Origin of the sequence: Lentibacillus salinarum (assembly GCF_042679865.1) — a bacterium.
GTDB lineage: Bacteria > Bacillota > Bacilli > Bacillales > Amphibacillaceae > Lentibacillus > Lentibacillus salinarum.
Genome location: NZ_JBHTNH010000019.1, coordinates 57,672 through 113,666, shown reverse-complemented (window position 1 = coordinate 113,666; position 55,995 = coordinate 57,672). Strand labels below are relative to the sequence as shown.

At 43.4% G+C, this 55,995-nt stretch carries 66 protein-coding genes, 2 pseudogenes and 1 riboswitch (1 of these 69 cut by a window edge); of the genes and pseudogenes, 24 read left to right on the top strand and 44 right to left on the bottom strand.

The genetic code is table 11. The features are described from left to right. On the bottom strand, window positions 1-1,041 hold the 5' portion of the coding sequence (locus ACFQ4A_RS09185; protein WP_382399783.1) for an LLM class flavin-dependent oxidoreductase. 21 nt of this gene lie to the left of the window's left edge; the window shows 1,041 of its 1,062 coding nt (coding positions 1-1,041); it begins with the start codon at window positions 1,039-1,041; its stop codon lies beyond the left edge, outside the window. A 171-nt stretch (window positions 1,042-1,212) separates the two neighbouring features. On the opposite strand from ACFQ4A_RS09185, the gene ACFQ4A_RS09180 reads away from it, so the two are divergent. After that, entirely contained in the window at window positions 1,213-1,560 is a 348-nt protein-coding gene (locus tag ACFQ4A_RS09180) for a winged helix-turn-helix transcriptional regulator (RefSeq protein WP_382399781.1), read from the top strand. Between the two features lie 594 nt (window positions 1,561-2,154). On the opposite strand, the gene ACFQ4A_RS09175 is transcribed toward ACFQ4A_RS09180, so the two are convergent. Further along, window positions 2,155-3,603 carry a YfcC family protein gene (locus ACFQ4A_RS09175; RefSeq protein WP_382399779.1) on the bottom strand — a complete coding sequence of 483 codons (1,449 nt, stop codon included), beginning with the start codon at window positions 3,601-3,603 and terminating at the stop codon, window positions 2,155-2,157. A 474-nt stretch (window positions 3,604-4,077) separates the two neighbouring features. On the opposite strand from ACFQ4A_RS09175, the gene ACFQ4A_RS09170 reads away from it, so the two are divergent. The 4 genes and pseudogenes from ACFQ4A_RS09170 to ACFQ4A_RS09155 all read left to right on the top strand — a co-directional run. Further along, the gene (locus ACFQ4A_RS09170; protein ID WP_382399778.1) at window positions 4,078-5,028 is read left to right on the top strand and encodes a LytTR family transcriptional regulator DNA-binding domain-containing protein; all 951 of its coding nucleotides are present in this window, start codon (window positions 4,078-4,080) and stop codon (window positions 5,026-5,028) included. A gap of 230 nt (window positions 5,029-5,258) precedes the next feature. Then, window positions 5,259-6,107 (top strand): ABC transporter ATP-binding protein, encoded by an 849-nt coding sequence (locus tag ACFQ4A_RS09165; RefSeq protein WP_382399776.1) that lies wholly within the window; start codon window positions 5,259-5,261, stop codon window positions 6,105-6,107. Next, window positions 6,107-6,799: an ABC transporter permease gene (locus ACFQ4A_RS09160; protein WP_382399774.1), complete on the top strand. Its 693-nt coding sequence runs from the start codon at window positions 6,107-6,109 to the stop codon at window positions 6,797-6,799. The genes ACFQ4A_RS09165 and ACFQ4A_RS09160 overlap by 1 nt, the downstream gene beginning before the upstream one ends. Window positions 6,800-6,951: 152 nt before the next feature. Next, a pseudogene (locus tag ACFQ4A_RS09155) lies at window positions 6,952-7,128 on the top strand (cbb3-type cytochrome c oxidase subunit I); the annotation flags it as partial. Here ACFQ4A_RS09155 and ACFQ4A_RS09150 read toward each other — a convergent pair. Next, a complete protein-coding gene (locus tag ACFQ4A_RS09150; RefSeq protein ID WP_382399772.1) occupies window positions 7,079-7,258 on the bottom strand; it encodes a metallophosphoesterase family protein in 180 nt (59 codons plus the stop codon). The pseudogene ACFQ4A_RS09155 and the gene ACFQ4A_RS09150 overlap by 50 nt on opposite strands. Before the next feature lie 168 nt (window positions 7,259-7,426). On the opposite strand from ACFQ4A_RS09150, the gene ACFQ4A_RS09145 reads away from it, so the two are divergent. After that, window positions 7,427-7,534, top strand: a complete 108-nt coding sequence (locus ACFQ4A_RS09145) for a putative holin-like toxin (RefSeq protein WP_324223390.1) — start codon at window positions 7,427-7,429, stop codon at window positions 7,532-7,534. Window positions 7,535-7,711: 177 nt separating this feature from the next. On the opposite strand, the gene ACFQ4A_RS09140 is transcribed toward ACFQ4A_RS09145, so the two are convergent. Continuing rightward, entirely contained in the window at window positions 7,712-9,121 is a 1,410-nt protein-coding gene (locus ACFQ4A_RS09140; RefSeq protein WP_382399770.1) for a hypothetical protein, read from the bottom strand. Between the two features lie 479 nt (window positions 9,122-9,600). On the opposite strand from ACFQ4A_RS09140, the gene ACFQ4A_RS09135 reads away from it, so the two are divergent. Next, complete coding sequence (locus tag ACFQ4A_RS09135; RefSeq protein ID WP_382399768.1) at window positions 9,601-10,557, top strand: DUF6612 family protein; 957 nt, start codon at window positions 9,601-9,603, stop codon at window positions 10,555-10,557. Window positions 10,558-10,600: 43 nt separating this feature from the next. On the opposite strand, the gene ACFQ4A_RS09130 is transcribed toward ACFQ4A_RS09135, so the two are convergent. The 3 genes from ACFQ4A_RS09130 to ACFQ4A_RS09120 all read right to left on the bottom strand — a co-directional run bounded on the left by ACFQ4A_RS09130 (window position 10,601) and on the right by ACFQ4A_RS09120 (window position 12,838). Beyond that, entirely contained in the window at window positions 10,601-11,542 is a 942-nt protein-coding gene (locus tag ACFQ4A_RS09130; protein WP_382399766.1) for a DUF4349 domain-containing protein, read from the bottom strand. A 70-nt stretch (window positions 11,543-11,612) separates the two neighbouring features. Then, window positions 11,613-12,530: a DUF7916 family protein gene (locus tag ACFQ4A_RS09125; RefSeq protein ID WP_382399765.1), complete on the bottom strand. Its 918-nt coding sequence runs from the start codon at window positions 12,528-12,530 to the stop codon at window positions 11,613-11,615. Between the two features lie 137 nt (window positions 12,531-12,667). Beyond that, the gene (locus tag ACFQ4A_RS09120; protein WP_382399855.1) at window positions 12,668-12,838 is read right to left on the bottom strand and encodes a YrvL family regulatory protein; all 171 of its coding nucleotides are present in this window, start codon (window positions 12,836-12,838) and stop codon (window positions 12,668-12,670) included. Window positions 12,839-12,985: 147 nt separating this feature from the next. On the opposite strand from ACFQ4A_RS09120, the gene ACFQ4A_RS09115 reads away from it, so the two are divergent. Next, a complete protein-coding gene (locus ACFQ4A_RS09115; RefSeq protein WP_382399763.1) occupies window positions 12,986-13,690 on the top strand; it encodes an NAD-dependent protein deacylase in 705 nt (234 codons plus the stop codon). A gap of 381 nt (window positions 13,691-14,071) precedes the next feature. Beyond that, a complete protein-coding gene (locus tag ACFQ4A_RS09110) occupies window positions 14,072-14,260 on the top strand; it encodes an aspartyl-phosphate phosphatase Spo0E family protein (protein WP_382399761.1) in 189 nt (62 codons plus the stop codon). Between the two features lie 41 nt (window positions 14,261-14,301). Here ACFQ4A_RS09110 and ACFQ4A_RS09105 read toward each other — a convergent pair whose 3' ends face one another. The 3 genes from ACFQ4A_RS09105 to ACFQ4A_RS09095 form a co-directional block, all read right to left on the bottom strand. Beyond that, on the bottom strand, window positions 14,302-14,565 hold the full coding sequence (locus ACFQ4A_RS09105) for a hypothetical protein (RefSeq protein WP_382399759.1): 264 nt from the start codon (window positions 14,563-14,565) through the stop codon (window positions 14,302-14,304). Between the two features lie 124 nt (window positions 14,566-14,689). After that, window positions 14,690-15,622: a DMT family transporter gene (locus ACFQ4A_RS09100; RefSeq protein WP_382399757.1), complete on the bottom strand. Its 933-nt coding sequence runs from the start codon at window positions 15,620-15,622 to the stop codon at window positions 14,690-14,692. Further along, the gene (locus ACFQ4A_RS09095; protein ID WP_382399755.1) at window positions 15,570-15,845 is read right to left on the bottom strand and encodes a hypothetical protein; all 276 of its coding nucleotides are present in this window, start codon (window positions 15,843-15,845) and stop codon (window positions 15,570-15,572) included. The genes ACFQ4A_RS09100 and ACFQ4A_RS09095 overlap by 53 nt, the downstream gene beginning before the upstream one ends. 151 nt (window positions 15,846-15,996) lie before the next feature. Then, window positions 15,997-16,094, top strand: a riboswitch (SAM riboswitch). Between the two features lie 98 nt (window positions 16,095-16,192). Between ACFQ4A_RS09095 and ACFQ4A_RS09090 the strand changes: the two genes are divergently transcribed. Next, window positions 16,193-16,933 carry a cyclase family protein gene (locus ACFQ4A_RS09090; RefSeq protein WP_382399753.1) on the top strand — a complete coding sequence of 247 codons (741 nt, stop codon included), beginning with the start codon at window positions 16,193-16,195 and terminating at the stop codon, window positions 16,931-16,933. Between the two features lie 166 nt (window positions 16,934-17,099). Then, window positions 17,100-18,206 carry a 5-methyltetrahydropteroyltriglutamate--homocysteine S-methyltransferase gene (locus ACFQ4A_RS09085; RefSeq protein ID WP_382399751.1) on the top strand — a complete coding sequence of 369 codons (1,107 nt, stop codon included), beginning with the start codon at window positions 17,100-17,102 and terminating at the stop codon, window positions 18,204-18,206. Between the two features lie 146 nt (window positions 18,207-18,352). Here ACFQ4A_RS09085 and ACFQ4A_RS09080 read toward each other — a convergent pair whose 3' ends face one another. The 5 genes from ACFQ4A_RS09080 to ACFQ4A_RS09060 all read right to left on the bottom strand — a co-directional run bounded on the left by ACFQ4A_RS09080 (window position 18,353) and on the right by ACFQ4A_RS09060 (window position 22,505). After that, a complete protein-coding gene (locus ACFQ4A_RS09080; protein ID WP_382399749.1) occupies window positions 18,353-19,231 on the bottom strand; it encodes a cytochrome c oxidase assembly protein in 879 nt (292 codons plus the stop codon). 277 nt (window positions 19,232-19,508) lie between these two features. Further along, the gene (locus tag ACFQ4A_RS09075; RefSeq protein ID WP_382399747.1) at window positions 19,509-20,891 is read right to left on the bottom strand and encodes an FAD-binding oxidoreductase; all 1,383 of its coding nucleotides are present in this window, start codon (window positions 20,889-20,891) and stop codon (window positions 19,509-19,511) included. Window positions 20,892-20,944: 53 nt separating this feature from the next. Further along, on the bottom strand, window positions 20,945-21,331 hold the full coding sequence (locus ACFQ4A_RS09070) for a VOC family protein (protein WP_382399853.1): 387 nt from the start codon (window positions 21,329-21,331) through the stop codon (window positions 20,945-20,947). A gap of 106 nt (window positions 21,332-21,437) precedes the next feature. Then, complete coding sequence (locus ACFQ4A_RS09065; RefSeq protein WP_382399745.1) at window positions 21,438-22,214, bottom strand: 3-hydroxybutyrate dehydrogenase; 777 nt, start codon at window positions 22,212-22,214, stop codon at window positions 21,438-21,440. Between the two features lie 57 nt (window positions 22,215-22,271). Beyond that, window positions 22,272-22,505: a GNAT family N-acetyltransferase gene (locus ACFQ4A_RS09060; protein WP_382399851.1), complete on the bottom strand. Its 234-nt coding sequence runs from the start codon at window positions 22,503-22,505 to the stop codon at window positions 22,272-22,274. 172 nt (window positions 22,506-22,677) lie between these two features. On the opposite strand from ACFQ4A_RS09060, the gene ACFQ4A_RS09055 reads away from it, so the two are divergent. After that, entirely contained in the window at window positions 22,678-23,271 is a 594-nt protein-coding gene (locus ACFQ4A_RS09055; RefSeq protein ID WP_382399743.1) for a TetR/AcrR family transcriptional regulator, read from the top strand. Next, window positions 23,268-24,392: an MFS transporter gene (locus ACFQ4A_RS09050; RefSeq protein ID WP_382399741.1), complete on the top strand. Its 1,125-nt coding sequence runs from the start codon at window positions 23,268-23,270 to the stop codon at window positions 24,390-24,392. Before ACFQ4A_RS09055 ends, ACFQ4A_RS09050 begins: the two co-directional genes overlap by 4 nt. A gap of 121 nt (window positions 24,393-24,513) precedes the next feature. Here the strand turns inward: ACFQ4A_RS09050 and ACFQ4A_RS09045 are convergent, their stop codons facing one another. Continuing rightward, window positions 24,514-24,684 (bottom strand): GrpB family protein, encoded by a 171-nt coding sequence (locus ACFQ4A_RS09045; protein WP_382399739.1) that lies wholly within the window; start codon window positions 24,682-24,684, stop codon window positions 24,514-24,516. Window positions 24,685-24,758: 74 nt separating this feature from the next. On the opposite strand from ACFQ4A_RS09045, the gene ACFQ4A_RS09040 reads away from it, so the two are divergent. Next, window positions 24,759-25,025: a ribbon-helix-helix domain-containing protein gene (locus tag ACFQ4A_RS09040; RefSeq protein WP_382399737.1), complete on the top strand. Its 267-nt coding sequence runs from the start codon at window positions 24,759-24,761 to the stop codon at window positions 25,023-25,025. Further along, a complete protein-coding gene (locus ACFQ4A_RS09035; protein ID WP_382399735.1) occupies window positions 25,012-25,431 on the top strand; it encodes a type II toxin-antitoxin system VapC family toxin in 420 nt (139 codons plus the stop codon). The genes ACFQ4A_RS09040 and ACFQ4A_RS09035 overlap by 14 nt, the downstream gene beginning before the upstream one ends. A 257-nt stretch (window positions 25,432-25,688) precedes the next feature. On the opposite strand, the gene ACFQ4A_RS09030 is transcribed toward ACFQ4A_RS09035, so the two are convergent. The 8 genes and pseudogenes from ACFQ4A_RS09030 to csaA form a co-directional block, all read right to left on the bottom strand. Next, entirely contained in the window at window positions 25,689-25,868 is a 180-nt protein-coding gene (locus ACFQ4A_RS09030) for a hypothetical protein (protein WP_382399733.1), read from the bottom strand. Window positions 25,869-26,351: 483 nt separating this feature from the next. Continuing rightward, window positions 26,352-26,522 carry an IS1096 element passenger TnpR family protein gene (locus ACFQ4A_RS09025; RefSeq protein ID WP_382399731.1) on the bottom strand — a complete coding sequence of 57 codons (171 nt, stop codon included), beginning with the start codon at window positions 26,520-26,522 and terminating at the stop codon, window positions 26,352-26,354. Next, on the bottom strand, window positions 26,447-26,638 hold the full coding sequence (locus tag ACFQ4A_RS09020) for a hypothetical protein (protein ID WP_382399859.1): 192 nt from the start codon (window positions 26,636-26,638) through the stop codon (window positions 26,447-26,449). Before ACFQ4A_RS09020 ends, ACFQ4A_RS09025 begins: the two co-directional genes overlap by 76 nt. A 97-nt stretch (window positions 26,639-26,735) precedes the next feature. Continuing rightward, window positions 26,736-26,864, bottom strand: a complete 129-nt coding sequence (locus ACFQ4A_RS09015) for an IS1096 element passenger TnpR family protein (protein WP_382399849.1) — start codon at window positions 26,862-26,864, stop codon at window positions 26,736-26,738. Window positions 26,865-27,184: 320 nt separating this feature from the next. Beyond that, window positions 27,185-27,340: pseudogene (locus ACFQ4A_RS09010) on the bottom strand (TipAS antibiotic-recognition domain-containing protein); the annotation flags it as partial. A gap of 92 nt (window positions 27,341-27,432) precedes the next feature. Further along, the gene (locus ACFQ4A_RS09005) at window positions 27,433-27,963 is read right to left on the bottom strand and encodes a GrpB family protein (RefSeq protein WP_382399729.1); all 531 of its coding nucleotides are present in this window, start codon (window positions 27,961-27,963) and stop codon (window positions 27,433-27,435) included. 9 nt (window positions 27,964-27,972) lie between these two features. Continuing rightward, a complete protein-coding gene (locus ACFQ4A_RS09000; protein WP_382399727.1) occupies window positions 27,973-28,275 on the bottom strand; it encodes a TIGR04104 family putative zinc finger protein in 303 nt (100 codons plus the stop codon). A gap of 37 nt (window positions 28,276-28,312) precedes the next feature. Next, complete coding sequence (gene csaA / locus ACFQ4A_RS08995) at window positions 28,313-28,645, bottom strand: chaperone CsaA (protein ID WP_382399725.1); 333 nt, start codon at window positions 28,643-28,645, stop codon at window positions 28,313-28,315. A 609-nt stretch (window positions 28,646-29,254) separates the two neighbouring features. Between csaA and ACFQ4A_RS08990 the strand changes: the two genes are divergently transcribed. After that, window positions 29,255-29,698: a DUF5392 family protein gene (locus ACFQ4A_RS08990; protein WP_382399723.1), complete on the top strand. Its 444-nt coding sequence runs from the start codon at window positions 29,255-29,257 to the stop codon at window positions 29,696-29,698. A 54-nt stretch (window positions 29,699-29,752) separates the two neighbouring features. On the opposite strand, the gene ACFQ4A_RS08985 is transcribed toward ACFQ4A_RS08990, so the two are convergent. Next, the gene (locus tag ACFQ4A_RS08985) at window positions 29,753-30,334 is read right to left on the bottom strand and encodes a hypothetical protein (RefSeq protein WP_382399721.1); all 582 of its coding nucleotides are present in this window, start codon (window positions 30,332-30,334) and stop codon (window positions 29,753-29,755) included. Between the two features lie 436 nt (window positions 30,335-30,770). On the opposite strand from ACFQ4A_RS08985, the gene ACFQ4A_RS08980 reads away from it, so the two are divergent. Further along, window positions 30,771-32,261: a BCCT family transporter gene (locus tag ACFQ4A_RS08980; RefSeq protein WP_382399719.1), complete on the top strand. Its 1,491-nt coding sequence runs from the start codon at window positions 30,771-30,773 to the stop codon at window positions 32,259-32,261. 48 nt (window positions 32,262-32,309) lie between these two features. Here ACFQ4A_RS08980 and ACFQ4A_RS08975 read toward each other — a convergent pair whose 3' ends face one another. Continuing rightward, on the bottom strand, window positions 32,310-33,224 hold the full coding sequence (locus ACFQ4A_RS08975) for a ketopantoate reductase family protein (protein ID WP_382399717.1): 915 nt from the start codon (window positions 33,222-33,224) through the stop codon (window positions 32,310-32,312). A 198-nt stretch (window positions 33,225-33,422) separates the two neighbouring features. On the opposite strand from ACFQ4A_RS08975, the gene ACFQ4A_RS08970 reads away from it, so the two are divergent. After that, window positions 33,423-34,577, top strand: coding sequence for a pyridoxal-phosphate-dependent aminotransferase family protein (locus ACFQ4A_RS08970; RefSeq protein ID WP_382399715.1), 1,155 nt, complete (start codon window positions 33,423-33,425; stop codon window positions 34,575-34,577). Beyond that, on the top strand, window positions 34,578-36,158 hold the full coding sequence (serA, locus tag ACFQ4A_RS08965; RefSeq protein WP_382399713.1) for a phosphoglycerate dehydrogenase: 1,581 nt from the start codon (window positions 34,578-34,580) through the stop codon (window positions 36,156-36,158). It abuts the gene before it with no gap. A gap of 60 nt (window positions 36,159-36,218) precedes the next feature. On the opposite strand, the gene ACFQ4A_RS08960 is transcribed toward serA, so the two are convergent. The 12 genes from ACFQ4A_RS08960 to ACFQ4A_RS08905 all read right to left on the bottom strand — a co-directional run bounded on the left by ACFQ4A_RS08960 (window position 36,219) and on the right by ACFQ4A_RS08905 (window position 44,929). Continuing rightward, complete coding sequence (locus ACFQ4A_RS08960) at window positions 36,219-36,566, bottom strand: DUF4260 domain-containing protein (protein ID WP_382399711.1); 348 nt, start codon at window positions 36,564-36,566, stop codon at window positions 36,219-36,221. Window positions 36,567-36,629: 63 nt separating this feature from the next. Beyond that, on the bottom strand, window positions 36,630-37,415 hold the full coding sequence (locus tag ACFQ4A_RS08955) for an HAD family hydrolase (protein ID WP_382399709.1): 786 nt from the start codon (window positions 37,413-37,415) through the stop codon (window positions 36,630-36,632). A gap of 69 nt (window positions 37,416-37,484) precedes the next feature. Further along, window positions 37,485-37,634 carry a hypothetical protein gene (locus ACFQ4A_RS08950; RefSeq protein WP_382399707.1) on the bottom strand — a complete coding sequence of 50 codons (150 nt, stop codon included), beginning with the start codon at window positions 37,632-37,634 and terminating at the stop codon, window positions 37,485-37,487. Between the two features lie 268 nt (window positions 37,635-37,902). After that, on the bottom strand, window positions 37,903-38,841 hold the full coding sequence (locus ACFQ4A_RS08945) for an alpha/beta fold hydrolase (RefSeq protein WP_382399705.1): 939 nt from the start codon (window positions 38,839-38,841) through the stop codon (window positions 37,903-37,905). Between the two features lie 596 nt (window positions 38,842-39,437). Continuing rightward, window positions 39,438-39,803 (bottom strand): hypothetical protein, encoded by a 366-nt coding sequence (locus ACFQ4A_RS08940; protein WP_382399703.1) that lies wholly within the window; start codon window positions 39,801-39,803, stop codon window positions 39,438-39,440. Between the two features lie 2 nt (window positions 39,804-39,805). Beyond that, complete coding sequence (locus tag ACFQ4A_RS08935; protein WP_382399701.1) at window positions 39,806-39,973, bottom strand: hypothetical protein; 168 nt, start codon at window positions 39,971-39,973, stop codon at window positions 39,806-39,808. A gap of 226 nt (window positions 39,974-40,199) precedes the next feature. Then, a complete protein-coding gene (locus tag ACFQ4A_RS08930; protein ID WP_382399699.1) occupies window positions 40,200-40,709 on the bottom strand; it encodes a GNAT family N-acetyltransferase in 510 nt (169 codons plus the stop codon). Between the two features lie 31 nt (window positions 40,710-40,740). Continuing rightward, a complete protein-coding gene (locus ACFQ4A_RS08925; RefSeq protein ID WP_382399697.1) occupies window positions 40,741-40,935 on the bottom strand; it encodes a hypothetical protein in 195 nt (64 codons plus the stop codon). 84 nt (window positions 40,936-41,019) lie between these two features. Beyond that, window positions 41,020-42,738 carry a putative ABC transporter permease subunit gene (locus ACFQ4A_RS08920; RefSeq protein ID WP_382399695.1) on the bottom strand — a complete coding sequence of 573 codons (1,719 nt, stop codon included), beginning with the start codon at window positions 42,736-42,738 and terminating at the stop codon, window positions 41,020-41,022. 35 nt (window positions 42,739-42,773) lie between these two features. Continuing rightward, complete coding sequence (locus ACFQ4A_RS08915; protein ID WP_382399693.1) at window positions 42,774-43,556, bottom strand: ABC transporter ATP-binding protein; 783 nt, start codon at window positions 43,554-43,556, stop codon at window positions 42,774-42,776. A gap of 293 nt (window positions 43,557-43,849) precedes the next feature. After that, complete coding sequence (locus ACFQ4A_RS08910; RefSeq protein ID WP_382399691.1) at window positions 43,850-44,002, bottom strand: small acid-soluble spore protein P; 153 nt, start codon at window positions 44,000-44,002, stop codon at window positions 43,850-43,852. Window positions 44,003-44,083: 81 nt separating this feature from the next. Next, entirely contained in the window at window positions 44,084-44,929 is an 846-nt protein-coding gene (locus ACFQ4A_RS08905; RefSeq protein ID WP_382399689.1) for a YczE/YyaS/YitT family protein, read from the bottom strand. 76 nt (window positions 44,930-45,005) lie between these two features. Between ACFQ4A_RS08905 and ACFQ4A_RS08900 the strand changes: the two genes are divergently transcribed. Beyond that, window positions 45,006-45,797, top strand: a complete 792-nt coding sequence (locus ACFQ4A_RS08900; RefSeq protein WP_382399687.1) for a glycoside hydrolase domain-containing protein — start codon at window positions 45,006-45,008, stop codon at window positions 45,795-45,797. A 117-nt stretch (window positions 45,798-45,914) separates the two neighbouring features. On the opposite strand, the gene ACFQ4A_RS08895 is transcribed toward ACFQ4A_RS08900, so the two are convergent. Both ACFQ4A_RS08895 and cudC read right to left on the bottom strand, forming a co-directional pair. After that, a complete protein-coding gene (locus ACFQ4A_RS08895) occupies window positions 45,915-46,823 on the bottom strand; it encodes a glycine betaine ABC transporter substrate-binding protein (RefSeq protein ID WP_382399685.1) in 909 nt (302 codons plus the stop codon). 28 nt (window positions 46,824-46,851) lie between these two features. Then, complete coding sequence (cudC, locus tag ACFQ4A_RS08890) at window positions 46,852-47,406, bottom strand: choline uptake/conversion transcriptional regulator CudC (protein WP_382399683.1); 555 nt, start codon at window positions 47,404-47,406, stop codon at window positions 46,852-46,854. Between the two features lie 360 nt (window positions 47,407-47,766). On the opposite strand from cudC, the gene betB reads away from it, so the two are divergent. Beyond that, window positions 47,767-49,236: a betaine-aldehyde dehydrogenase gene (gene betB / locus ACFQ4A_RS08885; protein WP_382399681.1), complete on the top strand. Its 1,470-nt coding sequence runs from the start codon at window positions 47,767-47,769 to the stop codon at window positions 49,234-49,236. 341 nt (window positions 49,237-49,577) lie between these two features. Here the strand turns inward: betB and ACFQ4A_RS08880 are convergent, their stop codons facing one another. Together ACFQ4A_RS08880 and ACFQ4A_RS08875 are read right to left on the bottom strand one after the other, a co-directional pair. After that, window positions 49,578-50,135 carry an SLOG family protein gene (locus ACFQ4A_RS08880; RefSeq protein WP_382399679.1) on the bottom strand — a complete coding sequence of 186 codons (558 nt, stop codon included), beginning with the start codon at window positions 50,133-50,135 and terminating at the stop codon, window positions 49,578-49,580. Window positions 50,136-50,153: 18 nt separating this feature from the next. After that, window positions 50,154-50,756, bottom strand: coding sequence for a Dph6-related ATP pyrophosphatase (locus ACFQ4A_RS08875; RefSeq protein ID WP_382399677.1), 603 nt, complete (start codon window positions 50,754-50,756; stop codon window positions 50,154-50,156). Window positions 50,757-50,980: 224 nt separating this feature from the next. Between ACFQ4A_RS08875 and menC the strand changes: the two genes are divergently transcribed. Continuing rightward, window positions 50,981-52,090 (top strand): o-succinylbenzoate synthase, encoded by a 1,110-nt coding sequence (gene menC, locus ACFQ4A_RS08870; protein ID WP_382399847.1) that lies wholly within the window; start codon window positions 50,981-50,983, stop codon window positions 52,088-52,090. 155 nt (window positions 52,091-52,245) lie between these two features. On the opposite strand, the gene ACFQ4A_RS08865 is transcribed toward menC, so the two are convergent. Continuing rightward, window positions 52,246-52,722, bottom strand: coding sequence for a small multi-drug export protein (locus ACFQ4A_RS08865; RefSeq protein WP_382399675.1), 477 nt, complete (start codon window positions 52,720-52,722; stop codon window positions 52,246-52,248). Window positions 52,723-52,804: 82 nt separating this feature from the next. On the opposite strand from ACFQ4A_RS08865, the gene ACFQ4A_RS08860 reads away from it, so the two are divergent. Further along, window positions 52,805-53,401, top strand: a complete 597-nt coding sequence (locus tag ACFQ4A_RS08860) for a TetR/AcrR family transcriptional regulator (protein ID WP_382399673.1) — start codon at window positions 52,805-52,807, stop codon at window positions 53,399-53,401. 98 nt (window positions 53,402-53,499) lie between these two features. Here the strand turns inward: ACFQ4A_RS08860 and ACFQ4A_RS08855 are convergent, their stop codons facing one another. Continuing rightward, a complete protein-coding gene (locus ACFQ4A_RS08855) occupies window positions 53,500-53,664 on the bottom strand; it encodes a hypothetical protein (protein ID WP_382399671.1) in 165 nt (54 codons plus the stop codon). Window positions 53,665-54,040: 376 nt separating this feature from the next. On the opposite strand from ACFQ4A_RS08855, the gene betA reads away from it, so the two are divergent. Beyond that, complete coding sequence (gene betA, locus ACFQ4A_RS08850; protein ID WP_382399669.1) at window positions 54,041-55,726, top strand: choline dehydrogenase; 1,686 nt, start codon at window positions 54,041-54,043, stop codon at window positions 55,724-55,726. Window positions 55,727-55,995: the final 269 nt, after the last annotated feature.

The following is a 55,995-nucleotide window of genomic DNA, read 5'->3' as shown; positions in this document are numbered from 1 at the left end:
TTTTTTAATGGCAGGTAAAATGTCTGTACCGATCAACTCAATGTTTTTCTTTAACTGGTCAAATGACACACCACCAAAATCCATCTGAGCAATATATCGCTGATGCCCGAATTGTTCATACTGATAAAGAATTTTTTCAATGATTTGCTGCGGACTGCCGACATTGATGATACTGCGTGTATCAGCCCCCTGGGCAAAGCCCTGTTTCGGAAAGCCTTGTCCGTTTGTTTTCTTCATTCCTTCATTGATATGCGGATAATACGCTTTCAACGCCTGCTGTGTTGTCTCAGCGGTATAGAAAAATCCAGCAGTGGCAACGGGCAGCTCGGCTGGATCAAATCCACTTTGCTGTGCTGCTTCACGATAAGCATCAACCGTTCGCTTAAAAGCCGACACCGGTCCCCCTAAATGTGCCATAAACATCGGAACCCCGGCAAACCCTGCTTTAATCGCACTGGCAGGTGTCCCGCCAACCGCGCGCCAAATCGGCAGTGAACCGTTTTGCGGACGTGGAAGGACTCTGGCATCTTGCAAAGGCGCGCGGAATTGCCCTTTCCAATTGATGACTTCCTCCTCATTAATCTTCCTTAGCAGATCAAATTTTTCTTCGTACAGTTCTTCATAATCACGAAGATCATAGCCTAATAAATCATACACACCTACTCTTGACGCGCGGCCGGCAACAATTTCAGCACGACCGCCTGATATTAGGTCAATCGTCGCGAAATCCTCGTATACACGTACGGGATCCAACGTACTAATTATCGTCGAGGAACTGGCAATTTTTATTTTTTCTGTCGCCTGAGCAATGGCTGACAAGACAACCGAGTGTGCCTGTGTCGCAAAATATTCCTGATGGCTTTCGCCGACACTGAAGACATCAAGACCTGCTTCTTCCGCTAGTTTGGCCAGCTCAATGAGTTCTCGGATACGCTGTTGTGCAGAAATCCGCTCGCCAGTCGATGGATCGGGCAAATGATCGCCCAGCGTATAAAGGCCGAATTCCAGCCCTTTACTTGGATCAATACGGTATTTTTCCATCTATCTCAACCTTTCTAATCATTTTTAGTGGGCTATTTTCTTTGCTTTACTTTCGCCAACCTTCCAACATTCCCATACAATGTTATTATAGATTATAATAGCAAATAAATTAAGTACGCACTTTCATGTCATATAGTATACAAAAAGATACTACTGGAGAAGAGGTTTAAAATGGAAATAGAACCGGAATCTTGTCGTGTGGAAGATGCTTTAAGTATATTAGTTGGGAAATGGAAGCCGATTATCTTGTTGCATTTACTAAAGGAAGGTACGCAACGATTCAGTGAACTAAAACGAAATGTGCCCGGCATCACCCAAAAGATGCTGACGAAACAGTTGCGAGAATTGGAAGACGAGGATATTGTTGAACGGGTTGTATACCCACAGGTTCCCCCAAAAGTAGAATACTCTATAACCGAATATGGAAAGAGCCTGAAACCAATTTTGGAAGCCATGCATGAATGGGGAACAAAGCACATGCTACATAAACAGCAAAAATTGAAGCGAAAGGAATCATAATCGAGAATATTTATTGACAAGTGATGCTAATTTGGATATGCATGAATGGGTTGAAACAGAGCAGCAGAGCCTGGTGAATACAGTGCTGATTATACATTCAAAGAAGCTGGTACACATCATTTGACCGTTCACGTTGAAAATGACAACGGATTGCACGAACATGAAGAACATGAGCCTGACGTTCACTTATGCAATTGGCAGTGGCCCTGTATTTTTAAAAAGGCTTCTTTAAGGAAATGGCAGAAAAGGGAACTGTCGGCTGTTAATCGGTGCCGGCAGTTCCCTTTTTATTTTGCCGAGAAACGCTCATGTGACCGCCCTGCTGTTTCTGAAGTCCCCTCTCAGCTCTTTCGGTTGTATTGGCCTTAAGAAGACCTCTTTCCGGACGTTGCGGCTGCTATTTTGATAACGCGACTAACTCCGCTGTAGATTTACCTGAAATTGCTGTAGATTGGTGTTAAAACGTTATCGTTCGAAGCAAAATCGCGATAGTATACACAGTAACACTTCTGGACAGGGTCAATATATATAAGGACGGGCTGTCCCGCCCAGTAACGACCATCTATCGCACTTTCCAGTCCTGAAAAAATAAAATTAATACTGAATAATATCTGCTATGACGATAAAAATTGCCCCTATGGCGATAAACATAAGAACAAGAGGCCAAATGAATTTAATCCATTTCTCATAAGGGACGCCGGACGCAGCCAGATAGGCCATCAATGTCGTGCCTGTTGGGAATATCAGATTAGTAAATCCATCTCCCAGTTGAAACGTTAAAACACCGGTTTGTCTGGTAATACCAATCAAATCCCCTAATGGCGCAATAATCGGCATGGTTGCAGCAGCTTGCCCGGAACCCGAGTTGATGAAAAAATTAATAATGGTTTGTGTCAAAAACAACCCTACAACCTGGATAGATTCCGGAAACACGACAACAATGTTCGCCAAACCATTAATGACAGAATCGATGATTAGCCCTTCTTCCAAAGCCACCGGGATTGCCCTAGCCACACCAACAATTAATGCACCCAGCGCAAACGCTTTTGCACCTTCAATGAATTCCTCAGCAATACGGCTGGGGCCTAACCCTGCAAAGAGTCCTGAGACAACCCCCATCGTAATGAATAAGGCGGCAATATCATCAATATACCAGCCTCTGTTTGCGACTCCCCACACAAGCAGACAAATACCAGAAAGAATGGTGATCAGGACAAAATAATGCCTCATTTGAATTTGGGTTGAACCTACAACTCGATCTTTCGTATCGGCTTTTAGTTCCATCTCCCTGACGATACTTTTCGATGGATCCCGTTTTACTTTATTAGCATAACGAATAATATAAATGCTTGCGGTAATTAAAAGCACAACCAGAATAATCGCCCTCAACCACATCCCCGAATAGATTGGGAGCTCAGCAATCTGTTGCGCTACGCCGACATTAAATGGATTCATTAACCCTGAAATAAAGCCGACGTACATGCCTATAAACACCATTGATAATCCGGTTATCGCATCATAGCCAAGTGATCTTGCAAGCGCTATTGCTAAAGGTATTAAAGCCATTCCTTCAACAGTCATACCAATGGTAAAACCGCCAATTGAAAAAAGAATGAGGAACAGAGGTATAATTAAAACTTCTTTATTCCCGAGCATATTGGTGATTTTTCTAATGATGGAATCAAATACACCGGTAGCGGTTATAATCTGGAATGCGCCGCCGACCACAAATATAAATAAAATGATGTCACTCGCCTCGTTCAATCCAGTTATAAATAAACCAGGAACCTCTACAATTCCAACAGGGTCCTGTTCCACTTGCTGATAGGAATCCTGTTGTACAATGGTTCGTCCAGTTGTTGGATCTTCCACCCTGTCAAACTCTCCCGCTGGAATAATATAAGTTAAAATAGATGCGAGGACGACAATGATAAATAAAAGCACAAACACATGTGGAAGTTTAAATAGTCGTTTTAACGAATATTTCTTTTGATTGCTTTGATCTGTCTGCTCATTTTCCTTAGTCGATTTCTTCTCATCCACAACTTCTTCTCCCTTCAACTCAGCATCGTTAAATTATTCACAATATTAGAGTAGTAAAATCATATTGTCAATCATAAAAACAGCAAAATGGAAAAAATACTTTACTTTGCATATTGATTCCATTTTTCAGCTTTCTTTATGTTAATACGCTAAATGTATTCAGTGCTTTATTATTGGATGCACCAAATGTAAGATCTTTCTGGATCCGTTTCCCAGGAATGTCGTGCAATTAATAATAGAGACATACAAAAAAATGGTACATCTAACCAGATACACCACAATCCTTCTAAGGAATACACCAGGTTTAGAACCAGAAGATGGTAATCCGAATCCTGTAAGAGAACCATGTGAATAACATTAGAATACAATTGGAAAATTATCTTGGATTTTAAATCATAAATCCCTGCCTACTCACTTCATGTTATACTACATTTACGTTTAACCGATTTTTTATTTGAACAGGAGTCTGGATTAATGACATATTTTAAGATTGACGATGAGATGATGAATAGTGAGCTGCTTCCACCCTTTTCCCTATTCATCGAAGATTCATATACTGCGGCCATATACAGCGATACGGACATGCAGGCAGAGCTGGTGAAAGTTCTACGAAACAATGTTAAAATTCCCGTTTTTGATCAGCAGGAGGGCTTATACGAACGCTTGACAGTGGAAGCAAATATCGCTTTTTATCATAAATGGTTCGGCTCCAAAACACCTCTGCCGGAAATTCTCGTGCTGTTTGAACTGCAAAGCTGTGCCAAAACGGCTTTATATAAGTGCTCAGAATCTGACATCCGTCGGGTCTACTATGCCAAGTATTATATGAGCGGTGTCAATCCGATGATCTTCCGGGAACCGATTCATGGTGTAGATATCAGGACAATCAACACATTTATCAATATGCTTCAAAAGAGCAAGGACAATAGTATACCTGTCCTTGTTTTAGTTTCCAACATGGAACACGCGCTACTGCTTGGCGATTCAGCCTACAAACTACAGAAAAAAGGCATGCAGCCAATTGAAATTGATGACGGGCAGAAACATGAACCTGAAGTTGAAAGTCGCGGCACACCAACGACCACAAATTTATTCAAAATCCCAGCGAAGGTAGATGATAAAATGATTCTATTTGATCCGCCGGAAATCGATTATATCGAAAGTCAGGATGGAAAAGCCATGATTGTCATCAATGATGAATCGTACGCGATGGATTCTACGCTGACGGAAGTTGAAAAGAAATTAGAGATTTACGGATTTTACCGTTGCCATCGATCATACATCGTAAACCTGCAAAAAGTACGCGAAATCATTACATGGTCGAAAAACACATATTCACTCAGAATTGACAATCCGATCCAGTCAACGATCCCGTTGTCACGGACCAAAATACAGGATATCCAGGAAAAATTCAGCCTTAAATAGGTACAGTTCACGGAATTTTAAGCTCGAGACGCGCTGCTCTTGCATTCTGAACATGAGCTTTGAATCGGTACAGTTCATCCCACCAATAGAAACAAACAGTTCATAAAGGCGTTTTTCAAATCTGAATCCGGTACATTTCAGCCTCCTTCTGGTACATTCCGTTCCGATATGACTGCGCCCATGGGAACGATCCACTATGATTAAAGCAGTACATCGGAGGGGGTTTTCAGTTGGAAAATACAATCGAAGTAAAGGGAATGCGGAAAGTGTTTGGCCGAAATACCGCCATTAAACATGTCAGTTTCAATGTGAAAAGGGGTGAAATTTTCGGGCTGCTCGGGCCAAGCGGTTCTGGCAAAACAACAACGATCAAAATTTTGACCGGCGAGCTTGGACAGACGGCCGGTGACGTGACAGTGCTCGGTTTTGATTCAGACCGATTCAGAACAGCTGATTTTAAAGCACAGATCGGGATACTATCGGATAACAGTTCATTGTATGAGCGTCTAACTGTCTACGATAACCTAAAACTGTTCTGCAGGCTGTATGACGCACCCCTGGAACAAATTGATACCATGCTCCAGGAAGTAAATTTACAGGATGAGCGGTCAAAACCAATTTCAAAGTTGTCCAAAGGGATGAAGCAGCGGGTATTGCTCGCCAAAGCACTCATTCATAAACCAGAACTTGTATTCTTGGACGAACCAACATCTGCGCTTGATCCCGGCAACGCAGCACAAATTCATCGCGGGCTGCAAAAGTTGAACGAAGCCGGAACAACGATTTTTATAACAACGCACAACATGGAAGAGGCGACAGTGTTATGTGACCGTGTTGCATTTCTGCACAATGGCGAGTTTCAGGAATTGGACAGCCCGGGCGCACTTCGCTACAAATACTCGACGCATGCTTTTCATGTGGAAACATTTGCCGGTGATAAACTGGTCATTGACAATGAGCGCAGCAATGCCGATCAAATCAAAAAGCTAATCGCAAGCGGACAAGTGAAAGAGATGCATACGGATAATCCGACACTTGGCCAAATCTTTTTAAAAGTGACCGGGAAGGAGCTGGTATAATGAATGTTCAACGAATAAGTGCCATTTTTGAAAAAGATATCAAGGACTTCATGAAAAATATGATGCTGTTGACAATGCCGTTGACTCCTGTCATATTGGCGTTAATTTATGACCAGATGGGCATTGAAGAGTTTCCACTTACGCTGCTCTATTTGATTGTCGGGGTGACTTTTTCGGCGGTCACATCAACCTGTATGATGATGATGATAGCAGAGGAAAATGAAAAGAAAACATTGCGCGGACTAATTCTGTCACCAGCTTCTTTTATTGATATCATTATCGGCAAAAGCCTTGTGACAGGTCTTATAACACTCGCAGCCCTTGTTGTATCACTGATGATTCTTGGCATTGACCCGTTCTTGAACACCAGGGCCATCATTGGATTAATTTTGCAATTCCTGTTCTTCTTGTTACTCGGTATCGGTATCGGACTATTTTCAAAATCGATTGCCTCCACATATGTCTATATGATGCCGGTTATGTTCCTGTTCGGTTTTACACCGATGATTGGACAGCTCGGATTTTCTGAAGACAGTATCGTCATGACCATTTTCGATACATTTCCAGTCATGCAGGCAATCGAGGCGCACGAAAACAGCTCATGGCTTCCGCTGGGCATTATAACCATTTGGGTTGCTGCCGCAGCACTATTTATGTTCATTTGTTTTAAAAAGACAATGACTGATGATTAATCTGGATAACAGCCGCATTTTCGGATGAGAATGCAGCTGTTTTTTTATGATCCTGTTTTAGTGTCGAGCTATTATACTTTAGCTGTGTACTTATTGTTCTGTTTTCAGGCTGAAGTTTCTTCGCTCGCGCTGAAGTTGGCGGATTCCGGCTGATGCTGTTCCGCGCCGGTACTGACGCACTGATGATGCGAATACAGCTGGCCTTTCCGGATATGAATTTCCTGAACGCCCAGCATTATAATGAAATCTTCACAACACATGGAACAATCATGATCTTTTTCATGGCGATGCCGTTTCCGATCGGTTTGATGAACATTGTCGTTCCGCTGTATAGACATCGGCCGTTTTCCAATCACCTGCATGAATAATGAAATCGGCTGATTGGAGTTCTGACGTAAGCCTTGCCGGCAGTTTTCCGGCTTCTTTCAAATGCGTATCTGCTGTGACGACGATTTTCATGGGGGACTCCTTTTATATAAAGAATGGTATACCTTAATGCGGCATACCAAATAAACGAACGTATTTTCTGTTTTACTGTCTACTTTTTATATAGTGTGATATTATATTGATAGCAGTTGCATAGTATAGTGGGCGGTTGACCATCTCCCATGGAAGGGAGGTGGTAATATGACGACATATGAAGCACTTAGTTTAATTGCACAATTCAGTCTTGCAATAACAACAACCCTGACATTAATCGTAACAATTGTCGTCTATCTAAAGAGAGAGAAGTAACCGCCCATTGACCAGATAGTGCGCTTACTTCTCTAGAGCTAAAAACATCTTGTATCGGTCAACCGCTCTTTATGCGGTCTGCAACTGCTGGTACTGGGTAGTTTGCGCTACTCGGTACCTTATTCTTATTATAAGTATACGTTTGTTTATCTATACTGTCAATTTTAAAAATTCTCTTCAACCATTCGCCATCCACTGCACATACACCTGAACCATCACGTATAACACAATCGCATATTTATAGTTAAATTTAAGACCATTTTTTAATGGACTCAAACCGTTCGTTCCGCTCAGCACAATGACTGGCATGATCAGCGGTGATAATAGAATTGAAATCGCGCTTCCAGAAGTAACCGCCAGCACAATCAGCTCGGGCGGGTACGGCAATGAAATGCTTTCCAGAATACCGGCAACCAGAACCATGACTGTCAGCGGTCCAAGTCCCATAAAACCTAGCACGATAACAATCAGCGGCAAAAAGTATAATATATTGATAAACGGAACTACTTCCTGAAGTGCATAAACGCCCTCGACAATCGCTGTCCCAATTCCCGTTTGATTTAAGCTGAATATCATGACACCCGCCGATGTCAGCACACTGAATTGATAAGCCTGTGATGATAGCCCATTCAGATAGTATTCTTTCATTTCCGAAAGCAGTCTTTTCGGTCGTTTCTTAACCAGAAAATAAATACCAGACCAGATGATAATGACGATTGGAATCAGTATCATCAGTTCCACGCTAAGCATTTCATACGTCAGAAAAATCGTCCCGAACAGCGTGATGAACAGAAAGCCAAACTCCAGCGTCTTACGCTTCTGCTGCTTCTTGTTTGAAAATTTCTCAAGCACTGTATCGATCTCCGTTTTGATTTCGGCTGTCAGATCAATACTGTAACGCTTTTCTTCAAAATACGAAAAAACGATTGCCACAATCATCGCTGCTGCTGTTACTAAAAAACCCTGTAAAATCGTGACAGACAGCGAAGCATTCAGTGCCTCCACTGCAAACGCAAAGCTTGGTATGCTGATAACCCATAAGGTTGAGAGCGCAAACGCACGCAGCAATGCCGTTCCTTTATATTTTTCCCATTCCTCTCCCCGCTGATTTTTCAATATGTCATTAACAAAGTGATACATCATCGGGATGCAACCAAACAGCAAGAAATATGAAATGATATGTGTGAAGAACATGACACCGGTATAAAATTTACGGCTTGTATCGAGAAAATTATGTGCTAAGCCAATAATTTCCTCAACATAAGGTTCAGACCGCAATACCCAGCTGATCATCGGTACAACAGCCAAAAGGCCAATAATATGACGCATTTGCAGCAGACCACTTTGCAAATTTTCGGGGAAAGACCCTTCTGCAAACACCAGCATAATCGTGAATCCGGTCAGTAACAGAAAAAGCGGTAGTTTGAAATGATGTATTTTTAAATGAATAACCGATAAAAGTAGCATAAAAAGACCGATAATCGCATGTAATCCTGTCAATCGTTCGTTTTCCAGAAAATAGGTAATAAAATACAGCAGGGCATAAAGTAAGATGCAAAATCTTAGCGCCTTTGTGGTGACCCCCATTGTGACGTTCCTCTCAAAATATTAGTCTATTACTCATTTTAAGCATATACGAGGACAAAAGCCAATAGAACGACATCATAGACTGTGACGGGTAGCGGACATCAAATTTAAGCAATTTCAGACAAACAGCAGATGGCCATGAAAGCACACGTAAAACACGCTTCCAATCCCGCCATATCGTTTATCATTCCACATACAGGGAATCGCTAAGGAAGAATTAAACAAGGCGTATCATCATGTCTTCCACACAAGTTATTTTATTGCTGTTAATCGGCTATCTCATTTTCACATTTGATAAAAAGCACCACTCGCAAAAAACTAGTAAATAAGTAGCGTTTTTGAAGAGGTCAAAAGTTTCATATCAAACGACGTCATTTTATTGTATAATGCAATTCAGTATCAGATAAACCCCGGTGAGTAGGCGCTTTACTTAGGCCGAGCCCGGGTTACATTAACACTTGCGGAGAGGAGTTTTTTTATTGAAGAAAAATCTGAACATATTCTTAATCATGACTTTTATCATGCTACTGGTAGCCGCCTGCGGACAGTCAGACTCAGATGCATCCGGTAGCAACGACGAAAACGAAAACACTGAGGCGACAGAAGAGGAAACAGAACAGGAAGAGCAAGAAGAAGAACTTACAGCTGAAGATGTGGTCATTAAATCAAGTGAAGCTATGCAGGATTGGCCGGGCATGGAATACACGTCCGATATGCAACAAAATGTCACCGTTACGCAGGGTGAACAGGAAGAATCTTTTGATCAGACAATGAATATGAGCGCCCGAATGACGCTTGACCCGATGACTATGGAGATGTCAGGCGAAACCAATATGCAGGGTATGCAAATGCCGATTGAAAGTTATTATGTTGATAATGTGATGTATACCGAAGCAGAGGGACAATGGATTGGCATTGAAGGAATGGATCTGGACCAGTTTGCCCAGCAAAGCCAGGGCCAAAATCCAACGGAACAAATGGAACAATTTAAAGACATGATCACGGAACTGTCAGATGGCAATGATGAAAGTGAATTTATCAGTATGCAAGAAGAAGACAACGAATATGTTGTTGAAATGAATCTGGATGAAGAAGCTTCCGCCAAAGTGATGGATATTGCCATGGAACAGCTTGAAGGAACGATGGAACAGCAATTACAGCAAATGGGGGCCGGAAATGCCCTTCAAGATATGCAAATCAAGAACATGCATCAAACATATGACATCGACAAAGAATCCTTTGAACAATCAAAAATAGAACAGCAAATGGAAATTGAGATGCCGATTGAAGATGTGAACATGACCATGGATATGGATATGACAACTGAAATCATCGGAAAAGTTGAAGAGGAAGTTACCGTTCCGGATGATGTTAAAGATAATGCTGACATGATCAGCATGGAAGAATTGCAAAATGAACAAGAGCAAATCGAATAATAAGCTAGCGTACCCCCATCTGCACTAAGCATGGGGGTACTTTTCATTCATTTTCCTGATGACGCTTTTTCCGCTTTCTAATCATCCAAAAAGCGCCTCCCCCGATAATAGCCAGTATTATTAAAACCGGTAAACCGCCAATCATGAAGACGAACAATCCTGAGAATACCGAGAGCAAGAAATTAATACTTTTCATGAACTGCCCTTTTGTTTTGTCCCATGTATTCAAATCGTCTTCACCGGATAGGCTGACGTTATTTTCCTCAATACGGATCGTTACAGTTGCCAGGTCCACTTTGTTGTCCAAATAATGCATCCGCCCCGTTATCTCCTCAATTTCCTGTTGTACGTCAGCGAGATCATCCGAGATTTTTAACAGATCTTCCGTCTCGTCAGCTTGCTCCATAAACGACAGAAGTCTTTCCTCGACCACCTGTTTCGAATCTAAACGGGACTCCAAATCAACATATTCCTCTGTCACGTCCTGGCCTGAGGTTGAGCTTTCCAAAACGTTGCTGCTGCCGTCTTCCACCATTTGAATAAACGCTTGGAATTGATCCTGTGGCACACGCACTGTCACCCGACCGGTCGTCAGTCCTTCCTCGTTGCCTTCATGCATGTTCGATTCAACAATATAACCACCACTGTCTGATGCATCGGCCTGAATGGCATCCACCGTTTTCTGGTAGTCCTTCACTTCGATACGAAGGTTTGCTGTATAAATGACTTTCCGGTCATCCTGATTGGTTTCATCCGCTTGTTGTGCCGCATTTTCTTCATTGGATTCAGGCTGTTCCTGATCAGTCGGCACATTTTTATCCATACTGGCATCATCTGTAGCGTTTAACGTGGTGCTCTCGGTTTCGGATTCCTCTATATCCATGTCAGCCTGGTCGGTCATTGAATCATGCTCTTCCGATTCGTTGCTGCAGGCAGTCAGTAACAGCCCTATACTTAACATGAACATGAACAACTCTTTTTTCATCATAACCCCGCCTCGCTCTTTTTTCTATAGACGATCATAACCGGAAAACGTTTCATTATATGCGTCTTTGTTACCGGTTAATCGACTCAGCCATCCTGACATACGTATGTCGCTTCCCACGAATGGCAATCGAATAGTCCATAATATTTTCCGGAACAGCGATGCCATGCGCCCCGGCATCACCGATATGATGAATGTCGGCTCCTGCCATTTTATTTTGCAGTGCCATTTGTTGAATTGTCTCTTTTGCTGAACCCTCTTGACTTGTGCCGATTGCCGTTAAGGCCAGCGCGTCCTGTTCGTGGGCGGCTTGAACGAGTTGTTCTGTCTTAGTCAGTGTTGTCCCCGGCACACTGCCAATTGATGGTAGAAGAATCACGTCAGCGCCCGCCTGAGCGAATTCCGTTACGACATCTTTGCTCACGATACCGCTGCCAGCTTCGTTTCTCACTCCAGCTCCATGCATTTTTCCAGCAATAATCATGACGTCATCCCGAAAAATGTCTTTTGCCTGCCTGATTGATTTCAATATCGCCGTATTTGTCACACCTGTCTTCGGATTACCGGTCAAGCAGACAATATCAACACCCAATTCTCTCGCCTTTTCCAGCGATTCAGAAGCAGCGGTACGCCCTGTCGGTAGATTAGCCAATGTCTCCGCATTATCCGCATCAGGATCAACCGGTTCCAAATTAATCCCGACAGGACGGCCGATCAACTTTTTCAGTTCCGTTATCGCATTTTTCGAATCATTCATGGAAAGCCCTTCGATGTATGGCTGATCAACATCAAATAAATTCAGCAAAATCAGATCAGCTCCAAAAGCAGCCGCATACTCTGCATTTGTCAGCCCGGGATAAAGCGGCGTTGATGCACAAACCACTTCAGATAACATCACCCTGCCTTCCGAAGCATCAATCGCTTGCCTTAACTGCCGGCCATCCATGTCATTGAAGTCAGATGCGGCGCAGTTCAACAATCGTTTCATATGCTTTACGCCCTCCTTGTGATTTCCCTTCCTATTCCTATAATCGTTCAAAAATCCCGAAAAGGGGCACCGGATAAAATTTTTATATTTACGCCCCCAGAACGCGTTGGAAAACGATTATATATATAGGAAGGTTCTTATGTTTTATGTCCCAACCTTTCTATCTTACTTTCATCATTAAAAGCATATTCAATAAGTGCCAATAGAAAAGCTGCTGCCATTTCCGTTGAAAGCGGGACAGTGACACTTGTTATAAATTCATCAACCGTAAATAATGTCAGCCATTCAATTAACGTATCGATAGTTATATACGCTAACGACGATTATCATCCATTCTTTCATAATTTACTAAAAAGTTCTACCTCCCTTTTAGTAGGAAGCGGCCATTGTGACATAATGTTTTAGGTGATACATTATCCCTAAGAGATGATAACAGTCATTTGGAGGTAACAATCGTGATCAAGAATTGGCTTAACGAATCAAACAATACTGTTGTGTTTACCGGAGCCGGCATGTCAACAGAAAGTGGATTGCCTGATTTCCGCTCGGCCAACCAAGGATTATGGAAACAAAAAGATCCAAGCAAAATTGCCAGTACTGATGCATTAAATCATAATGTTGAAGAATTTATCGACTTTTACCGGACGCGTGTGCTCAGTGTAAAAGATTACAAACCGCATAAAGGACATCATATTTTAGCCGACTGGGAAAAACAAAACCGCATCCAAACCATTATTACCCAAAATGTTGATGGTTTTCACCAGAAGGCAGGTAGTCAAAACGTCGCTGAACTGCATGGCACATTAACAAAACTGCACTGCCAGTCATGCGGCAAGGAATACAACAGTGATGAATATGTCAATCAGGAATATTATTGTGGTTGCGGCGGCATTTTGCGGCCTTCCATCGTCTTATTCGGGGAAACACTGCCACAGGACGCTTTCCAGTTTGCCCTGTCTGAAGCGGAGAAAGCCGACTTGTTCATTGTGCTGGGATCGTCATTAAGCGTGACACCGGCCAATCAATTCCCGCTGATCGCCAAGAACAATGGTGCCCGGCTGGTGATCGTCAACAAGGAGCCAACCGAGCTCGATATGTATGCAGACCAGGTCATTCACGGACGAGATATCGGTGCGGTTTTAGAAGAATGGAATCACTGATGACAATACGGCAGTCCACCACTAAAAGCATCGCTGCCACACATTTTTATACTCAGGTTGCTCTTTGAAGCATGGACCGGTCACGTTCTGCAACTGATTTTTGGCCAGTGAGCCCCATGGTCAAATCCATATCGACAAGCAAATTTTGCAGCACTTGCTGAAGGGCGTTATTGTCTAATTGTCTGCTGGAAATCCGGCATGTCATGATGATTCGTGTCTGGTTAACCGCTTCATCATCTGATCATATGTCGTATTTTGTAATGTTTTGACTTTGTTTGCAGAAATGGTTGCATTTTATTTCAGGCGTGCCATAATAGGTTTTGTGCGTTTTGAGCCAAACGTCCTAAATCTTTACATAGTTCGAAAGGAAGATTGATCGCAATGCATATTTTGGAACCAGAGCCAACCCGACAGAATTTAAAAAAGGCTATCTCCTTTAAACGAAAAGAAATGATTAACCTGGGGATGAAATACGGCTTGACGGATAAAAGAACAATAAAGTGTAGTCAGCAGCTGGACAACCTGCTGAACTTGCATAAAACCAGAAAACGTTACGATCTGACGGGATGAGCATGATCCTTTTAATGACGTGACTTCCGACCAGATATGATTTAATGATACCAGGTTTTGACTTTATCAAGATCATTTAAAAAATGCTCAACTTCTTCCTGGTTTAAACGAACAAGAATTTGATCATATAATGTCAGAACCTGACCATCATCCTCATGTTTATGTTTATGTAGATAATCGGTCAGGGCATGCAATTGCTTCTTATTAAGAATTGACGCTGTGGAAAGATGCTTCACTTTCCGGAGCAAAAACGCATTTGCAGATTCATCGAACTCGCCGGAAATAATATGCCCATCCAATTGCATGATTTCACCTCCATAACGTATGACATGTTAATAATTTGCCCCAAATCACCGGTATTATAAGTGATCGGTTGCATCAAAAATTTTGCCCCTCTAAACAATCGTTATGGCCGCGCGCGATACCCCCCTAGTCAATTGCTTTTTCCTGATGCTGTTTCCCGTAAAGATGCTTCTGTCGTTTTCCGCTGTTTCCTGTCGTCAGCATGACCCCAGTAATAACCGCCAGAGCACCAGCCACTTTCATCATCGTGATCGCTTCGTCCAGCCATAACCAGGCCCCGACCATCGTCACAATCGGCAGGAAGTTCAGAAATACCGAAGCTTGTGAAGCACCCAGTACGCCAACAGCACGGTTATAAAAGATTAAAGCAATGAACGAGGGAAACAGACCGAGATAAGCGATCCCCGCTACGTTCGCTGGCTCGATCAATAGCGATGGGACGCCAGCAACGAGCCATTCAACCGCGACAATCGGCAAAAGCACGATAATGGAAATGCCGCTCATCACAAAAAGTGCCCCGAATTGCGGGAATAAGGACATATATTGTTTAACCAAAATCGAATAGACCGCCCATGATCCGACGGCGCCGATCATAATACTATCACCGATATTCCAGTTCATACCGGCGATCGAAAAAATCCGGCCATCCAGCACCACCCAAACAGCACCGAAAAGCGATAACAGAACCCCGACTATTTGGCTATTTCGGAGCCGTTCTTTTAAAAGAAACGCGCTCAACCCGACAGTCGCGACAGGAATAACCGTTTCCAGCACCGAAACGTTTGTGGACGTTGTAAACTGCAATGCACCATATATGAACGTATTAAAAAACGTGATCCCTGTCAGTGTCATAAGCAAAAAAGGCTTTTTATATTCCCTGAATTTATCCCGATAAGCCCACGCACTGCGAAGGCCAAATGGCAGCATCACCAAAAACGCGACCACCAAACGGAAAAACGCAATCGTAAACGGCGGGAGCTCATTAATCGCCCTTCCGGTTAAAATGTTACCGGCATAAAACACAACAACGAACAACATCATGATATAAGCATTGACCATGAAATCCTCCTCTTGAAAAGATAGCAACCCATCCCAAAGCTGCATTTAATGACTCAGGCGTTTTAAAGAGCCAGTTGAAAATAGGGCCGTTTCCTCTGATATTCCCCGCTACTAATTCACTTAGTCCCAAGCTATTCCGGCCACTTTGTCCGATAGTCCAATTTTTAAACGCTTCTTCCAATTTAACAGAAAAGAACAACAACTGCACCCAAGCTTCCTGCATCTAGTCGTTTATTATCACCTTCGTTTGAAGTCAGGTAACATATAAACTTTTTAACATGATAAACTTGACGCTAAGTTTTGAAAATTCCTCCTTGACATTCAAGCATAGCAGGTGTATTGTATGTATTAATATCATAACTGAATAAAAAACGTTCTTATCTAGAGAGGTGGAGGGACTGGCCCTTCGAAGCCTCAGCATCGGTCTGTGACTGTGCTAATTCCAGAAAGCGTTGGACGCTAAAGATAAGAAGAGTGAACTATGTGAACCCAAGCCTCTTCTTATCAGAAGGGGCTTTTTTAGTTTCACAATCGTTTTGATTCAGTTAAATTTAAAGGGAGGTGGGGAATATGTGTAACACATTAATTGAGGCAGTCAACGTGTTAAAGGAAAAAGAATGGATCGACCTGACGCATGCGTTCGGGCCGGACTCCCCTCATTTTTCCGCATTTGATCCGGCAGAGTTCAAGACGTTATTCGATCATGATGACGGGTTCTTTGCCCAGCAATTCACTTTCCCGGGACAATATGGAACACATATTGATGCGCCCATTCATTTTGTACCTGGGGATAAGCGTTATGTGCATGAGCTGGAGCTGCAGGAACTGGTGTTGCCGCTGGTTGTCATTGATAAATCAAAAGAAGCCGCCGAAAACCCTGATTTTACACTTGACTTGGACGATGTTCTGGCATTTGAAAAAGAGCACGGTGACATTGAGCCAGGTTCATTTGTTGCACTAAGGACTGACTGGAGCAAAAACTGGCCGGATCAGGAAGCTTTTGACAACGAGGACGATGAAGGGAATAGCCATGTGCCAGGCTGGTCCGTTGAAGCATTGCAGTTTTTATTCGAACAGCGCCACATCAAAGCTATCGGCCACGAAACATTTGATACCGATTCAGCCATTAATTTCCAGAAAAACGGCGCACTTGTAGCCGAATATTACGTGCTTGATCAGGATACGTTTCAGGTGGAAGTGATGACGAACCTTGATAAAGTCCCGGCAAAAGGCGCCGTAATATTTAATATCGTACCAAAAGCAAAAGGTGCAACCGGATTTCCGGTACGATCATTTGCCATTTTACCTTAACTGTAAGAAAAACGCTGATGCGTCTTTTCAGATACTAGCGGTCAGATGTCAGATTGGAAGACATCCCGAGTTAGCTAATTAGTATTGAAAGCGTCGTCCAAAATTTATACTATCTTATCTTATAAGCAAAAACCTAAACAAACTATAATAGAAAGAGGGAATGAAAATGACCAAAGTAACCACAAAAGCACCATTCCGTGCAGACCAGGTCGGAAGCTTGCTGCGACCTGACCGGCTGCACGAAACAAGACGAGCGTTCAAGAAGGGTAGTATCTCTGCTGAACAGTTACGTGAAGTGGAAAATGACGAAATTAAACGTATTGTCGACAAACAGTTGGAAGTGGGTCTTCAGGCTGTAACCGATGGCGAGTTCCGCCGCACATTTTTCCATCTTGACTTCATGGAACATCTGAACGGGTTTGAAGGCTATGTCCCGGAACAAGGCTATGCGTTTAAGGGTGAGGAATCGGAAAAACGCAATGTCTGGAACTCAGGTGACATTTCGTTTAACCCGGACCATCCATTTTTGCAGGATGTGACGGATCTGATTGACATTGTTGACGGTCGAGCTGAGGTTAAATTCGCCATTCCGAGCCCGAATATGTTTTTTAATGACGGCATCCGGAATCCTGACATTTATCCGGACCTGGAAAAGTATGCAGACGATATCATCAAAACATACCAGGAGGCCATTCAAGCTTTTTATGATGCCGGATTGCGTTACCTGCAGCTGGATGATGTTTACATCGCCGGGCTGGCAGCCGACAGTGTGCCGTGGAATGAAGATCCAGGTGAGCAGCGCGACTATTTGATTGATTTGGCCGTCCGAGTGCTGAACGAAAGTCTGGCCCATAAACCGGACGAATTGACTGTCACAGTGCATTTATGCCGCGGTAACTACCGTTCCACATGGGCATTTGAAGGTGGTTATGACCGGATTGCGCCGAAGCTGTTTGCCAAAGGTAAGGTGGATGGATTTTTCTTGGAGTATGACGATGAGCGCTCCGGCAGCTTTAACCCGCTGACATTCATTCCGGAAGACGGCCCGCGTGTTGTTCTCGGTGTCATCACGTCCAAATCTGGTGATCTGGAGGACAAAGGTGAAGTCGTCACCCGTGTTCATGAGGCATCCCGATATGTATCGCTTGATCAATTATGCTTAAGCCCGCAGTGCGGATTCGCTTCGACACATCACGGGAACAAACTGACCGAACAACAGCAATGGGAAAAACTAAAATTGATCGTGGAATCAGCAAAACAAATCTGGGGATAGTCCAGAGACTGAAGATTAGAAGCCGGACAATCGCATCCGAGTCAACCGAGTTCCAATTTGAAAAACAGCTTGCAGAGGCTCTGCAAGCTGTTTTGATTGGTTCATGGTACATTATAGGGAAGTCGTACCATGAGGATGATGTGTCCTTACCGTTTCCGACCTTTTTTCCGTCTGTTACGCTCGTTCATTTGGATGACAATGCCCTGCACCACCCTTGTGTCATCATCAACTTTGCCTTCATTTTCCTCCTCACGCAACCCCCACATTTTTAGCAGGTAAAACAGGGCAAATGCGTAACTAAGCAGCTGGACAAATTTCAGTACCCCACCTGCAGCCTGCTGGTCGTAAACAGCTGTCAAGGCGGGCAGCAGCTCACCTGAGGCAGCTGCATAAGCTGTATACATCGGTTCTTGTACGACGAGCAGAAAAATCCCGATCGGCATGAGAAACAGCGCCATAAAAAATACATAGATAAGCCGCATGAAATAACTGTGATCGGCCACTTCCTCCGACGGCTGAATAACGACCCACCATGTGAGAAAAGCAAATGTCACCAACAGCACTTCATAAAAAAACTGCAGCAACATGCTCCCATGAATGACATTGAAAACTGACGGGATAAAAAACACCGAGATAAGTCCATTAAATGCGATTGCCATAGGCCATGGGTATTTGAACAGAAACCCGGCAATTTTAGACCGTCTATGGCGCCAGAAAAAGACGGTCAGAAACTGGGTCGGCAAACTCAGGATGAACAGCGGTACCGCAACAAAGGCCATAATGGACAGCTGCAGGATAAGTGCACTGACCAAATAATCATCGGCAATCACGGCAAAAGGCGACCCTTCCACCAGATAAAATAAACTGACCGCTGTAAAAAAATACCTCTTCTGCGTATTTGTCGCGTTGTAATGCGGTGATTTGATAATGGTGTTGATATACCAATAACAGAGCAGCAGAGCCGCCACCAGCGTAAGCGGACCCACGAGTTCATACCATGCATGATTGGCTAACAAAGAACTCATTCCGCATCACCACCATTCTATCGCCAAATGGCTGTTATTTCCTTCAGTTTACCAAACTATGCAGAAAATGCATAAAGCCAAGCTCAAAAACGTTCTTTCGGCAGTCAATGACAAGGGAGCCCCTTTCCAAAATCGCTGTGCCGTATTGCCCGCTTATCAACCTTTTCGATTGAGTATCAGCGTTTTCGTGCGTGTATCAGCGGGTTTCGTGCGTATATCAGCGTGCTTCGTGTGTGTATCAGCTGAAACCCGGACAGTGCCAGGGTGTCAGCTTTACTCACTCGATAATTTTCCCCGGATTAAGCATATCGTCCGGATCGAGTGCTTGCTTGATTTTGCGCATGACGTGGCGTGCTTCGCCGTGCTCGCGTTCCTGATATTTCTGTTTTCCGGTGCCAACACCGTGCTCACCGGTGCATGTCCCGCCGCGCTCAAGCGCATAGCTGACAATCCGCTCATTCAGCTGGTTTGCCCGGGCAATATCATCTGGATTTTCCGGGTCAAGCATTAACAAAATATGATAATTGCCGTCACCGACATGTCCGACGATACCACCAGCCAATCCGGACTCCGAAATGGCGATTCTCGCGTCTTTCACTGCACCTGCCAGTTCGGAAATCGGTACACAGACATCCGTCACCATCTGTTTTCTGCCTGGGTGATTATGAATAAACGCATACGCGGCGTTGTGCCGCGCTTCCCATAGCTTATTGCGCCCGGCGGTATCGGTTTCAAATTCAATTTGCCGGCAGTTCATGTCACTCACAATCTCTTCCATAAAATCAACATCATTTTTTAAGCCGGCTTCATTGCCATGCAACTCCAAAAATAATGTCGGCGCTTCATGATAATCGGTCTCACTGTATTCATTCATCTGTTTAATCGCTTCCTCATCCACAAGCTCCACTCGAGCAATCGGAATACCGGCCTGCATAATGGCAATCACGGCATCCACTGCATCATCGACACTATGAAACTCAGCCCGCGCTGCCATGATATGTTCAGGAATGCCAATGACTTTTAATGTCAATTCGGTAAAACAGCCCAGTGTTCCTTCAGACCCAACGAAAAGCCCATTCAGATTATAGCCTGATGATGATTTGGCTGCCATGCTTCCGGTATGTATGATCGACCCATCGGCCAAGACAACTTCCAAATCGCGCACATTATCCCGCATGATCCCATATTTGACTGACGTCGTACCACTGGCATTGGTCGCCGCCATCCCGCCAAGTGTCGCATCTGCACCAGGATCGACGGTAAAAAACAGACCATACTTTTTCAGTTCCTTTTCCAGTTGTGACCGGGTGACACCCGGTTGTACTTTAACAAGGAAATCATTTTCCCGCACTTCCAGAATCTCGTTCATGTTGGCAAAGTCAATCACGATCCCGCCCTGCTGCGGGATGACATTGGCTTCCAAACTTGACCCATACCCATATGGCACAACAGGTACGTCATATGTTTTTGCCAGTTTCACCGTCGCACTGACCTCGTCGGCACTTTCCGGAAAGACAACAATGTCCGGCAAGTGCGGCGTGTGGTACGATTCATCTGAACTGTGCTGCGCCAACAGCGTCTGGTTGGTTGTCACCCGATTTTCTGCCAAAGCTTCCTGCAATGCCGCCACCAGCTTCATATTTGTTTGTGTCCCCTCCATTTAAAACGCTCCCCCTCTGTATTAGGCTTATGAATTTCTCCCGTTTGCGTAAACTATCGAGCCTCTGAAATCTGGATCAGGTTGCCACACGTGTCATCGAAAATAGCAAATGTCACCGGCCCGGCTTCAGTCGGCGCCACTGAAAATTCCACGCCATGCTTCCTCAGGCGCTCATATTCTTTCTGGATGTCATCGACAACAAACGATGTGATTGGAATGCCCTGCTCGTAAATCGCTTTTTGATACGCTTTAGCAGCATCATTATCATTCGGTTCGAGAAGCAATTCCACACCATCCAGATCTTCCGGTGATACGACGGTCAGCCATTTGAAATCCCCTGCCGGCATATCCATTTTTTTCTGAAAACCGAGCACCTCTGTATAAAACTGAAGCGCTTTCTCCTGATCATCCACAAATACACTTGTCATTTTAATTCGTATGCTATTCCTCCGTTCTGTTACTCCCATTATAGCAGGAAAGGCAGATTATTTTAATGTGATAGGTGTCATTTGCTTGTTGGATAGGTTAGCCCTTAAGACGGCGTGACTACTGCGCTGTATACCCGCCATCCAAAACGACAGCCTGTCCGGTAACGCCTTTTGCTTTATCACTCGCTAGGAAAAGTGTGTAGTCAGCGATTTCTTTGACATCCAAAAGGCGTTTTTGCGGCACCAATGGGTACAATACTTCCTCAAGCACTTTTTCCACCGGGACACCACGACTTTTGGCCAAATCCCCAAACTGGTTGCGGACGAGCGGCGTATCCACATAGCCAGGACACATCGCATTAACGGTAATGCCGTGCTCAGCTCCTTCCAGAGCCGTTACTTTTGTCAAACCGATCACACCGTGTTTGGCACTGTTATAGGCAGCCTTACCGGCAAAACCGATTAGTCCGTTGACCGAAGCCATATTGATTATACGGCCGAAACCTTGTTCTTTCATAATCGGAAAAACATGTTTGGTTGCCATGAATGGTGCTACGAGCATGATATTGGTAATCTGGTTAAACGTCTCGGTCGGGAAATCCTCGATGGATGCAACGTGCTGCATACCGGCGTTATTAATCAATACATCCAGTCTGCCATATGTGTTGACGGTTTGATCGATTGCCCCCTTAAGCTCGTCTTCATCTGTTACGTCACATTTAAGCCCGATACAATCATATCCGTCACCTTGCATTTTTTTCGTAACCTCATCCACCTGTTCCTGATTGATGTCAGAAAAGGCTACTTTGGCACCGTTTTCCGCAAACGCTACACCAATTTCATAGCCAATTCCGCTTGTTGCACCTGTTATAAAAACAACGTGATTATCTGCCATGACATCATCTCCTTTGCAGAATCGTTTATCGTGCCAATTAATACAGCTTCCTGCAGGTCAATCAAATGTCTTACGAAAGCCGTAAAAACTCCGGTAGCCATGCTGTTCATAAAACGTACGGGATGAACTCACTGCAAGCATCTCGACCCTTGTTTTCAGAAATTGCTCATGAATATATTGCAGCAGTTTGTCCCCAAATCCCAGTCCACGATACGCTTCATCAATGACCATCTCACAAACATAAAGTGTGATAAAGCCATCGGTCAGTCCACGGATATGGCCGATCAGCACGTTTCTCAATCATTCATTCCAAAAATTCATGCGCGCTCTTCGGATTCAACTGATATTCCCCCATATCTTTATTTCGATATCACCGGAAAAGATTCCTTTAATTATTGCAAAAGAGACATAATCAATGTATATTTTGATTGATCAATCAATCAGTTAAGGAGGGGTGACAGCAATGGCTAAACCAAAATCCAATCAAAAACGCGAACAAATTTTCCAAGCTGGTTTAAAGCTCTTTGCAGAAAATGGCTATACCAAGACGACGATTAAAGACATAGCACAAGAAGCCGGTGTCAGCTTTGGTACGGTGTTTACCTACTACGAAAACAAGGCTGCCCTATTCCGGACTTGTGTAACTGCACCGCTCCGGGAATTCAAAAATCACATGCATGATGCCCGTGAGGAGATGCCATCCATGACACTTACAACATTGAAAAACCTTGTCAAACAGCACATTAGCTTTTTTATGGAACGCGAGCATTATTTACGTGTCATTCAGTATGTCATCGGTCAGCCGGAACGCTTTAGTGAGATCGAAGCACTCGATGAATTTGCGGATGAGTTCCGGCACTTCATTCAAGACATTATGAGAACCGGGATGGATAAAGGATTTTTACCAAAAAGCGATCCGGAAGAGGTCAGTTACGGCTATCTGGCATTCCTTATGGGCATGCGTCTGTCGTTCACCGACCAGGCCAAGGCACACCAGACCAGCGCATTTAAAAACCAGGCACTCCGCCTGTTCGGCATTCAGGAGGTCCTGCAATGAGCCAATTTCGCCAGCTTCACCGCGCCATTAAAATACGCCTGTACCTCCAGTTTGTCACAACTATGGCAACCATGGCCATTATGCCGTTCATAGCCATCTACTTCAGTCATCTTGTTGGAGCGAAAATGACGGGGGTTCTTGTGATGGTGGTGATTACGTCCGGGATTATCGGCGGCTTCCTTCGCGGTTACGTGTCCGATCAGATTGGCCGCAAAAAACTGCTGGTCCTGTCTGAATTCGCCATGGGGATTTCGTTTCTGGCGATTGCCTGCTTTAACGCACCCTGGACCGTTATGCCGTACGTCAGTTTTGTGCTGTTTATGGTAAACATGTTTTTCAGCGGACTGTATATACCTGTGTCAACGGCGATGATTTTCGATCTTGTTCGTAAACAAGAGCGGAATTTTGTATTCACAGCCCAGTACTGGATTTCCAATCTGGCTATAGCAATCGGCAGCATAACGGGGGCTTTTCTGTTTGAGGATTATCACTTCTATCTGTTTCTGGCGGTTGCGGCTGTCACCATCATATCCGGGCTGATCACCTATCTCTTCATCAGTGAGACATTTGTGAAGGCTAAAACTGATGGTGAAACTGCGGTAAAACCTGCTTCTATACTTAGCAATTACCAATCTGTTTTTAAAGATCGGACGTTTATGGTGTTCATGATCGCCTCAATGCTTGTCCTGTCACTCGAAAGTCATTTAACCAATTATATTGCGGTTAACCTGGAAAATAACATGGAAGAGACAAACTGGCTCGGTTCATTCTCGCTTAATGGGATTAACATGACAGGTATCCTGCAGGCAGAAAATACGCTCATTGTGGTGTTTGCGGTCAGTCTGATCACCTGGCTGATCAGACGCACATCCGACTACAGCAGGTTAATTTACGGTATGACCCTTTATGTCATCAGTTATGCGCTGTTGAGCTATACGGTCACACCATCACTTTTGATCGGCTTTATGGTCCTGATTTCACTCGGTGAGCTCATCCTGATTCCTGTGCGGCAAAGTTTGCTCGCCGAACTCACACCCGAGTCACAGCGAGGAATCGCCGGTGTACTGCTTATGGCTTCCGTTATGAAACAGCCGCAAAAGGCGGAGCGTATGTCAGGCTAAACACTTCCGCCCGGTGTCAGGGCAGCCGGGCTGGAATTGGAATCCGCTCAAATGTTCACAAAATCGGCTCAATTTCACATTTTTTTAGCTCAAACGTTCACATTTATGTCAAAGTATCCCATCAACCCTGACTGCTTCCCTTCTGCCGATACCACGCCAGTGCCTTCTGTTCGGTTTCTTGAACAAAACGATTCTTTCCGTCAATATAAGCATCCATATCATCAGGAAAGTGCGCCGCCAAATCCAACTTCAGACTGCTATAATGCTCGGCTGCTCGAGGAGTCTTGGACAAAAGTATTTCAAAAAATCACGTGGGATTCGCATACATCGCCTTTTTGTTGTATAATGTATATGAGGTGGTTAACCATGGACGATAAACAAAAAGTTAGGAAACAAATTTATCTCGAACCTGACCAAAATAAAAAAATTAAACAACTATCAGCACGTGAAAGAAAGACGGAAGCCGAGATCATTAGAGATGCTGTCAATAATTACCTGTCAAATAACGAAGCGAATACAGACCCATTATCCCAACTTATTGGCATGGTAAAAAACGGTGACAGGCAAGGCTCCACAAAACATGATCTTGATATTTATTTAAGCGAAAAGAGTGAAACACATGAAAAGGAATAAGTTATTCATAGATACAGGGGCATGGATTGCTTTAATGTTGGAGACTGATCAATATCATGAAAAGGCTCGCTATTTCTTTGAAAGCATCGATTTATCAGTTACACGCACCACCTCAAGTTTTGTCATTGCGGAGACTTATACCTGGCTGCGATATAGAGAAGGGTTTAAATGTGCTCACCTTTTTCTTGAAATAGTTAATCATTCTAAGGCAAGCAGAGCTTTGGATGTTATAGAGGGAGATAAGGATACAATCGAATTAGCCGAACAAATTTTGAGGGATTTTTCAGACCAGCGCTTGTCTTATGTGGATGCAGTAAGTATGGCAATGATGAAAAAGAAACAAATGAAACAAGTTTTTGGCTTTGATCAACATTTTTACATAATGGATTTTGAAGTAGTTCCATAGGCAAGGAGTCACCATCGTCTGATATTGGAATACGAAAGCAATACGCGTTTTGTGGAAAATCACTTGATGTACATGCGATACGCACACAGAATTTCGCAACGGTTTTCATTATCTCATTATAAGTGCCTTTATATAAGCATGCATTAGCCGTCTCAGTATTTCAAGTAATATTATATCTATTTTAACCTGATTAGCTTAGCCGTTTACGGAGAGCTAATGCATCTGTTGTAGTTTGGCTCACCTCTTTAGTAACATTATTAAGCTAAGCATGACTGAGCGTAAAAGTTAAATTTATTCATAGCATCAGATAATGTACCTAAAGCATAAAAAACCTCTTTAGACCGCCCAACACAACCAACTAATGGTGAAGATAAAAATTGTAACATTTCAGCTATTTCATCTAACGTTCGCTTAGTGACAAATACTTGCTTGTTCATCTGTCAATCCTACATCGTATTTAAACATGAGATCTATCAATTGTTGTCCATCTATCAAAATGACTCGTTTATCTATAGATAGTGCGTATTCATATGTTTGTTTTGAAAACCTAGTGGTTTAATAAATATCCCCTTAGATGCTTGCCTCACATATCACGTCTGCCTACCTTAACTATTAACCCAACTTTCGGCTTTAAGACTTTAAAATCCCCGCATAGCAGTATTTTCATTTTTTTGGTCACTACAACCTTTGTTAGTTTATTTTAAAATTTAATTACCTGGCTCAAGATAAGAAACTTCCCCTTTCACTTTGTTACAGAGCAACAGTAGAGGGAAGTGTGAAAAATGTCAACTTTTATTAGGTCACTACAATCACAAAATTTAAAGTTTAACCCTATAATGTGGGGCTTGTAAGATGTTATATGCTTTATTTTGGCCTTTTTATAAAATTTTTCAACTTCAACAGCTTAGACATCTGCCAATTTATCTTTTCAATATCCAATGCCAGTGTGGCCGATATCCCTGGGACAACACCCACTGCCGCGTTTCCTCGTATTCCGGGTCAGCCTGATTGTTCATTATTTGTAAAAAGTCCGCATAGCCTCCTGAGCCGCCAACATCTTCCGGTGAACATGTCCCACCCGCTTCCAGCAATAACCGAAATCATAGCGATACATAAAGACAGGGTGGTCCTCCACGTACCTCGGCAGCTTTCGTGCCCAGGCTTTTTCCAACCGGTTTGCCAGGATCATTCGATCATAACGGTCCATTTTCCCCAGGTCCAAATCATGAACGTGTTTTTTGAATGCTTCTATTTGTTCTAAAACTTGATTCTCATATATTTACATATTTTCACAAAATGTACGATCAACTAGCTGACTGGGATTCCTTTATTTTCAATTCCTTCTCAGATTCTTGCCAGCCCATGACAAATTGGATCGTGTCATGTAACCGCTTGAAGGTTGTTTCGCCGGGTATTATAAAACGCCTCTCCAGACTGGACTGGGTAGACGCTGTAATTCAACAGTAAATTGATATGATTTAAACATGGTTTGTCTCCTTTGTTTTTGGGTGATTGCGTATTATTCTTTTAAATATTATCTATTATCTAAAAGAAATTAAAAAATTTTGGGAGACACGAAAATCAACTGATTTACACTACAACTTTGTGACAAATAAAAGAAGCCTTGAACCCATTTCACACAAAGGATCAAGGCTTCTTTTAGCTTCATTTAACTGCAAAAGTCAAGTATTATTACAGAAAGGTGCTGAGTTGTCAACTGCATTTCAGGTGGATGAATTTTGCTAAATCTTAAACGTTCATCATTACTATAAAGTTGGCCTAATCCATAAAAGGCATCAAGCACGTATTCACTAAAGTTTTTATTTAAAAAGTCATACCATTCTTTTATTGCTGCTTGTACCTCTTGAGAGTCGGGGGATTGATCAAGAAGGTATGCAAACTTAGTGAAATTTTACTTATTTACGGCTCAAATGTTCACAAAATCGGCTCAATTTCACAATTTTTTAGCTCAAACGTTCACATTTATGTCAAAGTATCCCATCAACCCTGACTGCTTCCCTTCTGCCGATACCACGCCAGTGCCTTCTGTTCGGTTTCTTGAACAAAACGATTCTTTCCGTCAATATAAGCATCCATATCATCAGGAAAGTGCGCCGCCAAATCCAACTTCAGACTGCTGTAGTGCTCGGCTGTCCTAGGGTGTTGCCGCAAATAATCCCGAAAAGCCAGATGACGTTTAATATGGGGACTTCCCACTTCAAATATGTGCACATGATGTGTCCGGTCATCGCCGCCCTTCATAAAAAAGCGCCGTCCGACTATGCCATTCTCACCTTTTCCTTCATAGCCGAGTGGTTCCATTCCACTAGTAAACCGGTCGATCCGGCTGATATTCCTGACGACCGGCATTATATCGATAACTGGCTTGGCGTACAGCCCGTCCACAGACGTGCTGCCAATATGATAGATTGCCAGGATTTCATGACTCAAAACACCCAGCAGTTTTTCTACCTCGATATCGAACAAAAGCGGCCAAAGGGCATCGTAAGGAACAACTTCAATTTTCCGCATGCCCTTCTCCTACCAATACGGTTCCAGTTCATTTGACAGTTTCAGAAAAAACGGCATGACACTTATCATACCGGCGCTGATCACGATCACCAGGATGAGCGCCATCCAAATCGTCAGCCCGCTTATATACGGTAAAATAAAAACAAGCGGGATCGGCATCATGCCGATTAACATGGTCTTCCGTCTTGATGAAGCCGACTCATATTGTTCTTCTCCGCAATACGGACACGCCATCGCTGTTCTGAATCGCACCAGACGTATAAACGTTTGTTTCCACGACCATTTCTTGCCGCAATTTTGACATGTCGGCATCAGCTTTACCTCCTCTCCCCTATGTAAAACCAGAGTGCTATGATATCCGCGTTCCATTCGCCACCGGCTCATCGGGTCGCAATAACACCACATCATTCGCTTCCTGGGCCCCACCGATCACCAGCACTTCCGATTTATAACCCGCAATCCGCATCGGCGGAAGATTCACAACACCGACCACTTGGCGCCCGACAAGCTGATTAGGGTCATACCGTTTCGTAACCTGTGCTGAAGATTGTTTCATCCCAAGCTCATCACCGAAATCAATCTGCAACTTAATAGCTGGCTTTTTGGCTTCCTGAAACGGCTCCGCTTTCAATACAGTACCAACGCGCATATCAAGCGCCATAAAGTCTTCAATCGTTGCCAACGTGACTCCCTCCTATCTTTTATGATAGCTCCCTTTCAATATGGCCCATTTGCACAAAGAGGTTGGGACATAACTAAAATGACAATTCTAAGGATGAACAATACACTCCTTGAGCGGAGGAAATATGCGTAGACTCCTGCGGGAGGGAAGGGATAGGTGAGACCCCGCAGTGCGAAAGCACGAGGAGGCTCACCAGCCGCCCGCGGAAAGCGAAGTATATTTCCGGAGCGGGGTATATGCACCAACCATAACTTCTAGTTAGTTCGGATTTTTCTGTAATAAAAACACTTTTGTCCCAACCTCTATAAAACTTGCATCCCGCTTTTTCCTTTAATTGAAAAGGCTTTTAAAATGACAAGAAAACGGTCATCATTGTATAATAGATTTTAACATACAATTCTTAAGAGAAGTAGGTTTGACGGTAAAGTCGTCAGTACAGACATGTAGTAATTTTCGACTTTTCCGGCAATAGCGAGATGTTAGTAAGACCTTGCCAATCAGCATTTGGTCTGGTTTTTTATCATAATCCAGTCACTTTAATTAATCGGCTTCAGGACAGCCGATTAACGCTATATTCGATTTATTTTTTACGAGGAGCGGATAACGCATATGAACCCATTCACGACTAGGGGTATGCCCTCTTTTATCGAGAGGGAGATGGAGATTATTGACGAGCTGGTGAAACCAAAGCTGAAGAAAAGTTCTAAGTATATGTTTGTTGCCATCCCCTTGCTGACGATTTCAATCATCAATTTGTTTTTCATGCTGGTCATTAATGGCTACAATCAGGACATGATGATCGCACTTGGCATCTATGCCCTGCTCGGTGCGATTGGTGCGGCCCTGTACAAGGAATCCAGGCACGTCAATAAAGAAATACGGCAAATCGGTATGGAACATATCATTCAACGCATCAAGTCCAGTGAGCATGTGAATGATTATACGAAAGATCACTATATCAATCACATTAAGGCCAAGCCAAAATTCGGTCTGCAAACCTTTTTTAATTTCCTGTCAGAGGAACAGCAGCGGCGAAAGATGATGGGGAATTAGCAGCAAGGCTGTCCGCAAAAGCTTCCATTGTAACCTATTGCGGACAGCCTTTTTCTATGCGGAATTACGCCCCGCTCTTTTTTGCTGCATCCACACAAACAGCCTTGTAATGGCGTATGACACGAAGAAGAAGAGTAAATAAAACAAAAACAGGTGAAAATAGTTAAGACCCTTATACATATGAAAAAAACCGAAACTTACAATAATCGGCTTAGCGACAAAAGCAAAAACAGCCGATAACAGTGTTGCGTGAAGGTAAATGTTTTTGGCATGATTTAACACCCATTGATACATCAAGATATAGGAAACCGGTGCAATGGATCCGTCCAATGCAATGCTTGGCAGATATGGGAGGATCTCATACGGGTATTCAAGTAACCCCATTGAAATTTGGGCCGCATTGACATATTGAAACCAAAGATGAAAATTGATTCCAAAAAAAAGCAGCAGCAAGATGTTATTCCTGTCAATAAATAAAATCAATATAATAAGCGGCACAATTAAAGCCGCCAGGACAACCCAAAATTGCCACGTCCCAAAATCCGAAAATGAAAACCAGTAGTCCACTTGTAATTGTGTGATTTTCTCTTTTAAGCCCCTTATTTCGGCCAGTCGATTCTGTTGCTCGTCATTCATTTAATACCCACGCCTTATCGAATATAATCTACGTTGACCAAACCAATCTGCCATTAATTTAACCATGTCCCGGAGTTTTATGTACCCACTGTTTCGCTATTCCCCGTTGTCTGCATAATATGCCGATTTACCCGGTGGAAAATTTGTATTTTCGGCAGAATTCAGTATAATAATAAACTAGCGTTTCATTTAAGAGGTTGTTCAAAAAGTCCGGTAAAAATGACACGTCGAATTTCTTCGTTGGCTTGTTTCTCCGCTGTTCATGTATCTAAAGGCATACACTCCGCTGCTCGAAACGGCACCGCCTCGAACTTCTCGGTCCTTTTTATCCTCCTTTTTGAACACGCACTTTAAGGGGGATAGATTCACCGTCATTAAGATATTTTAAACTGATCAGCATCATCGTATTGACGTCAAACTTTTTTTAGGGGGTTTCATGAAGAAAGTATCCAAAGTTTTTTACATAACGGTTGCATTAGTTATCATAACCGTCGTATTTGGCGCATCGTTTCCGGAACAATTTGAGCGAATCACCGGTAACATCCAATCCTTTGTCGCCACAGGATTCGGATGGTATTACATGCTCCTCATGTCTGCATTAGTGATTGTTTCCATTTTTATTGCCATTAGCCCGCTCGGAAAAATCCGGCTGGGAAAAGATTATGACCAACCTGATTTTTCCACGCCAACATGGGTTGCCATGCTGTTTTCAGCGGGTATGGGCATCGGACTTGTCTTCTACGGTGCCGCTGAACCACTTTTTCACTACATGGCAGATGCACCGACAGCAGAAGTCGGGTCTGACCAGGCATTTAAAGAAGGGCTTTCCTATGCTTATTTTCACTGGGGGCTGCATGTTTGGGCCATGTATGGTGTGACAGCATTGGCACTCGCCTTTTTCCAATTCCGCAAAGGTGAACCCGGCCTCATTTCGGCAACACTTAAGCCATTGTTTGGTGACAAAATGAACGGTCCGCTCGGTACATTGATTGATGTTCTGGCTGTCTTTGCAACGGTATTCGGGGTGGCCACGTCACTTGGTTTTGGTGCTGTGCAAATTAACGGTGGCCTGTCACACCTGTTCGGTTTTGACGTTGGCTTTACATCCCAATTCATTATCATTAGCGCTGTAACCATTCTGTTTCTGATTTCGGCCTGGTCCGGTTTGAGCAGAGGTATTAAATATTTATCCAATACGAACATGGTACTTGCCATCATTTTGTTAATCGTCGTATTGATTGTCGGTCCGACACTGCTGATTATGAATATGTTTACGGAAACACTCGGTATGTATATGCAAAACATCATTGAATCGAGTTTCCGTACCGCACCACTGGAAAGTGACAACCGTGGCTGGCTGGATGCCTGGACGATTTTCTACTGGGCATGGTGGATTTCTTGGGCGCCATTTGTTGGCATGTTCATTGCCCGTGTATCACGCGGACGGACCATCCGGCAGTTCATGGCCGGTGTACTTATACTACCGACACTCGTTATTTCCATTTGGTACGCCGCTTTCGGGACAACAGCAGGTAATGTGCAGAACAGCGGTATTGACCTGACACAATATGCAACGGAATTAGTCCTGTTCAACATGTTTGATCAATTACCTCTGGGGCTGCTTCTGTCGATCGTTGCGATTTTGCTGATTGGCTCATTCTTTATCACGTCTGCCGACTCCGCAACATTCGTGCTTGGTATCCAATCAACATACGGATCATTGGAGCCGCCAAACAATGTGAAAATTGCCTGGGGGATTGCCCAGTCATCGGTTGCTCTGATTTTACTCTATGTCGGCGGGCTGCAGGCAATCCAGAACACGATCATCGTCGCCGCCCTGCCATTCTCGTTTGTGATGATCCTTATGGTTATAGCGCTATTTAAAGCCCTTAACCAGGAAGCGAAAATTATCAAACGGGAAAAATAAGACCATAACTAAACCATCCTGCAGCGCACAGGATGGTTTATGCATTAACTAGCGAATTTCAAACGGCTTGATCAACCCAAGAACAGCGCGAATATATGGAACATCCACACCCGCTTTCTCGGCAAGCCTTACTGCCCCGCCCTGCAAGTGATCGACCTCCAGCCGCAACCCTTTACGCCGGTCCTTATGCATGGATGACGTCGCTTCACGATCCAGCGAATTCACATTCTTAATGGTAGCCTCAACCTCTTCATCCGAAATAGTTGTCCCATATGCCATGGCCAGCGACTGCATTTCACGAAGAATCCTGTCAGCAATATGCAGTGTTTCAGGATGTTCGCGAACCGGTCCAATCGGTAGGTTGGCAGCTGTGGTCACTCCTGAGAGTGCTGTGATGAACATATATTTTTTCCAGATCTCCCACGTAATATCAGAACTGTGTTTGCCATTGAATCCGGCGCTCTCTGAAATCTCCGCCAGTTCGTTGCAAATCTTTTGCTGAGAAGGCTCAAGTGCGCCAAAAATCAACTCATGCTTGTCCCCTGTCTGTTCGACGTGGCCTTTATCATTCAGCGTGGCAAAAATAAATGACAGGCCGCCGATGACATTCGCCTTGCCAAGTTCTTCCTGCAGCACACTGATATGTTCAATACCATTTAACACTGGCAGGACACAGGCCCCTTTTGCCGTTAAGGCTTTTAAATGATCCAACGTCCCTTCCAGATGAAACCCTTTCACACTGACCAGCACAAGATCGGCCGATTCAATCGCACCAGGGTCTGTTATCACCCGGGGATTTTCCAGATCATAATCACCATGTGTACTATTGATTCGCAAACCGGTTTCTTTAATTTGCGCCGCTCGTTTCTCCCTGACCAAAAATGTTACATCAACACCGGCCTCAATCCAGCGCCCACCGAAATAGACACCCAATGCGCCAGCACCTAATACTACAATATGCAAACAATCCCTCTCCTCTCCAGATTGGTTGTTAATTTTAAGAATAGTCTTTACTGACCATTTTGTCTACCTTCCCACTTTAAACGGGTATCCGGAATTACTGAAAATCTTCAGTTACTAACAAATTATTGACAATAATGGCATTTTTGCTATGATAGATGAATCAATTAAACGGTAAATGTGACAGAAAGGAGACTTAGCATGCTACCAGATCAGCCATTTTTACGGATCCCCGGACCGACGCCGATTCCGCCAAGCGTCCAGCGCGCGGTGAATCAGCCGATGATCGGTCATCGTGATCAGGAAACAAAAGACTTGTTACATACGATCAAACCAAAACTTAAGCCTGTGTTTGGCACCGAACAAGATGTGCTTATCCTAGCCGGAAGCGGCACGGCCGGATTGGAAACAGCTGTTGTCAACGCTGTCCATCCCGGTGACGAGGTACTGGTTATTGTGACCGGTGCATTTGGCAGCCGATTTGTGCAAATTTGCCAGGCATACCAGATTGAAACACACCGCTTCGATGTCGAATGGGGTGAAGCGGTCAAACCGGAGGCGATTGAAGCCTATTTGAAACAGCACCCCGAAATTAAGGCGGTTTTTGCCACATTTTGCGAGACGTCAACCGGCGTGTTGAATCCTGTAAAGGAACTTGCCCGAGTGGTCCATCAGCAAACAGATGCTTTATTCATTGTCGACGGGGTTTCCTGTGTCGGCGGTGTCGCGGTTGAAATGGATGATTGGGATATCGACATTCTCATAACCGGGTCACAAAAAGCGATGATGCTCCCGGCAGGCCTGACGTTTCTTGCTGTCAGCGAACGTGCCTGGGAGGTGGTCGAAACGAACGACCGGCCATCCTTCTACTTTGATTTAACCAAATACCGCAAACAGCTGGAAAGTGGTGCAACGCCATTTACACCTGCTCTATCGCTATTGTTTGGCTTAAAGCAAGTGCTCGAGCTTTTTGAGGAAGAAGGGCTTGAAACTGTTTTTGCGAGACACAAGCTCATGAAAAACATGACGCGGACAGCTTTTCAAGCACTTGATATTCCGCTTTTGACATGTGATGAAGCAGCTTCCCCCACGGTGACAGCCATCAAGCCGGAAGATTTTGACCCGGAAGCGCTAAGGCGTGTGCTTAAGCGCGACTTCGACATGACCATTGCAGGTGGCCAACAGCATTTGAAAGGCCGGATTTTCCGGATCGGCCATATGGGCTATTGTTCACCTGCCGACATGTTACAAACAATTAGCATGATAGAATACGCTTTACATAAAATCGGCCAACCCGTTGAACTTGGATGCGGGACACGTGCCGCACAGAAAACGATGCTATCAGGAGGTTCTTAAATGTTTCATATATTAGTAGCAGACCCGATCAGTGACGAAGGACTTGATGTACTGCTGGCAAGTGAAAATGTGGTCACAAAAGACACCGAGCTGACACCTGATGAATTGGAAAACCGGATAGCCCAATTCGATGCCTTATTGGTACGGAGCCAGACGAAGGTTACACGTAGCGTTATTGAAAAAGCGGAAAACCTGAAGATCATCGGCCGAGCTGGGGTCGGTGTCGATAATATCGATCTCGAGGCGGCCACTGAGCATGGCATCATTGTCGTCAATGCCCCTAACGGCAATACCAACTCAGCAGCCGAGCATACGATGGCGATGATCATGGCCCTTTCCCGCAAAATTCCGCAAGCCCATTTGGCATTAAAAAACCAAAAATGGGAGCGGTCAAAGTATGTTGGTGTCGAAGTAAAAAACAAAACACTGGGCGTTGTCGGGTTAGGACGTATCGGCACGGAGGTTGCTTACAGGGCCAAGGGGCAACGGATGAATGTCATCGCTTATGATCCGTTTTTAACCGAAGAGAAAGCGGAAAAAATGGGAATTCAATATGGTACGTTTGCAGACGTTTTAAAAGAAGCAGATTATATTACCGTCCATACACCTCTCATGAAAGAAACCCGGCACATGATCAGCACCGATGCTTTCCGGCAGATGAAGGATGGCGTGTACATAGTTAACTGCGCCCGTGGTGGGATCATTGACGAAGACGCCTTGTATGATGCGCTTGTCTCCGGGAAGGTGGCCGGTGCTGCCATCGACGTCCTGGAGGAGGAACCATTCCAGGACCATAAACTGCTGAATTTGCCTGAAGTGATAGCCACACCGCATTTGGGAGCGAGCACGGTAGAAGCACAGGAAAATGTAGCCATCGATGTCTCACAAGATGTGCTTAATCATTTGACGGGCGACCTCGTCAAAAACCCGGTTAACATGCCGTCAGTACCGAGTGACGTTCTCAGTCAAATCGAACCATATTTCCATTTGGCTGAAAAACTAGGTACATTCCTAATTTACTTAACAGCGGACGTACCCGAGGAAGTGACCATTTATTATTCCGGTGAGCTGTCAGACATCCAGGCTGCACCTATTACCCGAAACGCCGTCAAGGGGCTGCTGCGGCGGCATCTCGGCAGTCATGTCAATGACGTGAACGCCCTGTATCTCGCTGAGAAAAAAGGTGTCACCATCAACGAAAGCCGGACGTCAACAACAAAAGGATTCACGAACCTGATGACGGTCGAAGTGAAAACCAAATCAGGCGTACGCAGTGTTTCCGGTACGCTCCTAAATGGCCTGGGAGCCCGTATCGTTCGGGTAGATCACTACAGTGTCGACGTGATGCCGGAGGGGCACATAGTGGTCATCCATCATCAGGACTTACCTGGTGTCATCGGAAAAATGGGAAGCCTTCTCGCTGAACACGCTATCAACATTGCCACTATGCAGGTTGACCGCTCCAATATCGGTGGCGATGCCATTATGATTCTGACAATTGATAAATATCCGGAGCAGTATGAAATTGAAACACTAAAGCAACTGGAAGAAATCAGTGACGTGACAGCGGTGGATTTGTAATAACCGTAGACTTGAAGGGGAAAAAAACGCTTGCGTCATTCACAAGCGTTTTTCCTGATTTCATATCCGATTTAAATGATTCTCCTTAAAACCGGACAGGTATTTCAAACCATAACCAATTATCCTGTCCATACCAATATGGGCAGTCCAGATTAGACCTATAGCTAACACAATTGCATTGACAAACAGTAAGCCGTAAAGCACGACCGCAATTGCCATGCTATATGTATGGAATATATTATATATCAAGGCCCCAGCTTTGTTGCTAATCAGGTAACCCAGCATTGAAATATCCGGTGCCAATAGCAAAACGAAAAATAAAAGCCAGCTAAATTCAAAATAGGCATATAAGTAAAGTGTCAGCAATAAGACCATTAATCCTTCGATATGCAACAAAATTTTATTCATATTAAATCACCTGATTTTCCTGCCTGTTCTATAGGCTTTCCAATGAACAAATTTTGGCATCTATCAATCTATTCGCTCCAATACGTTCAAAAGTTCCTTTAACCGCGAAATTTCATATGTCTGCCTGACATCCTTCACTTCAGCCTTATGATGATTAATCCAAACAGACGGGATGCCAGCTCTCGATGCACCCAAAATGTCTGAATACGGGTTATCCCCCACCATCAAGGCCTCATCTTTTTCAACGGACAATAGCTCCAATGCATACTCAAAAATTGAGGGATCCGGTTTACCTTTTCCAAATGCACCTGATATCACGATATGGTCAAAATAAGGTTTCAATTCCGGTGTGATGGCCAGTTTTGTCTGCTGCAGATCAGGCGAACCGTTTGTCAGCATGAGCAGCCGATAGTTGTCTTTTAAGTCATTCAACACATCGAATGTTTCCTCATATACAAATTGCCTTTTCCTGCGTTCGCCCTGAAACGTCCCGGCCAATTCTGTCGCCAATTCCGCGTCATCAACGCCCGCTTCCTGCAATGACCTTGCCCAGGCCCGTTTTCGGTATTCCGGAACAATTGCTTTCAGCCGCTGGAAAGATTGCCCATCATCATCAAAATCAGCCCACAGACCTTCAAATGGACTGATGCCGATCATCTCCGTGAATGCATATGTATCATAGGATGCGAACAGGTCCTGCGCATTTTCCCGAATCTTTTGTTCTAGCAGATCCGGGTCAACATCTGACTTTTTGGCCGCCAGCCCACAAGCTTTTTTAAATGCGTTGTCAACACTTTTTTCATCCCAAATCAAGGTATCATCCAAATCAAACATAATCGCTTTAAGCATATGTGTACCACCTTTTTTAAAATGATAGATTTATATTATCATTTCGTTTTTTTGATTCTACATTATCCCTTAATCCTCATACTGAATAAGTGCCACATAACTGCAAAAACCGGCAGAAATTTTAATATCGATAACATTAGGCCGCTCTTTTTCAATAAACTTATTTATTTTATTTTCCAATCTACCGGTACTCATGGCATCTACAATTTTAACTTTCATCTTAATCCCCCCATTGTTAATTTACTGACCTTTCTTTAAATTGTAGGCGTCTATGTCTTTTTTTTGATTACCCCGAATAAAATGGTACTTAAAAATATTGCGGTTGATGAGCGTCAGCAAGGCAAGGGGAAAAGCCTCCCTTGTAATATAACACTGCCCTTGCTTTCAATATGAGTCAATCTGTTTTTTTGATGAATCCGCCAAAAGCAGTAAATCAATTGGTGCAGCTTCATTTAATGGCAACTTTTTAATTTCTATATTGTATTCCTCACTCCAACAAATGATCAATTTCACGAATAATACGATCCGGTTCTTCATAATGAATAAAGTGATTATCCGTATCGATCCAAATTTGTTTTGCGTTTTCCGACCAGGATGTTAATTGCTCCTGTGAATCTGCCCAGCCTTCCATCGGGTTTTGAGCTGCGGAAAAAATGACAAGCGGGATATTTCTAAGTTTACCGCCGTTAGTGACACTTTCACCATTACGATTCAGTGCCTTCCTCTCTGCTATCATAGTTGAATTCCACATTTTGTCCAGTGTAATGGCGGCTGCCTGATCATGTTTACTTTCAGGCAAATGGTTATTTTGGATGAGGGAACCTCCTATCTTGCTGTACAACCTCAGCCCACCAATATTTTTTAACGTTCTTGCACCATGTATTGAGATTGGGACAAGATTCCCCATCTGACTGGCATAGTCTGGATTGACCCCATCAATCAGCACAATTCCCTTGACCTTTTCTGGATATTTTTGTGCAAACGCAAAGATCTCCAGTGCAGCCATGGAATGCCCGACGAAAATGTACGCATTGTTTTCAGACGCGGCGGTTATGATAGCTTCCATTTCATCCGTGATATTGCTAATAGATCTTTCCAATGATGTTGTGTCTGACCAGCCATAGCCCGGCCTCTCGTAAATAATGGCCTCAGCGCTGGAACTGATTTCTTCCTGCAGATGATACATATCAGCATATGGGGACGATGTGCCGCTACCCGAGGTGAAAACAACTGTTCCATCCCCGCTTCCCTCGTTAATATAATGGATCTTTTCGCCATCATATTCGACAGTTTCCCCAACTGGCGGATACTTTTTCATATCCGCGTTACGCCCAATTCTTTCGTAAATAAAGCCGATAATCAATAACAGGGATATGGTTAATAGAATCGTCATTGTCCATTTTACAAATCTGTTTTTTAATGTCATGAGTTCCCCCCGCCGAAGTCTTTTGTGTTCACTATTCTATTTCGACTTCCTTCAACGAAATACCTTTAAATTTGCTAGTAAAAAATCAAGGTGTGTTTTCTTTTGAGAGTTTTAACGATTGAACGTTTAGCAGGGTTAATAATGTTGACTGGCGTGTCTGAAGTATTTATCCGGGGAAAAGGAATAGTATATAATAAATTTATCAACAAGGATTTTGTGACTGCCTTCCCATTCGGGTTCGTCTACCCTTGTGCTTGATCCAAGTATACGTATTTTTTCTTCTATATGTTCCAACAATTGTAATTTATATTCAAGGGTTTAGGTATGAGAAAAAAATGTCTTTCCGAAACTAGAGATTGAGATCGTGAAATTAAATTATAGGGATAGGATAACAACATTGTTATTTTGAATGATGTAGCTCAATTATTACAACATGGGTTAAGAGTTTCGACGGTTTGCAGCCAAGCTTTTCATAAACTTTTGCATGAGATCCGTAATGGGGGAGTTACTGAGTGGGAAAGAACATTATCGCGGTTTTTGACGTTGAATGATTTGAGAAGTGTTTAAAAGACACCTGTTTTTTCATTTTAACAGCCCTATACTTTATCGAAATATTTTTTTATAATCTGGTCAATAACGTGGGATGGAATATCTTCTAAATGAGTTTTAGAATATATTGTCAATAAAAAAATAGTATTTCCGGAAGTCATATAATAATAAATGAGCCGGAACCCACCACTTCGACCCTTATTAGCACTTTTATTGGGCATTCGATATTTAAAAACTTTATTTCCATTCACATTCTTAAGACCGGGGACGGGAACTCCAAGTAGTTTGTTCTGTGGATTTTGCATAAATTCCTCAAAATTATTAATTTCGTTTCTAATCGATGGAAACTTTTTCTTTAGCTGTTTATAGTCTGATAAAAAAAGAGGAGTCGGAATAATTTCACGCCTTTCCATAATTATTGATCCGAATCCTCATTTTCAATCTGATTGTCAATTTTGTCTAGTTGTTCTTGCAAATTTGCACGAGGAATTTTCCCATTTTTTATGTCCCGAACTTGTTTTGCAGCTATTTCCATCCTTTTTGAAAAGTTTTCTGTTTGTTTTTCTTGCGTAGTAGAAATCATATCATTATCCTCCTTTTTACACATATATTACTGCACCTCCTCACGGAATAGTGGCTAGCAGTATATGCAATGTATAATAAAATTATACTTTGTTTTTCCATTTTCAGCAATCAAGATAAATCGTTTAACCCTCAAGTAGATTCAAAACCTTTTCTTTGCGTTATCACACCTGAACGGATAAACTTCCCTTGGACCTTGAATGCTTTTAACGTCACGTCACCCCTTCTCACGTCAATTCATGAAGATCCCGCCAGCCATATGCGCTCTCTTTCAAATTCGCGCCGGCAATCGTAATATCGGCGGTATCGATCTTTTTAGCGCCCAGTTTTTTATAAAAATATTTGGCGTCGTTCGCTTCCAAGACCCAAACAAGCATCGCGTTAAAACCTTCCCGGACAAGTTCCTCAGCTACCGATCTGACAAGCTTTATACCGATACCTTTTCCCTGATATCCCTCCAAAATATAGATAGCATAAAGTTCTCCGTCATAGCCTTCACATTCCCCTTCACGCTCTTTGCCGCCTGTGGCAAACCCGACAATTTCGCCATTATCCGTTTCTGCAACAAATACGCTGTTTTTGGTTACATTCTGTTCCCAAAGTTTTGTGCGATCGCTGTAATTTAAACTGTCCAGAAATTTATCAGGAACAATCGTTTGATATGTGGTACGCCAGCTGTCGACGTGGACTTTCGCAATGCTAGAAGCATCATGTTCGGTTGCTTTTCTTATTTTCATCGATTGGAAGCCCTCCTTCACGATTGGAAATTTAATCCTTATCCAGATCATCCTTGGGGTGGAATTTTTCTTTCTCATAATCATGCTTCTTCTTCAGCATTTTCCCCACTTCCGAGTTATCGATACCGTGCCGGACTGCGACGGTGATAACAAGATAAGCTATGTATAGCGCTAACGCATAAAATAGAATCATAAACAGCGCACCGATTCCGGAAACGTTCATCATGATAACACCTCCTATCCATTCATAATAACACAAAGTTCCCATAACTCAGGCCAAAAAAAGGAGAAAAATCTCCTTTTTTCACACTTAATACAGACTGCCTGGCTTTTTCCCAAGTGACGATTTTGAACCCGTATCCTGCACCATTTCAATTTCGATTCCCTGATCAATTTTCCGTGCGCTCATCATCGTAAAGATAAATGCAACACCCAATGAAATGATCAGCGTCAGTAGAACGCCAGCTATTGTCACCATGACCGGGCTGGCCGTTTTCCAGACGAGAACCGTATGAACAAATCCGGCTACCGATCCAAAAAACCCGTCGATATCCTGGTTGACCATCTGTGCAAAACTCGCAGCCTCAACCGGAATCAGTAGGATGACATATGGAATCAGTGCGATGAACAAATAGACATAAGAAGCGATTAAGAGGATCATCGCGACTCCGAATTTCAGCCTGTTCTGCGGATTGGCTGGATTATATTTTGCCCCGATGGTCCCGAGCCACATCCCGATGCCGCTGATACCAACGGTGATAACAGCTTTTATGGCAATGCCGCTGATAAATTGAAGCACTGTCCATCCCAGGAAAATACCAATGACGATTTCAACCACCGCCAATAGCACAAACGGAAGCAGCCAACTAATCCATAATTTCCCAAAAGCAATATCTTTTCCGGATAAGGGTAGGACACGCAGGATCCAGAGTGATTTTGCCTCCCGAGCAATCGTTGAGCTGGCCATTTGCCCGTTAAACATCGCATAAATGAACAGAAAGATAGCCTGCGCAATCGGCCATGTCACGTCATTCGGTCCCTGCAAATCACTAAGTCTAGCACCACCTGACATGGCGCCGATAAAACCGAACACAAGAAAGAAGACAATCGGCAGGAACACGAGCCACTCACGCATATCGCGTTTTATCGCAAACCATTCTTTTTTCCCGACAGCGATAACCGGATGCTGTAGCTTCGATACGGATTTTTTCGCCCCTGATTTCTTCCGTTTTTTTCCGCCACCTTCACTTAACTTCACCCAGCCGGTTCGGAAGCCTTTTTCAACAAGTGCTGAGGTCAGCATGAAAAAAATCACTGCCAGCACTAGGATCATAATAAAAGGCACGAGAAAAGCGATCGATCCGGCGGCTGCGCCAATAATCGCGTCACTCGCCCAAGTAATCGGCAGCCATTCGGGAAAGAGCGGCAGCCCTGCTAAAATCATTTCGCCTAACGGACGGTCATTGGCCATGGTCGGCAACATGAATATCAAATAAGCTACGACACCAGACAGCATACTCATGGCCGTCATGAATTCGTTTGCTTTGCTCGCCGGGATGATTTGGACCAGAATCAGGTTAACCAAATACGCAATGGAAAGTCCAATGACAATCATCGCGAGCAAAACAAGCAGCACAATCGGATAATACAACCAGTTTGCGCTTATAAAGGCACCATAAACATAGATTGGAACGATATAAAGAACGAATACCAATAATGGGATGCCGACAAAGTTTTGCATATATTTAATCCAGAAAATATATCGTGTTGGAATTGGCATCGTAAACAGCAAATTTAAATCTGTTGCAGAGTACAGATGCTTGAACACTTGTGGCATTCCCAGAAGCATGATAAACCCGATAACCAATAAAAATCCATATGACAGAATACCGGCAAAAACCGGTTCAGTAATAGCATCAGCTATGGTCCAAATGCCAGCCGACAGCCAATATAACAGAATTGCAAATACCGCGAACATCACCAGGTAGCTAAAGTAATTTTTGCCAGGCTGTGATTTCGCCGTATTCATCATTATTTTCCACTGATTTTTCAACAGGGCTTTCATCATTTGGCATCACCGTTATCGGAAATTTCACTGATCATAGCCTGCTGGTCCTCGCCGCCGGTCAACTCAAGGAAAATATCCTCCAAACTCTGGTCGGTACCATCACTTGCTTTCAACTCATCCATCGTTCCAAGCGCAATTATATCGCCTTCGAAAATAATGCCAACCCGATCACACATCTGCTCAGCGATTTCCAAAATATGTGTGGAAAGAAAAACAGTCATACCATTGTCGCAAAGTTTGCGAAGCAGGTTCTTCAAGGTGCGTGCGCTTTTCGGGTCCAACCCGACAGTCGGTTCATCCATAAATAGGACATCCGGATCAGAAATGAGTGCACCGCAAATCGCAATTTTTTGCTTCATCCCGTGTGAATAGCTTTCTATCAAATCATTCGCCTGCTCGCTCAGGCTGAAAATTTTCAGCAACTCGTTTGCTTGGGACTGGAATTGATCATTAGGGATACGGAAAACAGACGCGACAAATTCGAGATAATCCCATCCGGTCAATTTCGGGTAAAGATTCGGCTGATCAGGTACATAGGCCAGCTTTTCTTTTGCGTTGAGCGGATTTTCCCAAATATCGATGCCGTTGATTGCAGCCGATCCGCTCGTCGGCTCCAGCAGCCCTGTCAACATTTTAATCGTCGTCGTTTTTCCCGCACCATTTGGCCCGAGAAACCCAAATAATTCACCTTGACGTACTTCTAAGTTTAAATGTTTAACCGCGTCATGTCTGCGGTAGGATTTTGCAAGGTTAGTCAGTTTAATTGCTGCGTTCGCCATCGTACTCCCCTCCAGCGTATATGCTGCGTCCATTATAACAGAATGACGTCGTGAATTTGCAGGATTAAAGAATGACTTTGAAAACGTCTACGATTTTCTTCTGAACGACAGCGGTTCCTGTGCAAACTACAGCGATTCCAGTAAAAAAAGGCAGTGCAAGACTGCCTTTTTTAAAAGTTAAGAGAGTATAAAATGTTGGACGACGTTTTCAATACCGAAATCGGCTAACTCGCCGATTTTTTCGAATCCGACTTCTTACCTCTGGCATCTGAAAAGACGCGTCAGGGTTTTTCTTACATATCATGATGCGGATTCTGTTTTTGCCGCGAATGGTTCCGCTGTTTCACCTTGTGCGAGCCCTGCATCGGTTCGCCATATGGCTGTTGCGGGCTCTTTGGCAAATTCGGCTTCTCCTGCTGTTTTGGTCCTTTAGGCTTTCCACCCATTTCAATTTCCTCCTTTATGCTTTCACACTTTAGCTTTTAACGAGGAAAAAGAATCTATACAACCATATGGGGCTTGCACAATCAGGAAACAAAATCTTCACTGTGTTTTCGATGTCCATTTTTTAGCATTCGCACATACGGTAAAAAGAAACTGATGATCATACCGGAAAACAAGGCGTTAATCAACGTGCCAATCCCGATTGCCCCATCAAACACAACTGCCAAAATAACAAGCACTACACTGATGGCTGCGCGTGAGTAGGACACACCCCAGCCGGTCAGGTTCGATATGACCAGCATGGATCGGTCCATCGGGTTTGGAGCGATTTTCGACTGCAAATAAAACGACACACCAAGTGCCATTAAAATTGTCCCTGCCAGAAGTGCTGCCCATTCGCCGTACCACGTCACCGGTACAACAATGTCACCAAGCAAAAATAACCATGTATCAATGCCAACCCCGGTCACGAACGAAGTGATCAGGGCAAAAAATTCCGGCCTTTTTTTCTCTGCCAGGGCGTTGCCAAGAACCATTGTCAAGCCAACAATGATTTCAAAACTGCCAACCGTCAGCCCAAACGTCCGGTGCAGCCCGACCAGGAGCGCATCAAACGGCGAAGCACCCATTGATGACTGGATGGTCAATGCGATGCCGAGCGTTAGGATGATAAGACCGATCACATAAAAATGAACGCCTGCACGTATCAGCCGCATGATACCACGTCCTTTCTGTTCCATGTCACAGTCATATATCGAAATCAACTTTCCGCCTCTGTTTACCGGCAAAAAGTTCTTTTTAGTTCTTTTTAATACGTATCCATTCAGTGTAACAAAGGTTGTCAAAAGAAGAAACAAACTATCTTGCTTTGCTTTTACAAATCGTCTATGGAAGCCGGCACAACCGACCGAATATGCGCCTTTTTTCAATACAGCCTCTCTTTATGCCTATACACGTTCCCCGTTGCATCAATACACTGCAATAAGGCTTGAAGGGAGGTCTTATATGCACAGATCACAAATTTATTATCTCATTGGATTAGGCCTTTTGATTGCAGCACCTTTAATTCTGGCCTTTTTATTGAGCAGTTCATCCGATCAGTCTGATTCCCCATCAGACGGGGATCAAAACGACCAGAATGGTGATAGCGGGCAGGACATTTACTGGGGCGTCGACTCTGCCAGCTATACGGATGACAACCAGTATCAGTGTGTCACTGATAACTTCGGTGAGCCGGAAGTGTGGGGACGCTATCTTGGTGATAAGGGGGATGTTTCAGAAGGATTGGATCAAGATGAAGTCAATTTTCTGCATGAAAACGATACCCGGATTTTAGTCATTTACAACCATTTCAGCGATGCAACAGGCTATGATCATGGCGCCGAAGAGGCTGAGCAGGCGATTGCGTACGCAGAAGACTTGGATATCCCTGACGGCGTCGCCCTATTTGGTGATATCGAGCCTGGTTTTCCGGTTGATTCAGCCTTTATGCAAGGCTGGTATGACACGCTTTCTGAATCAGCTTATGAAACCGCTCTGTACGGTGCGTTTGATGAAGACAGTGAACTGCTCGAAGCATATAACGCGATGGACCAGGACGCACAGGAAAACACCGTCGTATGGACAGCGTTCCCGCAAAAAGAAATAACCGCAAAAGATAATGCCCCGGATTATAATCCGCAAGGGCCGGAAAATGCGCGTGTTTACGGATGGCAATATGCGATCGAATCCGAAACGTGCAACATTGACACGAGCCTGTTCCAGGATGAGATGCTCGATTATTTGTGGAACCCGTAATACGTTTAAGGAAGCCCCGACCAGAGGCTTCCTTTTTAAATGACAGTGTTTAATTTGTGAACTTTAGCGTTTTAGTTGTGAACTTTAGCGAATTCACCGCAAACTTTAGCATTTCTTCTAGTCCGTCAGCCACTCATCGATCAGATCCTCGTTTTCCTCAACCCATTTTTCGGCACCATCGATCGGTTCCTCGGCATCATTTACATAGGTCATTAATTCACCAATCGCTTCATCGTCCATTTTCCAGTTTTCCATCCACTGGCTGACCTCCGGAAAATCTTCATCAAAGCCTTGTCTTGTCGCATGATAAATTTTTTCTGTTTCACCATAGACATTTTTCGGATCCTCGAGGAATTTCAAATCATACTGAGCAAAAACACGATGCGGGCTCCAGAGTGGTGAAACAATTGGTTCTTCGTTATTAATGGCCCGGTCAATTTCAGATATCATGGCCGGTTCAGAACTAGGAAGCAATTCATAGTCGAGGTCATATTCCGGAATTAATTCATCTTTTGTGACTTCCATGGTCCCTGCGCCCGCATCAAAACCTGTAATTTCACCATCAAACATTTCCTTATTTTCGTTCAGATCATCAATACTGTTGATGTCTTCCAAGTATGTCGGAACAACAAGACCAACTTTAGCATTATCGTACCAAGGTTCCTCCGCAAAGGTTACCTCGTCTTTATATTCTTCTAAGTAAACCTGGTCTTGTACCGGGAGCCAGACTTCCAGATTTATATCAAGATCACCGTCTGCCAATCCTTGCATGATAACTCCCATGTCAAGCATATTCAAATTAACATCATAGCCTTTATCTTCTAAAATGACCTTCCACATATTGGTGACTGCAATATTTTCTGCCCAGTTAATTTGTGCCATCTCAATAGTCCCTTTATCTCCAGATGATTCATTACCGGAATTCCCGTCATCTTTGGCTTGAGAATTGGTCTTATCCCCACATCCTGCTAAAATAACGACAAATGCCAGTCCCAATACCAAAAGTTTACTTCTAAGAGAATGCATAAAGATTATAACCTCTCCTTTTGTTGTATTATTTTTCCGGATACTTTGGCAAAAATTCATAAATTTCCTCTGACCGTATGCTTGCCACCAATCGCTCAAGCCAGCGATAGTAAGTCTTGGATTGGTTTAGCTGGTCGTATATTTCCCGCGCTTCTTCCACTAATTCCTGTGAAACATGTTCATCTTCAAAAATTTGATCTAATTCAAATTCGGCCTGTTTAACGGCTTCAATATTCATTTTAGCTTCACGATCCCACATTTGACAGAAATAGGACATAAACGTATGGAAAAAATTCTTTTCAGCCGCATACGTATGTTTCCTCGAACCACGCTGGAATTTCTTTTTCACCATTTCAATTTCCTGAAGTTTTCGGACACTTGTGCTCATGCTCGGTTTGCTCATATCCAGTTCTGCCCGCATTTCATCAAGATTCATCTGATCTTTGAAATACATGGTTGCATATAGTTTTCCTGCTGCCGGTGTTACACCATAAACATCCATCGTTTCAGCAATAGCTTCTATAACGTATCCTTTTGCCTGTTCCAATTTCTCCTTCGCCATTTCGTCGTTGGAACCACTCAAGATGTCACCTCACTTTCAATTAATTAAATACATTAAATATATTCTTTATAAATTAAATCATAACGTATAATCAAAATATGTCAAATACCAAAATGAAATTATTTATTTTACTTTTGGTCACTGCACCTTGAGAGCAGCACAATCTTCTTATATTTTGGTTCTCCTACGCCCGTGTACAGAAAGATATTTTAGAAAATTTTAATTTCCTTAAAAATTAAAATGGGGGTCTTGGTGTCCGTTAAGGCGCGATAGACATCCGAATTTTTCTTTTTGACAAATAAAAAATAGCATGATAAAGTCAGATTTGTTCAAAACGTTAAATATTTTTTTAATAAAATTAATGATAAAGGAGATTTACTGATGAACATAAAAAAACAATTGATCGATGGCTCATGGGTGACATCCAAATCGAATGCCACCCGTGACATCATTAATCCCTTTAATCAGGAAGTCATTGCTAAAGTAACCGAGAGTGATGAAGCTGATGCAAAAACTGCCATTGTTGCAGCACGAAAGGCGTTTGACCAGGGCGATTGGGCAACAACGCCTGCAACAGTACGCGGTAAAATCGTCCATAAAATTGCCGACTTAATTGAACGGGACAAAGAAGAACTTGCTGAGCTTGAATCACTGAACACAGGTAAAACGGTTGAGGAAAGCCTTGGTGACATGGACGATATCGCTGGTGTTTTCCGTTACTTTGCTGAAATGGCAGATAAAGACGGCGGTGAAATCATCGAATCCCCTATTCCGAATTCAACCAGCAGAGTTATTCATGAGCCAGTCGGTGTCTGCGGTCAAATTACACCGTGGAACTATCCATTACTGCAGGCATCATGGAAATTAGCACCGGCACTGGCAGCAGGCAACACACTTGTCATGAAGCCAAGCGAAATTACACCACTTACATCTATAAAAGTATTTGAATTAATGCAAGAAGCTGGCGTTCCTCAAGGTGTCATCAATTTGGTGCTGGGTCCCGGCAATTCAATAGGGGCAGAGCTATCTAACAATGACGATGTTGATCTGATTTCATTTACAGGTGGTATTGAAACCGGCAAGAAGATCATGCAGGCAGCCAGCTCCAATGTTAAAAATCTGGCACTTGAACTAGGCGGTAAAAATCCGAATATCGTTTTTGCCGATGCTGAATTCGAAACAGCTGTCGACCAAGCTATGAACGCGGTATTTTTCCACGCTGGTCAAATTTGTTCAGCGGGAACCCGTTTGATTATTGAAGAAAGCATTCACGATGATTTTGTGGAAGCCCTTGTCGATCGCGTGAATACAATAAAGCTTGGCAGTGGCTTTGACGAATCAACCCAAATGGGGCCCCTCATTTCAAAAGAACATTTAAATAAAGTCATCAATTATGTTGAAAACGGCAAAAAGGAAGGCGCAACAGTAGCTGTCGGCGGCGGGCGTCCAGATCAACCGGGACTGCAAAATGGCTTTTTCTACTTGCCGACTGTATTGACGAATTGTTCGACAGACATGCGTGTCGTGCAGGACGAAGGCTTCGGTCCGGTCATCACCGTGGAAAAATTCACAACTGAAGAAGAAGCAATCCAGCTTGCCAACGATTCGATTTATGGACTTTCCGGCGGCGTCTTCACCAATGACATTGGAAAAGCAGAGCGCTGTGTTGCCAAAATGCGGATGGGAACCGTTTGGATCAACGACGTAAACCTTTACTTCCCGCATGCGCCATGGGGCGGCTATAAACAATCAGGCATCGGCCGTGAGCTTGGCAAAACAGGCCTGGAAGAATATCAGGAAACGAAGCATATCTTCCAAAACTTGAAGCCTGAACCCGTTAATTGGTTTTAAAATCATTACAAAGTGAGCCGTCCCAAGGGGCGGTTCCTGTAAAAATAAAAAGTTTGAATTCTTATAAGGAGGCAACTTGGCTTTGGGCCAAGTTGTTTTTTTGATTGCTTGGCTGGGTTGACGTTGTGAACTTCGGGATTTTGCTCCCAACTTCGGGATTTTAATAGATTGTCCAGATTAATCCTATATTTTCTTCCACTGGTACTACCTATTTTTTTCAAAGTCTTCCTTTTGAAGTATATCTTTAGCTATAGACACCTTATAAGCCAATTCCATGTGAACTTTAGCCGGAATTGTGACAATTTCAGCCATCGCGCCACAACTTTCTTAACGAACTAGGCTCACCCCCAATAATCCGGATCGGTCATCCGCATTTCCTCAACCATGTCCTCAAGGTCAGCTGGGGTAATGAAATAAAGGGGATAATCACCTGGTGCGGCTTTTGTTGCTTCTTCGTAAAAATAACGATTGCTGCCGGTAAATTCCTCATCAAGCAGCATAAGACAGCCATCACTTTTGTCGATTAGCCACTTGTTGCTTGCCTGATACTGATAAGGTCCGCTGTAGCCACCTTTATAAAGCGGTCTGTAAAAGTCGGCAGCCGCCCTCAGTTCCTGATAAATCTGCTGAATCGGTTCGGGCCAGTGTTCTTCCTGATTCTCAAATGGCGGGATGAGGGCAAGCTTTATGCCATACCTGTTCCGCAACCCAATTGCCACTTCGCCAGCCCAAAGCTCTACACCCATTTTCCCGGAAATAAGCACCCATTCCAGTCCTTCTTCAATAAAACTGATCAGCCGCTTTTCAATTGCTGCTTTAATGATATCGATCCGTTCGTCATCATGTTTGAAAATATTAATCTCCTTTGGTTTATAGCCTGTTACGCTCAACACTTTCACGCTTCTTCCCCTCTCTACCTATCGCCCGCTCTGAAAAATCGGTCCATCGTGCACGTAAGTATGATATTCACCGGATTCACCCATGGGGCAAACATTCCCATATTTTAAAATATCGTCAATAAAGGATTTGTCAATCCAGCGCCCAACCCAGCTCTCGGACAACTTTTCTGCATCAACTTTGATGACCTCTGCCTTAAAACCTGCATCGACAAATTCATGCAGCAAATCCAAAGCTTCCGGCTGATCTCGCCATAAAGGATAGACAGGCTCAACACCAGCTTTTTGTGCCACCTGCTCACCCCACTTGCGATGACCCTCAAGGTAAATATCGCCAAACGCAGCCCCATCAATGCCGTGCCGTTCCTTCATTTCACCTAACATAAAAACAAAATCATACGTATATGTATGAAAATCCGTCTCGATAAAATGAACCGGAATACCAAGCCGATCCGCCTGATTCAAAACACGCCCGCGCTTTTCATTATGGGCAACCGTATCCCCACTCTCTTTCCAGACCGTGGTCAGTAGGCACGCCACCTGCAGACCCTGCTTCTGCAAATAATAAAAGGCCAGACAGCTGTCCTTTCCCCCACTGAACGACAATGCTACTTTTTTGACCATCAGACACGACTCCTTGAATTCATAATACATTTTCATCGTAACACCAGGCCCTGTAAAACAACAATCATAACCCATACAAACGGATTGTATTATCAAAAAGCCGCTCATAAACGTCCTCAGCCGCCCCCTTTTAAAGTTCAGTCTTCGTATCCGAATTTAATTATTATTGTGAGAACAACGGAACCATGATACATTTTAAATGACAGGAGGCTTTATTCATGGCAATGCCTATCACATCCATTACACTAAGACGGCTTAATATGCAACTGAAAAACCCTTTTACCACCAGTTTTGGAACGATACAGGACAAAGACTTTTTCATTATCGAAGCAGCTGATGATAACGGCAATCGCGGGTTCGGCGAAACAGTGGCTTTCACAAGTCCCTGGTACACTGAAGAAACGGTTAAGACAAATGAACATATGATCAAGGATTTCTTAATCAAATTACTCCAGGAAAATGAAATCCGTCACCCCAGCGAAGTACGCGAACTGTTCAAACCGATTAAACGCAATAATATGGCAAAAGCCGCAGCTGAAGGCGCTATTTGGGACCTCTATGCCAAGCAGCAGAACATCACACTTGCTAAAGCACTCGGCGGTACGAAACAAAAAATTGAAGTTGGCATCAGTCTCGGAATCCAGCCAACAGTGGATGGTTTGTTGGAAAAAATCGGCCATCAAGTAAAGCAGGGCTATAAACGAATTAAAATCAAAATAAAACCAGGCTGGGATTATGATGTGCTCAAGGAAGTACGGAAACAATTCCCGGATACGCCAATTATGGCAGATGCTAACGCCGCTTACACACTGAATAATATCGAACAGCTGAAAAAACTCGATGAACTTGATTTAATGATGATTGAACAGCCGCTCGCACATGATGACATCGTTGATCACGCCAAATTGCAGGCTGCTATCCAAACGCCTGTCTGCCTCGATGAAAGCATTCATTCAGCTGAGGATGCACGCAAAGCCATTGAATTGAAAAGCTGCCGGATTATTAATGTGAAAATTGGACGCGTCGGCGGCTTGGCTGAAGCAAAAGAAATTCATGATTTGTGCCGTGAAAATGGGATTGATGTATGGTGCGGCGGTATGCTGGAAGCCGGAGTCGGCCGGGCACATAACATCGCCCTGACCACCCTGCCCCAGTTCACACTCCCCGGGGACACTGCGGGGTCATCGCTGTATTGGGAAAAAGACATTATCAAACCGGAAGTCACTGTAAACGATGGTGTCATTACCGTACCTGATAAATCTGGAATCGGCTACAACATTGATGAACAAGCTTTGGAAGCTTTTACTGCTGAACAAGAAGTTTTTGACATTTAAACATGGGAATAAAAGCGCCTTCACTATTGTTTTAAAGGACCATATTGTTGAATAAGGAGCTGTTTAAGGGATAACATGATTATCGTACGAGGCTCCTTTTTTATTGTGTTAAATTTTGCCTGAGCATACAGTTTCCGCATTTTTGATGCTACCCACTATAAATTCACGAATGATGAAACGAATCCTTCTGCCACTACAGATAATGTTGCCATTACGACTGCCAGCGTACTTACTCCCAGATTCGTCCATATAAACACTTTACGCCTGGAGGCTCCAAGCGTCGTTATGGCACCAGCACCAACTTGACTACTAAACAAAATAGACGATAAAAAACATACACCGGTTGCTCCAAAACGATCAAAAGTTCTTTTTATTCGGGGATTTATTCCCACAGGCCTTCTATCTCTCTTTCGAAGTTTATTATATACTGAGTTAAAGAAGTTGTTAATTTCAGCTCCAAAAAATACGAAAAGCAGAACACTAATCGCATTCCCGAGAATAGCTACAATTAATGCTACAAGAGGTGGAAAATTGAAAACAATGATTGCAGTTGGAACAGTTAAAAATACTTCAAGGAATGGAACCATACTTATAAAAAATATCGTCATACATTGAAGTAAAACATTTTCCATATAAATACCTGCCTTTTTATTAGGTCAATTGACTTAAAAACATTATAATACAAGTGACTTAAAAAATCAAAGGAGTTATCATATGCCGAAAAAAATAGATCATGCTGAACGAAAAGATCAAATTGTAGATGCAATGTTTCGTATCATTCATCATTCAGGTTTCGAACAAGCGACACTACGTGAAATTGCTAAAGAAGGAGAATTATCTTTAGGTTCTGTTCAATACTTTTTTCCAAAACAAAGTGATATCTATATGTTCGCAATGGATGTTATCTATCAAAGGTTTGAGGAGAGAATGCAAAAGGTCGCTCAGGTAAATCAAGGGGGATTTGAAAACGCAGTTCGTATGTTAAAACAGATTGTTCAAGCTAATACCGAAGAAGAAAGAATGGAAAATGATATATGGATGAAATTTTCCATCATGGCAACGATGAACCCGGGATACCACGCGACAAAAGACAGATTTCGAGAAGTAAACCTTAATTTGGCAAAGGATATTTTAAGGATGCTTTATAACAACGGGTATATTCATAACCCCATTAATGTTGAAGATAGTGCAAATTCGTTAACAATATTCATTCACGGCTTAGTATTTGAATCTGTCATTTATGCCAATTTATACAACAATCAAGTCATTGAAAAAGAAATCAAAGCGTATTTACGAAAAATATGTAACTAAAATAAATTAAATATAGATGATCTTTTATTTTTGCTCATCAGCCAAATTATTTAAACTGCGCGGTTTTGAGTCAGTTATAGACAAAACTCGGCATTTTGCTAAAAAGCGAGGAAAATGCCGAGTTTTTCTAATGTTTCCTGATACATCTTAGCTTCAATTTCGATGAAGGCATCTATAATATATTGATAAGCTTCCCCAGTATCAATCATTTCATCAGTATCCGCTCCATCAATTCTTCTATTGCATCTAGTAAAGCTTCTCAATCAATGTTCCGACCTGTCCACCTGCAGTAATCTTCATCCAAACCTGGACACCAATCTTCCAATTGTCAACTTTTATTTTTAACAGGATAAACTTGATGCAAATCATAATTAACTCGAGGTTTACAATTTTAATAGATAATGTTATATTTATTTTGTTTAATATATTAAGAAGATATTTAACAAAATTAACTTTAATGGACAGTTAGAGTGACGAAAGATGTTCATCCACAAGAAATGGGTTACGAATCATCCGATCAAGATTCGTGAAAGGTCTATTCCTATCACTCAAAAATGATCAAGAAGAAGTTTTGGATGAATGTTTTCGAGTTAGTTTGCACACTGTATTCTATTTACAATCTTCAAGGAGGTTTTACAGATGAATCAAACATATGACTATGTAATCGTTGGTGGCGGCAGTGCGGGTTCTATACTAGGCAACCGTCTAAGTCAAGATAAATCGAGCAATGTTCTTGTTCTGGAAGCGGGGCGCAGTGATTATCCATGGGATCTGTTTATTCAAATGCCAGCAGCTTTGATGTTCCCATCCGGCAATCGCTTTTATGACTGGATCTATTCCACGGACGCAGAACCTTATATGAATGGGCGCCGTGTTGCGCATGCCAGGGGGAAAGTACTCGGAGGATCGAGTTCAATCAATGGTATGATTTATCAGCGTGGCAACCCGATGGACTATGAACGGTGGGGATCTGACCCAGGTATGGAAACGTGGGACTATGCCCATTGTCTGCCGTATTTTAAACGACTGGAAACAACCTTTGGAGCAGAACCATCTGATGAGCACCGCGGCCATCATGGTCCAGTGAAATTGAAGCGCGGTCCTGCAACGAACCCGTTATTTCAGGCTTTCTTTGATGCAGCTGAAGAGGCTGGTTATTCAAGAACACCCGATGTGAATGGTTTTCGTCAGGAAGGGTTTGGTCCATTCGACAGCCATGTGCATAATGGAAGACGCGTGTCTGCATCACGTGCCTATTTGCGGCCTGCTATGCGACGCAAAAACCTTACAGTAGAGACGCGTGCTTTTGTTACGAATATTGATTTTGATGGTACCCGAGCTAATGGTGTGACATACCAAAAGAATGGAAAAACGTACCATGTTAACGCGGGCGAAGTGATCCTTGCCGGTGGCGCATTCAACACGCCGCAGCTACTTCAATTATCCGGTGTAGGAGACGCTGACCATCTTCGCTCACTTGGCATTGACCCGATTGTTGATTTGCCGGGTGTAGGTGAAAATCTTGAAGATCATCTCGAAGTATATATTCAGCACGCTTGTCCAAAGCCTGTTTCGGAACAACCGAGCTTAAATAAAGCAAAAATGCCTTGGATCGGTCTGCAATGGCTGCTTGGGCGTACCGGCCCCGCAGCATCGAACCATTTTGAAGGCGGCGGTTTCGTCCGTTCGAATGAAGACGTTGATTATCCGAATCTGATGTTCCATTTCCTGCCGCTTGCGGTTCGGTATGACGGGCAAAAAGCGGACGCGGAGCATGGATTCCAGGTACATGTCGGACCGATGTATTCCAACTCCCGAGGAAGCCTGAAGATTCGTTCGCGCGATCCTTTTCAGCATCCAAGTATCGTATTTAACTATCTATCTACCGAAGAGGACCGGCGTGAGTGGATTGAAGCGGTACGCGTTTCACGGGACATCATTTCACAACCGGCGTTAGCGCCTTACAATTCGGGCGAAATTTCACCAGGGCCTTCTGTCCAAACGGATGAGGAGATCCTGGAGTGGGTAGCAAATGATGCCGAGACGGCACTCCATCCATCCTGCACGGCCAAAATGGGTCCCGATTCAGATCCGATGGCTGTCGTCGATCCGCTTACCATGAAGGTTCATGGCTTAGACAATGTACGGGTAGTGGATGCTTCTGCTATGCCACACACAACGAATGGAAATATCCATGCACCGGTGTTGATGTTGGCAGAAAAAGCAGCCGACATCATCCGTGGACAAAAACCAATGAAGCCTGAGTATAAGGACTATTACCGTCATGGCGTTCATTCGAAGGACGCAGGCACCGTAAAGAAATAAGTTAATAGAAGCTTGTTTCACAGGCGGAACAGAAAATCAGGATAAGAAAAAATATTATGCTATCACTAATGCAGAGGTTGGAAACCCAGAAATAAAACTTTATAATAAGGTACGCAATAAGATACCTTCTAATAAGCAGAAAGTGAATTGGGGTTTGTGTTCATAGCGGTAAGCTTGAGGAAGTACACCGCCATGGCTATAAATCAAACAAAAGATAATGGAAATAATCTGGTCCCGACCATCAAAAACCGATGATCGGGACCATTTTT

Coding starts and splice junctions, on each gene's coding strand:
- ACFQ4A_RS09180 (WP_382399781.1), top strand. CDS start 1,213: ATGGAAATAGAACCGGAATCTTGTCGTGTGGAAGATGCTTTAAGTATA.
- ACFQ4A_RS09170 (WP_382399778.1), top strand. CDS start 4,078: ATGACATATTTTAAGATTGACGATGAGATGATGAATAGTGAGCTGCTT.
- ACFQ4A_RS09160 (WP_382399774.1), top strand. CDS start 6,107: ATGAATGTTCAACGAATAAGTGCCATTTTTGAAAAAGATATCAAGGAC.
- ACFQ4A_RS09150 (WP_382399772.1), bottom strand. CDS start 7,258: ATGAAAATCGTCGTCACAGCAGATACGCATTTGAAAGAAGCCGGAAAA.
- ACFQ4A_RS09145 (WP_324223390.1), top strand. CDS start 7,427: ATGACGACATATGAAGCACTTAGTTTAATTGCACAATTCAGTCTTGCA.
- ACFQ4A_RS09140 (WP_382399770.1), bottom strand. CDS start 9,121: ATGGGGGTCACCACAAAGGCGCTAAGATTTTGCATCTTACTTTATGCC.
- ACFQ4A_RS09130 (WP_382399766.1), bottom strand. CDS start 11,542: ATGAAAAAAGAGTTGTTCATGTTCATGTTAAGTATAGGGCTGTTACTG.
- ACFQ4A_RS09125 (WP_382399765.1), bottom strand. CDS start 12,530: ATGAAACGATTGTTGAACTGCGCCGCATCTGACTTCAATGACATGGAT.
- ACFQ4A_RS09110 (WP_382399761.1), top strand. CDS start 14,072: ATGCATATTTTGGAACCAGAGCCAACCCGACAGAATTTAAAAAAGGCT.
- ACFQ4A_RS09105 (WP_382399759.1), bottom strand. CDS start 14,565: ATGCAATTGGATGGGCATATTATTTCCGGCGAGTTCGATGAATCTGCA.
- ACFQ4A_RS09100 (WP_382399757.1), bottom strand. CDS start 15,622: ATGGTCAATGCTTATATCATGATGTTGTTCGTTGTTGTGTTTTATGCC.
- ACFQ4A_RS09095 (WP_382399755.1), bottom strand. CDS start 15,845: ATGCAGGAAGCTTGGGTGCAGTTGTTGTTCTTTTCTGTTAAATTGGAA.
- ACFQ4A_RS09090 (WP_382399753.1), top strand. CDS start 16,193: ATGTGTAACACATTAATTGAGGCAGTCAACGTGTTAAAGGAAAAAGAA.
- ACFQ4A_RS09085 (WP_382399751.1), top strand. CDS start 17,100: ATGACCAAAGTAACCACAAAAGCACCATTCCGTGCAGACCAGGTCGGA.
- ACFQ4A_RS09080 (WP_382399749.1), bottom strand. CDS start 19,231: ATGAGTTCTTTGTTAGCCAATCATGCATGGTATGAACTCGTGGGTCCG.
- ACFQ4A_RS09075 (WP_382399747.1), bottom strand. CDS start 20,891: ATGGAGGGGACACAAACAAATATGAAGCTGGTGGCGGCATTGCAGGAA.
- ACFQ4A_RS09065 (WP_382399745.1), bottom strand. CDS start 22,214: ATGGCAGATAATCACGTTGTTTTTATAACAGGTGCAACAAGCGGAATT.
- ACFQ4A_RS09055 (WP_382399743.1), top strand. CDS start 22,678: ATGGCTAAACCAAAATCCAATCAAAAACGCGAACAAATTTTCCAAGCT.
- ACFQ4A_RS09050 (WP_382399741.1), top strand. CDS start 23,268: ATGAGCCAATTTCGCCAGCTTCACCGCGCCATTAAAATACGCCTGTAC.
- ACFQ4A_RS09040 (WP_382399737.1), top strand. CDS start 24,759: ATGGACGATAAACAAAAAGTTAGGAAACAAATTTATCTCGAACCTGAC.
- ACFQ4A_RS09035 (WP_382399735.1), top strand. CDS start 25,012: ATGAAAAGGAATAAGTTATTCATAGATACAGGGGCATGGATTGCTTTA.
- ACFQ4A_RS09030 (WP_382399733.1), bottom strand. CDS start 25,868: ATGAACAAGCAAGTATTTGTCACTAAGCGAACGTTAGATGAAATAGCT.
- ACFQ4A_RS09020 (WP_382399859.1), bottom strand. CDS start 26,638: ATGGACCGTTATGATCGAATGATCCTGGCAAACCGGTTGGAAAAAGCC.
- ACFQ4A_RS09005 (WP_382399729.1), bottom strand. CDS start 27,963: ATGCGGAAAATTGAAGTTGTTCCTTACGATGCCCTTTGGCCGCTTTTG.
- ACFQ4A_RS09000 (WP_382399727.1), bottom strand. CDS start 28,275: ATGCCGACATGTCAAAATTGCGGCAAGAAATGGTCGTGGAAACAAACG.
- ACFQ4A_RS08990 (WP_382399723.1), top strand. CDS start 29,255: ATGAACCCATTCACGACTAGGGGTATGCCCTCTTTTATCGAGAGGGAG.
- ACFQ4A_RS08985 (WP_382399721.1), bottom strand. CDS start 30,334: ATGAATGACGAGCAACAGAATCGACTGGCCGAAATAAGGGGCTTAAAA.
- ACFQ4A_RS08980 (WP_382399719.1), top strand. CDS start 30,771: ATGAAGAAAGTATCCAAAGTTTTTTACATAACGGTTGCATTAGTTATC.
- ACFQ4A_RS08970 (WP_382399715.1), top strand. CDS start 33,423: ATGCTACCAGATCAGCCATTTTTACGGATCCCCGGACCGACGCCGATT.
- serA (WP_382399713.1), top strand. CDS start 34,578: ATGTTTCATATATTAGTAGCAGACCCGATCAGTGACGAAGGACTTGAT.
- ACFQ4A_RS08960 (WP_382399711.1), bottom strand. CDS start 36,566: ATGAATAAAATTTTGTTGCATATCGAAGGATTAATGGTCTTATTGCTG.
- ACFQ4A_RS08955 (WP_382399709.1), bottom strand. CDS start 37,415: ATGCTTAAAGCGATTATGTTTGATTTGGATGATACCTTGATTTGGGAT.
- ACFQ4A_RS08950 (WP_382399707.1), bottom strand. CDS start 37,634: ATGAAAGTTAAAATTGTAGATGCCATGAGTACCGGTAGATTGGAAAAT.
- ACFQ4A_RS08945 (WP_382399705.1), bottom strand. CDS start 38,841: ATGACATTAAAAAACAGATTTGTAAAATGGACAATGACGATTCTATTA.
- ACFQ4A_RS08940 (WP_382399703.1), bottom strand. CDS start 39,803: ATGGAAAGGCGTGAAATTATTCCGACTCCTCTTTTTTTATCAGACTAT.
- ACFQ4A_RS08935 (WP_382399701.1), bottom strand. CDS start 39,973: ATGATTTCTACTACGCAAGAAAAACAAACAGAAAACTTTTCAAAAAGG.
- ACFQ4A_RS08930 (WP_382399699.1), bottom strand. CDS start 40,709: ATGAAAATAAGAAAAGCAACCGAACATGATGCTTCTAGCATTGCGAAA.
- ACFQ4A_RS08925 (WP_382399697.1), bottom strand. CDS start 40,935: ATGATGAACGTTTCCGGAATCGGTGCGCTGTTTATGATTCTATTTTAT.
- ACFQ4A_RS08920 (WP_382399695.1), bottom strand. CDS start 42,738: ATGAATACGGCGAAATCACAGCCTGGCAAAAATTACTTTAGCTACCTG.
- ACFQ4A_RS08915 (WP_382399693.1), bottom strand. CDS start 43,556: ATGGCGAACGCAGCAATTAAACTGACTAACCTTGCAAAATCCTACCGC.
- ACFQ4A_RS08910 (WP_382399691.1), bottom strand. CDS start 44,002: ATGGGTGGAAAGCCTAAAGGACCAAAACAGCAGGAGAAGCCGAATTTG.
- ACFQ4A_RS08900 (WP_382399687.1), top strand. CDS start 45,006: ATGCACAGATCACAAATTTATTATCTCATTGGATTAGGCCTTTTGATT.
- ACFQ4A_RS08895 (WP_382399685.1), bottom strand. CDS start 46,823: ATGCATTCTCTTAGAAGTAAACTTTTGGTATTGGGACTGGCATTTGTC.
- betB (WP_382399681.1), top strand. CDS start 47,767: ATGAACATAAAAAAACAATTGATCGATGGCTCATGGGTGACATCCAAA.
- ACFQ4A_RS08875 (WP_382399677.1), bottom strand. CDS start 50,756: ATGGTCAAAAAAGTAGCATTGTCGTTCAGTGGGGGAAAGGACAGCTGT.
- menC (WP_382399847.1), top strand. CDS start 50,981: ATGCCTATCACATCCATTACACTAAGACGGCTTAATATGCAACTGAAA.
- ACFQ4A_RS08865 (WP_382399675.1), bottom strand. CDS start 52,722: ATGGAAAATGTTTTACTTCAATGTATGACGATATTTTTTATAAGTATG.
- ACFQ4A_RS08860 (WP_382399673.1), top strand. CDS start 52,805: ATGCCGAAAAAAATAGATCATGCTGAACGAAAAGATCAAATTGTAGAT.
- betA (WP_382399669.1), top strand. CDS start 54,041: ATGAATCAAACATATGACTATGTAATCGTTGGTGGCGGCAGTGCGGGT.